General features: G+C 43.0%; 50 protein-coding genes (1 of these 50 running past the window's edge). 32 read left to right on the top strand and 18 right to left on the bottom strand.

Annotated elements, in window-relative coordinates:
• On the top strand, nt 1–31 hold the final stretch of the coding sequence (kduD, locus tag AB4133_RS15250; RefSeq protein ID WP_017067926.1) for a 2-dehydro-3-deoxy-D-gluconate 5-dehydrogenase KduD. 731 nt of this gene lie to the left of the window's left edge; the window shows 31 of its 762 coding nt (coding positions 732–762); the start codon falls outside the window, past its left edge; its stop codon occupies nt 29–31.
• Between the two features lie 53 nt (nt 32–84).
• Nucleotides 85–723, top strand: a complete 639-nt coding sequence (locus AB4133_RS15245) for an RpiB/LacA/LacB family sugar-phosphate isomerase (RefSeq protein ID WP_017059986.1) — start codon at nt 85–87, stop codon at nt 721–723.
• A 122-nt stretch (nt 724–845) separates the two neighbouring features.
• On the opposite strand, the gene AB4133_RS15240 is transcribed toward AB4133_RS15245, so the two are convergent.
• Both AB4133_RS15240 and AB4133_RS15235 read right to left on the bottom strand, forming a co-directional pair.
• Nucleotides 846–3,455 (bottom strand): response regulator, encoded by a 2,610-nt coding sequence (locus AB4133_RS15240; RefSeq protein WP_372123924.1) that lies wholly within the window; start codon nt 3,453–3,455, stop codon nt 846–848.
• A complete protein-coding gene (locus AB4133_RS15235) occupies nt 3,448–4,677 on the bottom strand; it encodes an acyl-homoserine-lactone synthase (RefSeq protein WP_372224947.1) in 1,230 nt (409 codons plus the stop codon). Before AB4133_RS15235 ends, AB4133_RS15240 begins: the two co-directional genes overlap by 8 nt.
• A 668-nt stretch (nt 4,678–5,345) precedes the next feature.
• Between AB4133_RS15235 and AB4133_RS15230 the strand changes: the two genes are divergently transcribed.
• A complete protein-coding gene (locus tag AB4133_RS15230) occupies nt 5,346–5,738 on the top strand; it encodes a cystatin domain-containing protein (protein WP_017064277.1) in 393 nt (130 codons plus the stop codon).
• A gap of 103 nt (nt 5,739–5,841) precedes the next feature.
• Here AB4133_RS15230 and AB4133_RS15225 read toward each other — a convergent pair whose 3' ends face one another.
• Nucleotides 5,842–6,420, bottom strand: a complete 579-nt coding sequence (locus AB4133_RS15225; RefSeq protein WP_372224945.1) for a hypothetical protein — start codon at nt 6,418–6,420, stop codon at nt 5,842–5,844.
• Nucleotides 6,421–6,616: 196 nt separating this feature from the next.
• On the bottom strand, nt 6,617–8,215 hold the full coding sequence (locus AB4133_RS15220; protein ID WP_372224943.1) for an isocitrate lyase: 1,599 nt from the start codon (nt 8,213–8,215) through the stop codon (nt 6,617–6,619).
• 130 nt (nt 8,216–8,345) lie between these two features.
• Here AB4133_RS15220 and AB4133_RS15215 point away from each other — a divergent pair, with 130 nt between their 5' ends.
• Together AB4133_RS15215 and AB4133_RS15210 are read left to right on the top strand one after the other, a co-directional pair.
• The gene (locus tag AB4133_RS15215) at nt 8,346–9,299 is read left to right on the top strand and encodes a LysR family transcriptional regulator (protein ID WP_009845781.1); all 954 of its coding nucleotides are present in this window, start codon (nt 8,346–8,348) and stop codon (nt 9,297–9,299) included.
• A 155-nt stretch (nt 9,300–9,454) separates the two neighbouring features.
• Nucleotides 9,455–11,638 (top strand): malate synthase G, encoded by a 2,184-nt coding sequence (locus AB4133_RS15210; protein ID WP_372224940.1) that lies wholly within the window; start codon nt 9,455–9,457, stop codon nt 11,636–11,638.
• 211 nt (nt 11,639–11,849) lie between these two features.
• On the opposite strand, the gene AB4133_RS15205 is transcribed toward AB4133_RS15210, so the two are convergent.
• Both AB4133_RS15205 and AB4133_RS15200 read right to left on the bottom strand, forming a co-directional pair.
• Entirely contained in the window at nt 11,850–13,277 is a 1,428-nt protein-coding gene (locus AB4133_RS15205) for an NAD-dependent succinate-semialdehyde dehydrogenase (protein WP_372224938.1), read from the bottom strand.
• A gap of 94 nt (nt 13,278–13,371) precedes the next feature.
• On the bottom strand, nt 13,372–14,160 hold the full coding sequence (locus AB4133_RS15200) for an IclR family transcriptional regulator (protein ID WP_372224936.1): 789 nt from the start codon (nt 14,158–14,160) through the stop codon (nt 13,372–13,374).
• Between the two features lie 153 nt (nt 14,161–14,313).
• Between AB4133_RS15200 and pta the strand changes: the two genes are divergently transcribed.
• Both pta and AB4133_RS15190 read left to right on the top strand, forming a co-directional pair.
• The gene (gene pta, locus AB4133_RS15195; RefSeq protein ID WP_108202998.1) at nt 14,314–15,387 is read left to right on the top strand and encodes a phosphate acetyltransferase; all 1,074 of its coding nucleotides are present in this window, start codon (nt 14,314–14,316) and stop codon (nt 15,385–15,387) included.
• Nucleotides 15,388–15,453: 66 nt separating this feature from the next.
• Nucleotides 15,454–16,218, top strand: coding sequence for a sulfite exporter TauE/SafE family protein (locus AB4133_RS15190; protein ID WP_108202999.1), 765 nt, complete (start codon nt 15,454–15,456; stop codon nt 16,216–16,218).
• Nucleotides 16,219–16,302: 84 nt separating this feature from the next.
• Here the strand turns inward: AB4133_RS15190 and AB4133_RS15185 are convergent, their stop codons facing one another.
• Nucleotides 16,303–18,021 carry a cobaltochelatase CobT-related protein gene (locus AB4133_RS15185; RefSeq protein WP_108203000.1) on the bottom strand — a complete coding sequence of 573 codons (1,719 nt, stop codon included), beginning with the start codon at nt 18,019–18,021 and terminating at the stop codon, nt 16,303–16,305.
• 3 nt (nt 18,022–18,024) lie between these two features.
• Nucleotides 18,025–19,008, bottom strand: coding sequence for an AAA family ATPase (locus AB4133_RS15180; protein ID WP_372224933.1), 984 nt, complete (start codon nt 19,006–19,008; stop codon nt 18,025–18,027).
• Nucleotides 19,009–19,270: 262 nt separating this feature from the next.
• Here AB4133_RS15180 and xsc point away from each other — a divergent pair, with 262 nt between their 5' ends.
• From xsc to AB4133_RS15130, 10 genes are all read left to right on the top strand, one after another.
• A complete protein-coding gene (gene xsc, locus AB4133_RS15175; protein ID WP_372224931.1) occupies nt 19,271–21,082 on the top strand; it encodes a sulfoacetaldehyde acetyltransferase in 1,812 nt (603 codons plus the stop codon).
• A gap of 425 nt (nt 21,083–21,507) precedes the next feature.
• Nucleotides 21,508–22,323, top strand: a complete 816-nt coding sequence (locus AB4133_RS15170) for an FRG domain-containing protein (RefSeq protein WP_108223884.1) — start codon at nt 21,508–21,510, stop codon at nt 22,321–22,323.
• A 264-nt stretch (nt 22,324–22,587) separates the two neighbouring features.
• Nucleotides 22,588–23,025, top strand: coding sequence for a nuclear transport factor 2 family protein (locus AB4133_RS15165; RefSeq protein WP_102481782.1), 438 nt, complete (start codon nt 22,588–22,590; stop codon nt 23,023–23,025).
• A gap of 48 nt (nt 23,026–23,073) precedes the next feature.
• Nucleotides 23,074–24,540, top strand: a complete 1,467-nt coding sequence (locus AB4133_RS15160) for an FAD-binding oxidoreductase (protein ID WP_108223883.1) — start codon at nt 23,074–23,076, stop codon at nt 24,538–24,540.
• A gap of 117 nt (nt 24,541–24,657) precedes the next feature.
• Nucleotides 24,658–25,659 carry a TRAP transporter substrate-binding protein gene (locus AB4133_RS15155; protein WP_054541836.1) on the top strand — a complete coding sequence of 334 codons (1,002 nt, stop codon included), beginning with the start codon at nt 24,658–24,660 and terminating at the stop codon, nt 25,657–25,659.
• A 164-nt stretch (nt 25,660–25,823) separates the two neighbouring features.
• The gene (locus AB4133_RS15150) at nt 25,824–26,366 is read left to right on the top strand and encodes a TRAP transporter small permease (RefSeq protein ID WP_009845769.1); all 543 of its coding nucleotides are present in this window, start codon (nt 25,824–25,826) and stop codon (nt 26,364–26,366) included.
• A gap of 37 nt (nt 26,367–26,403) precedes the next feature.
• Complete coding sequence (locus AB4133_RS15145) at nt 26,404–27,744, top strand: TRAP transporter large permease (protein WP_004731904.1); 1,341 nt, start codon at nt 26,404–26,406, stop codon at nt 27,742–27,744.
• Between the two features lie 11 nt (nt 27,745–27,755).
• Nucleotides 27,756–28,676, top strand: coding sequence for a cache domain-containing protein (locus AB4133_RS15140; RefSeq protein ID WP_102457745.1), 921 nt, complete (start codon nt 27,756–27,758; stop codon nt 28,674–28,676).
• Nucleotides 28,677–28,912: 236 nt separating this feature from the next.
• Entirely contained in the window at nt 28,913–29,485 is a 573-nt protein-coding gene (locus tag AB4133_RS15135; protein ID WP_004731899.1) for a malate synthase, read from the top strand.
• Nucleotides 29,486–29,971: 486 nt separating this feature from the next.
• Entirely contained in the window at nt 29,972–31,579 is a 1,608-nt protein-coding gene (locus AB4133_RS15130) for a BCCT family transporter (protein ID WP_136980001.1), read from the top strand.
• A 203-nt stretch (nt 31,580–31,782) separates the two neighbouring features.
• Here the strand turns inward: AB4133_RS15130 and AB4133_RS15125 are convergent, their stop codons facing one another.
• Complete coding sequence (locus AB4133_RS15125; protein ID WP_017064294.1) at nt 31,783–32,709, bottom strand: M14 family metallocarboxypeptidase; 927 nt, start codon at nt 32,707–32,709, stop codon at nt 31,783–31,785.
• A gap of 175 nt (nt 32,710–32,884) precedes the next feature.
• Here AB4133_RS15125 and AB4133_RS15120 point away from each other — a divergent pair, with 175 nt between their 5' ends.
• Complete coding sequence (locus AB4133_RS15120) at nt 32,885–33,790, top strand: DUF808 domain-containing protein (RefSeq protein ID WP_372224928.1); 906 nt, start codon at nt 32,885–32,887, stop codon at nt 33,788–33,790.
• A gap of 117 nt (nt 33,791–33,907) precedes the next feature.
• Here the strand turns inward: AB4133_RS15120 and pyrC are convergent, their stop codons facing one another.
• From pyrC to AB4133_RS15105, 3 genes are all read right to left on the bottom strand, one after another.
• Complete coding sequence (pyrC, locus tag AB4133_RS15115; protein WP_372224926.1) at nt 33,908–34,936, bottom strand: dihydroorotase; 1,029 nt, start codon at nt 34,934–34,936, stop codon at nt 33,908–33,910.
• 192 nt (nt 34,937–35,128) lie between these two features.
• Nucleotides 35,129–35,287, bottom strand: coding sequence for a YqaE/Pmp3 family membrane protein (locus AB4133_RS15110; protein WP_017059962.1), 159 nt, complete (start codon nt 35,285–35,287; stop codon nt 35,129–35,131).
• Between the two features lie 286 nt (nt 35,288–35,573).
• Nucleotides 35,574–37,538: an adhesion domain-containing protein gene (locus AB4133_RS15105; protein ID WP_372224924.1), complete on the bottom strand. Its 1,965-nt coding sequence runs from the start codon at nt 37,536–37,538 to the stop codon at nt 35,574–35,576.
• A gap of 467 nt (nt 37,539–38,005) precedes the next feature.
• Here AB4133_RS15105 and AB4133_RS15100 point away from each other — a divergent pair, with 467 nt between their 5' ends.
• The 7 genes from AB4133_RS15100 (at nt 38,006) to AB4133_RS15070 (ending at nt 45,264) form a co-directional block, all read left to right on the top strand.
• A complete protein-coding gene (locus tag AB4133_RS15100; RefSeq protein ID WP_372148335.1) occupies nt 38,006–38,536 on the top strand; it encodes a hypothetical protein in 531 nt (176 codons plus the stop codon).
• 62 nt (nt 38,537–38,598) lie between these two features.
• Nucleotides 38,599–39,126, top strand: coding sequence for a hypothetical protein (locus AB4133_RS15095; protein WP_372148334.1), 528 nt, complete (start codon nt 38,599–38,601; stop codon nt 39,124–39,126).
• Entirely contained in the window at nt 39,126–41,927 is a 2,802-nt protein-coding gene (locus AB4133_RS15090; RefSeq protein ID WP_372224922.1) for a CS1-pili formation C-terminal domain-containing protein, read from the top strand. Before AB4133_RS15095 ends, AB4133_RS15090 begins: the two co-directional genes overlap by 1 nt.
• Before the next feature lie 13 nt (nt 41,928–41,940).
• Nucleotides 41,941–42,645, top strand: coding sequence for a hypothetical protein (locus tag AB4133_RS15085; protein ID WP_229647381.1), 705 nt, complete (start codon nt 41,941–41,943; stop codon nt 42,643–42,645).
• Nucleotides 42,602–43,729: a hypothetical protein gene (locus AB4133_RS15080; RefSeq protein ID WP_017059956.1), complete on the top strand. Its 1,128-nt coding sequence runs from the start codon at nt 42,602–42,604 to the stop codon at nt 43,727–43,729. Before AB4133_RS15085 ends, AB4133_RS15080 begins: the two co-directional genes overlap by 44 nt.
• Nucleotides 43,726–44,466: a LysM peptidoglycan-binding domain-containing protein gene (locus AB4133_RS15075; RefSeq protein ID WP_017059955.1), complete on the top strand. Its 741-nt coding sequence runs from the start codon at nt 43,726–43,728 to the stop codon at nt 44,464–44,466. Before AB4133_RS15080 ends, AB4133_RS15075 begins: the two co-directional genes overlap by 4 nt.
• A 534-nt stretch (nt 44,467–45,000) precedes the next feature.
• Entirely contained in the window at nt 45,001–45,264 is a 264-nt protein-coding gene (locus AB4133_RS15070) for a hypothetical protein (RefSeq protein ID WP_017062773.1), read from the top strand.
• Between the two features lie 255 nt (nt 45,265–45,519).
• On the opposite strand, the gene AB4133_RS15065 is transcribed toward AB4133_RS15070, so the two are convergent.
• Both AB4133_RS15065 and AB4133_RS15060 read right to left on the bottom strand, forming a co-directional pair.
• The gene (locus tag AB4133_RS15065) at nt 45,520–46,530 is read right to left on the bottom strand and encodes a helix-turn-helix domain-containing protein (protein ID WP_017062772.1); all 1,011 of its coding nucleotides are present in this window, start codon (nt 46,528–46,530) and stop codon (nt 45,520–45,522) included.
• 96 nt (nt 46,531–46,626) lie between these two features.
• A complete protein-coding gene (locus AB4133_RS15060) occupies nt 46,627–47,583 on the bottom strand; it encodes a helix-turn-helix domain-containing protein (protein WP_372224918.1) in 957 nt (318 codons plus the stop codon).
• 269 nt (nt 47,584–47,852) lie between these two features.
• Here AB4133_RS15060 and AB4133_RS15055 point away from each other — a divergent pair, with 269 nt between their 5' ends.
• Both AB4133_RS15055 and AB4133_RS15050 read left to right on the top strand, forming a co-directional pair.
• The gene (locus tag AB4133_RS15055; RefSeq protein ID WP_017062770.1) at nt 47,853–48,617 is read left to right on the top strand and encodes an EAL domain-containing protein; all 765 of its coding nucleotides are present in this window, start codon (nt 47,853–47,855) and stop codon (nt 48,615–48,617) included.
• Between the two features lie 209 nt (nt 48,618–48,826).
• Nucleotides 48,827–50,698: an MOSC N-terminal beta barrel domain-containing protein gene (locus AB4133_RS15050; protein WP_372224916.1), complete on the top strand. Its 1,872-nt coding sequence runs from the start codon at nt 48,827–48,829 to the stop codon at nt 50,696–50,698.
• Between the two features lie 106 nt (nt 50,699–50,804).
• Here the strand turns inward: AB4133_RS15050 and nadE are convergent, their stop codons facing one another.
• Nucleotides 50,805–51,635 (bottom strand): ammonia-dependent NAD(+) synthetase, encoded by an 831-nt coding sequence (gene nadE, locus AB4133_RS15045; protein ID WP_017062768.1) that lies wholly within the window; start codon nt 51,633–51,635, stop codon nt 50,805–50,807.
• 109 nt (nt 51,636–51,744) lie between these two features.
• Between nadE and AB4133_RS15040 the strand changes: the two genes are divergently transcribed.
• On the top strand, nt 51,745–52,266 hold the full coding sequence (locus tag AB4133_RS15040) for a nicotinate-nicotinamide nucleotide adenylyltransferase (RefSeq protein ID WP_017062767.1): 522 nt from the start codon (nt 51,745–51,747) through the stop codon (nt 52,264–52,266).
• A 27-nt stretch (nt 52,267–52,293) separates the two neighbouring features.
• On the top strand, nt 52,294–52,776 hold the full coding sequence (locus tag AB4133_RS15035) for a hypothetical protein (RefSeq protein WP_372224915.1): 483 nt from the start codon (nt 52,294–52,296) through the stop codon (nt 52,774–52,776).
• Between the two features lie 132 nt (nt 52,777–52,908).
• Here AB4133_RS15035 and AB4133_RS15030 read toward each other — a convergent pair whose 3' ends face one another.
• The gene (locus AB4133_RS15030; protein ID WP_372224914.1) at nt 52,909–53,535 is read right to left on the bottom strand and encodes an AraC family transcriptional regulator; all 627 of its coding nucleotides are present in this window, start codon (nt 53,533–53,535) and stop codon (nt 52,909–52,911) included.
• A 175-nt stretch (nt 53,536–53,710) separates the two neighbouring features.
• On the opposite strand from AB4133_RS15030, the gene AB4133_RS15025 reads away from it, so the two are divergent.
• A complete protein-coding gene (locus AB4133_RS15025) occupies nt 53,711–54,817 on the top strand; it encodes a 1-acyl-sn-glycerol-3-phosphate acyltransferase (protein WP_017062764.1) in 1,107 nt (368 codons plus the stop codon).
• 181 nt (nt 54,818–54,998) lie between these two features.
• Here AB4133_RS15025 and AB4133_RS15020 read toward each other — a convergent pair whose 3' ends face one another.
• On the bottom strand, nt 54,999–55,598 hold the full coding sequence (locus AB4133_RS15020; protein ID WP_372224912.1) for a hypothetical protein: 600 nt from the start codon (nt 55,596–55,598) through the stop codon (nt 54,999–55,001).
• A 103-nt stretch (nt 55,599–55,701) separates the two neighbouring features.
• On the opposite strand from AB4133_RS15020, the gene AB4133_RS15015 reads away from it, so the two are divergent.
• The gene (locus AB4133_RS15015; RefSeq protein ID WP_017067955.1) at nt 55,702–55,998 is read left to right on the top strand and encodes a YnjH family protein; all 297 of its coding nucleotides are present in this window, start codon (nt 55,702–55,704) and stop codon (nt 55,996–55,998) included.
• Nucleotides 55,999–56,034: 36 nt separating this feature from the next.
• Here AB4133_RS15015 and AB4133_RS15010 read toward each other — a convergent pair whose 3' ends face one another.
• Nucleotides 56,035–56,334, bottom strand: a complete 300-nt coding sequence (locus AB4133_RS15010) for a YfcZ/YiiS family protein (protein ID WP_017062761.1) — start codon at nt 56,332–56,334, stop codon at nt 56,035–56,037.
• 530 nt (nt 56,335–56,864) lie between these two features.
• Between AB4133_RS15010 and AB4133_RS15005 the strand changes: the two genes are divergently transcribed.
• Entirely contained in the window at nt 56,865–57,326 is a 462-nt protein-coding gene (locus AB4133_RS15005; RefSeq protein ID WP_004731875.1) for a TetR/AcrR family transcriptional regulator, read from the top strand.
• The last annotated feature ends 345 nt before the right edge of the window (nt 57,327–57,671 follow it).

Genomic DNA, 57,671 nt, shown 5'->3' with positions numbered 1-57,671 from the left:
TGCTGTTGACGGTGGTTGGTTAGCACGCTAGTTGGTTTTTTATTCTAAATTTTGAGTTTGCAGCAATCTTGCAGGAGAAGATAAATGAAAATCGCTTTAATGATGGAAAACAGTCAGGCAGGTAAAAATGCCATGGTTGCAGCTGAGCTAGAGTCAGTGGCGGGTGGCATTGGTCACGATGTTTTCAACTTAGGTATGACCGACGAGAATGATCACCACTTAACGTATATCCACTTAGGTATCATGGCCAGTATTCTGATCAACTCAAAGGCTGTGGACTTTGTTGTGACGGGATGTGGAACAGGGCAAGGTGCTTTGATGTCACTGAACCTGCACCCGGGTGTGGTTTGTGGTTACTGCCTAGAGCCATCAGATGCTTTCTTGTTTAACCAAATCAACAACGGCAATGCTCTCGCTCTCGCTTTTGCTAAAGGCTTTGGCTGGGCAGGTGAACTCAACATTCGTTATATCTTTGAAAAAGCGTTCACAGGCGAGCGTGGTAATGGGTATCCACTAGAACGTGCAGAACCACAGCAACGTAATGCAGCAATTTTGAATGAAGTGAAAGCGGCGGTGGTAAAAGATAACTTTATTGATTCTCTGAGAGCTATCGACCAAGATCTAGTGAAAACAGCGGTTGGCAGCGAGCGTTTCCAACAATGCTTCTTTGAGCATTGCCAAAACCAAGAAATCGCTGATTATGTTCGTTCACTTTTAGATTAATTAGAGCGTTTAGTTCTGATAGAGCCAGCCTTGTTCGGCTGGCTTTTTGATGAATAATTAAAGCAATGTAATGAGACAAACAGTAATCAGCTGGCTAAATTGCGATTCGTGTTTTCCTGAATTTACTCTTCATCTTCGGTTTCTTTGGGAGCATTCGACGCCCAGTCTTTTTCAAGCCAGTTATCGAGCACGTGTTGCAGTACGTTCAAGGAGGTTGGTTTCTCTAGGCGACCATCCATCAACTTGCTGATCATATCTAACTCGTGCTGTCCTGATTCGCCAGACAAAGCAATGATTGGCGTTTGAGGAGAGCGTGCCTTGATGATTTGGCTTGCGTCAAAACCATTCATTATCGGCATTTGTACGTCCATTAAGATCAAATCGACCTTGTGTGTTTTGAACAGCTCGACGGCATTCTCGCCGTTTTTAGCTTGTAAGCTATTTACGCCAAGTCGACTCAGGTACATCTGAACAAGCGTGCGTTGCACTTCTTTATCATCGACGATAAGCACGGTTGGAGCCAAATGGTTCTCTGGGGTTAGCGTACTTGTTGGCTCTGAACTTTGCGTTTCCGCTTGGTTATCTGGCTTAACTTCTGCGTTGGGTTTGTTTTCAGTTGTGGTTTGATTACTTTTCCAATCATTGAAGTAAGGCGTACGAAGTGCGTCTGCTTTGGGTGCATTGGGTACTACCGGGAAGTACAGGTGGAACTCAGTAAACTCCCCAAGTTTAGAGTGGCACTCAACTCGGCCGCCAAATGAACGCATCACACGTTGGCAATAGCCAAGCCCTAGGCCGCTACCACCGCTTTTTTGGTAAGAGAAGAAGTCATCAAAGATCTTATGTGCAATGGCTTCGTCAATGCCAGGGCCGGTATCTCGGAATATCAGAACGTTCTCGTAAGGCCCTGTGTTGGTGCTGATCTCAATTTGGCTTTCTGGATAAGAATCAAAGTAATAGATTGCATTACGTATCAGGTTGAAAATAACGAAATTGAATAAGGTTTCATTGAGCTTTGCTACAAAATCAGCGTGTTGTGGTAAACGAATGCGTTCAATGATCTTTTCATTCTCAAAACCATAGTGGCTTACGGCTTGATCTACGGCTTTGTGGATAGAGGTCATGGCCACAGGGCCGTGTTCAGGCGTACTGTCACTGACTTCGCGCAGGATGATATCAATCAGTTGTCGCCCGCGTTGAATCGCCGCTTGGCCATTCTCAATATCCTTTAGGATTTGTTTAGCTGGGGCTTGGTTATCAATGTGCTGTTTTAACACCTCAAAATGCAGCTGCACTTGAGCCAGCGGGTTACGCATTTCGTGTGCGATAGAATTAGCAAGCGCGCGACTTTGGCGAATGCGTCTATCGGCTTCAATGGTGCTTTGTACACGAGTTAACAAGGTTTGCAGTGCAGAGATCTCTTCGTTAGAGAACATCTTATCGTTGCTCTTATGTGATGAGACCAATAAGTGCGTGACCGATTTCCCCTGACCAAATAAAGGCATCACCAAAGCGGTGTCGTTTGAGCTCATCTTGTCATATAGGGCTTTTATCGAGCGCTTGGCTGGTGCGGTGTAATCAAGCTCCTGAGACAGCTCATCGAACACTAAAACGGACTTGTTGGTAGACAGGTAATCTTCGTAGAAGGTTTCGTTGTAGTTGCTGTTCACCAGACGCAACTTGTCTTCGGGAATCTGCAATAGGCTACCTAATCGACGCATTGCATCATCAATCGACAGCTTGAAATCGTCTTCTAGTGAGAGGATCTGTTGTACTGGCGTTTTCTTGTTTCCGTAGACAAAGAACGAGGCGTAGTGGCTTACGCGCTTGTAGAGAACATGCCACGTGATGCCGATAATCGCGCAGATTGGGATAGCAACAAGCCATTGACTGTCGTCTGTCAGCGGGATAAATATCGCGCCAAAAGGGATCACCAAAATAGCACAAACCAACATCGCATTTAGGCTCATGTACGCCAGGTATTTCACGCTGTAGAAGCGCGAGGTCAGCAGGGCATAGCCAACGAACAACATTTCACTTATCGACAAAGCTGGTGGCAGCCAAGTGAGCGAGAAATCACGCAAGAAGTAGGTCATGCCTAGGTGGATCGTCGCAGTAGACAGCATGAAGACTAAAATGCCGGCGATCATATAGTTGGTTTTGGCTAAAGTTAGCTTGCTGCTGTTGGCGCGCATGGCCACCAGGTTGAGTAGTGTTAGCACTACAAAGCTAATCATCCCAATAAAGAAGTACGGCGTATGCGGGCCAAACTCAATCACGAACTGGCTTGGGCCTGCAATGGTGACGTGTTCAACGGTTAACCCCGGACTTAAATTGATAAAGAAGGAGTAGACGGTCAGGGTGACGAAAATGGCTTGCTGCCACACATGAACCTTACCATTACGTTGTTCAGCGGCGAGTTTGCACGAGAAGTAATAGGCAAAGGCAAACGCAAAGAACGAGGCGAGGTTGGCAAACTTTGCGGCGAACACGGCGGCCGAGGCCCCAAGTTCCGGTAATAAGTCGGTATGGAAATAAGCGTTACTGCTGATCCACGCAACAATGCAGATCGAATACGCGATGTAAGGGGCATGGTGTGTCCCTGCGATCACTTCGTTCTTCTGTTTCAGGCGATAGCAGTAATAGAACAACCACATGACAACCACAGCCACGGTTGCAAGCAGTGTGATTGCTTTTGCATAGATGATCGCCTCTAGGCCGAAATCAAACATGTTCATCCTTTTTCACCGAGCTAGTTTTTCCTGCCGAGCGCGACTTTTCTAATGACTTTCTGCTTTCTCGCACTGCGCGTTTGTAGCTTCGAAAATCGACATTATTGAACGCTTTTACCATCATCTCAAAATTCCAGAATCCACGATAAATTGTCGTGCCATCGTCATTTAATTCGCAATATCCAGAATGGAAGTATGCATTGGAATCAATGGTTTGATAAAACTGAAGCATGAAAGGTTGCTCGATAATAGTGAAGCCAATCTTATAGCCTATTTGGTGTAACACACTCATCAGCTCTTTTTGAGAAAGGTAGAGGAAATAGAGCTTTTGTTGGGTATTGCCACTGACTGTCAGACGTAACACCTCACACAGGGCATCTTTGTCGGACAATTGTAACTGGAATTGTTGGTCAAATTCTGGGAGAGAGTAACATTTTGACAGTGTAGGCGGTGTGAAAAGTTGTAACCCTGCGAGTTCATCGTTGCCGTAATTGGGTAAACAGTATTGCCATTGCTCATTGCTGAACGGCGGTGCGTAACTTAGCCAAGTGTCATTCTTAGACCAGTCTTGAATCAGCGCAGAGGAAACCAGTGTTGGAAAGGCTTCATCGACTGGATGCTTGAGCAGAATAAAATGCTTACCTGCCTGAGAAAGGTGTAATAAAGGCAGCATCTCAAACCATTTCTCGCCCTTGATGAACACCTCGAGATTGCTTAAAGCAATGGCATCGCTGATTGGCATTCCTTGTGGGTGACTCGGTGTTTGTACCAAAAGTGGCTCATGTTCTATCTGTTCGATGATCGCACCGTAATAAGCACTGTCATTGATAGGGAGGTCGACATGAGAAATGGAGCTTGGATTTAATGGAGATTTTGCTTTGATCGCAGCAATTTCACACTCACACCAGAAATCTAGCCAATGCATATAGCACTGCCCTACAGCCTGCTCTAGAAGAGCAATCTCTGCAGATAGTGTATTTGGATAGCGCAGAATCAGATCGCGGTAGTCCATCACCTCAAACAATACAGAGTAGCTTTTGTTTTGATGCTCTGGGAAAAGCAATTCTAATTGGCTTCTACGATATTCAGTCACGCTTTGAAAAAGCTCAGTGCGCTCATGTGGCTGATAAGTGCTGATGACGAGCTCTATCAGCGCTCGCTGTTTTATTTCGATAGACAGACTGCTAGCCAACAGTGAGCCTAAAGACGACGTTAATTTCATGTTTAACCTAGCCTAGGTTTATATAATTATTTTTATTTGATCTGCACTATCTATAGGACACTGATTTTAGGTATGTGTTTGAAGTTACGTTACTTTGAGAGAGCCAATCGTAACTTTACTTGTGTCCATGGTGTGAGAAGTAAGTTGCATAATCGGGCGAGATTTTACTACTTGCACTCACCCTCAACAATAAAGATTTTCCATATTTGAATGAATTCAAAGATGAACAAAATACATTATTATCAACAACTTGTAGGGTTGGATCACAGTTTTAAAATCAGACATGATTAAGCCGAGCATAAACTTTTGAATTTATAAAATAATCTCAAATATCTATTTTTTGAACCAATATCACAATCCAAATCAACATGAGCTCATCTTATTAATTACAGCGTGAATGTATTTGGTGTGAGATATGTAATTAGCTGATGCATTATATCTGTCTTATACTCGCTTATTCCTTCGCTACCCATTCTATTGATTTAAATATCAGGTGGATAAAAGCAGTGCTCCAGTGCTCGACTTTGTTTTCCTGACCATCTTCTGTGTTTATAGAGTAGTTACACCATAATCTCTGATGAATTGATGACATTCGAGGTTTAAGCTTGCCTGCATATGAAACATTATTGCGAGTAATCCCTCGTAAATGATTGAGGTAGAGAGAATTTATGAAGAACGTACGATTAACATCATTACTTGGAACAGCAACCTTGTTTAGTGTCGTGGCGTTAGCTGGGTGTAGTCAGAAATCAGAGGTACCAACTCAACCGCAAGAGAATGCGAACCCCATCTGCAGCACTAAAAACCTGACGGGTGGTTGGTCGAAAAGTGAGATAACACCAGAAGCCAAGCAAGCTTTAAACGCAGTTCTTAGCCAAATGAACACTTCAGCTGAGCTCAAGCAGATCTTGAGTGTTCGAACTCAGGTTGTCGCGGGTTTGAATTACGCTATTGAGTTTGAAATGGATAATGGTGAAGTGTGGAACACCATCGTTTACCGTTCTCTACAAGGTGACATCGAAATGACGCAACCTGCACAGAAAGGTCTTCTGTGCTCATAATCTAGATGCGTCTGTATCTTGTGAGATAGGCTGATAGCAAATAAAAATGGCTCCGTATTGGGAGCCATTTTTGTTTTTAAGAAGACTGATTCACTGAACGATTTCAGTCGGCCAGCTCGGGCTCGGCTAACTCCTGAACACAAGCTCGGCTGATGTCTTCATCAATGTAGGCCATACCGAGTTTATTGAGGTAGTCCATGCGATCGGCAGTGCGAAGCTCGATGTCGGGGCCTGCAATGTTGTTGGCTTGATAAATTTCAGTGAGATGAGACATGAATTGCTCGCCCACACTCATCATCAATAGACTCATTGCGCCTACGTCCGGTCTTACTTTGGTGCGTTGCTTTTCAGATAGGTTTACCGCTAGTACGATAGGTTGTTCTTCACCTTCGAATCGAACGCCTCGCTCACGAATGGTTTGTTGAGCCCAGTAGTACGCCAGTTCTTTACTCTGAGTGAGAAACACTGGCTCAACCGATTCGGTATAGTTGTTGCCGATGGTTGCCATAGTTTTTGAAGCTGCTTCGTTGAGCGCTTTGTCTCCAGAACGTTTTAAACCTTGGCCTTGAATCGAAGCCAATAAAGCTGAAGATGTGCCGTGATACCAAGTATCACCCGTCGCGAAACCATTCTCTGATAACAGTGTTTTTGCATCTTGTAGGTGTGTAGGTATTGAAGTCATAGGCACTCTCAACAAATAGGAATCTGAACAAATATGTATACAGTTAGCTTAAACAGAAGTTGTTCGGTTAACCGTGGTGTGGAACACAAATCTGAGGCTTTGAGATAAAGCTGGCAGTACAAGCTTTATCTCAAAGCCTTCCCCCGGATCTTACCTAAGTAAGAGAGAAGGACGGGGGAGGCTTTAGCGTTAGCGATTAATCAAATTGGTTCGATGTATTCGCTTCACCTGCAGCTTTTAGTGCGTTCTCACCAGCAAAGTACTCTTTGTGATCATCACCGATGTCTGAACCAGACATGTTTTGGTGTTTAACACAAGCGATGCCTTGGCGTATCTCTTTGCGCTGAACATTTGCAACATAGCCCAGCATGCCTTGGTCACCGAAGTATTCTTTTGCAAGGTTGTCGGTTGACAGCGCTGCAGTGTGGTAAGTCGGTAGAGTAATCAAGTGATGGAAGATACCCGCTTCACGAGATGCATCCGCTTGGAATGTGCGAATCTTGTCATCAGCTCGTTTAGACAATTCAGTTTCGTCATATTCAGCACTCATTAGGCTAGCACGGTCGTAAGCTGAAACATCTTTACCTTCTGCTACCATCGCATCGTATGCTTGTTGGCGGAAGTTTAGCGTCCAGTTGAATGATGGAGAGTTGTTGTAAACCAGCTTCGCATTAGGGTGAACTTCACGTACGCCGTCCATCATCTCTTTGATTTGACCGATGTGTGGCTTCTCAGTCTCAATCCATAGTAGGTCAGCACCCGCGTTGATTGCTTCAATACAGTCGAATACACAACGGTCTTCACCAGTACCTTGGCGGAATTGGTATAAGCCTGAAGGTAGACGCTTAGGTCGAACTAGCTTGCCGTCACGGTTAAAGCAAACGTCGCCTTCTGCCATATCTGCAACATCGATCTCTTCAACATCTAGGTATGAGTTGTAGATATCACCTTGGTCGCCCGGCTCTTTCACTACTGCGATTTCTTTTGTTAGGCCAGCACCTTGAGAATCGGTACGAGCAACAATAACGCCGTTGTCGATGCCTAGTTCAAGGAAAGCGTAACGAAGTGCGCGAAGTTTTGCGTGGAAGTCAGCGTGTGGAACCGTTACTTTGCCGTCTTGGTGACCACATTGCTTCTCATCGGCAACTTGGTTTTCAATTTGTAGACAACATGCGCCTGCTTCAATCATCTGCTTAGCCATTAGGTAGGTCGCTTCTGCGTTACCAAAACCTGCATCGATATCGGCGATGATTGGCACCACGTGTGTTACGTGATTGTCGATTTTGTCTTGGATAAGGTCTTGTTGGTTAACGTCGCCCGCTTCACGTGCAGCGTCTAGCTCACGGAATAAACCACCCAGTTCACGTGCATCAGCTTGGCGCAGGAATGTGTATAGTTCTTCTACTAGGCCTGCAACCGATGTTTTCTCATGCATAGATTGGTCTGGAAGTGGACCAAAGTCTGAGCGAAGTGCTGCAACCATCCAGCCTGATAGGTATAGGTAGCGTCGGTCTGTCTTGCCATCAAAGTGCTTCTTAATAGAAATCAACTTTTGTTGGCCGATAAAACCATGCCAGCAGCCTAAAGACTGAGTGTATTGAGAACTGTCTTCGTCGTAAGCCTCCATATCCGCACGCATGATATCTGCCGTGTATTGCGCGATATCTAGACCTGTTTTGAATTTGTTTTGAGCTCGCATACGAGCAGCAGATTCAGCATTGATTGCATCCCATGGAGCACCTGCAGCGCTTTTTGCAACTTCTATCATTTCGATATCTTGTGTAATTTGCGACATAACTATTCCTTAGTTTCACGTGGGGTATGGTTGCCAAATTGGCTTGGATTAAAACTTTGCTATGGACAAAGAATAACCACTCATGTGATAATTTTGTTAATTTATAGTTATTATATTCGGTATTTTTCTTATGAATATTGCTCGTATAGACCTTAATTTGCTTGTGTATTTAGACATGTTGCTACGTGAAAGAAACGTTACACGAGCAGCAAATCAATTGGGTATTACTCAACCAGCCATGAGTAATGGCCTTCGCCGATTGCGTGATCTGTTTGAAGACCCGCTATTAGTGAGAACAAGTGAAGGGATGATACCGACCGAACGCGCGCACAAGTTGCAGCCACTGATTCGAAACATCTTGGCGAATGTAGAGAAGACACTGCAGCCGACCACAGAGTTTAATGCAGAAGACAGTGAACGCGTGTTTCGTATCATGGCGAGTGACTATGCAGAGTCGACCATTATTCAGCCGCTATTGAAAAAACTGAGCGAGATAGCACCGAAAATACGACTGGATATAATGACGCCAAGTGATGTGAGCTATCAGGATGTAGAGCAAGGTACCGTTGATATAATTATCAACCGATTTGACGATATTCCTCAGTCGTTTCACCAGATGAGCCTTTGGCACGACGGGTTTTCTTGCCTCTTTAGTTGTGACAACCCGATAGCCGACAATTTCGATATTTTGTCTTATTTAAAGGCGCAACATATTTGGGTAAGTAAGACTGGTATGGGAACGGGAGTCGGGATAAACCCAAGCGAAGCACAAAAGCTTGGTTGGATAGATGAAGCACTAATGCGCATTGGTAAAACCCGTAACATCACGGTGTTTACGCGACACTACTTGTCGGCGATTCTCTTCGCACAACAGAAGAACCTGATCCTGACTATTCCTACCAAAGCCGCTCAACTGCAGCGCAATAACCCTAGATTGTTAATCAAACCAGCGCCATTTGCGATTGAACCCTTTGAGGTGAAGATGGCGTGGAGTCCATTGTTACAAACCAATCCAGACCACCAGTGGATGCGTCGTTTGATTAAAAGTGTCGCTAACGAAATCGAGAGTGGAGTAACGGAATAACACAGTTTTCAGGGTATTTTTTATATGAATATCCAATATAACCGGCATAAATTAGCTAAATTCATGTCCGTTAAGTAAGTTTAAGTCAGTAAAGTAAATTTGAGCTAGTCACGAAAATTTATTGAGTAGCCATAAATTAGTTTGAGAGAGATTTTATGAGCAGTCGTATTCAACAGGGAAGCTTGAACATTGATAGCACCCTCTACCAATTAATTAATGAGCAGGTGATTCCTGGAACAGGCATTGTCGCTGAAGACTTTTGGCAATCATTTGCAACCATCCTTGAAGATTTGGCTCCAAAAAATCGCGCATTGCTTATCAAGCGTGAAGATCTTCAACATCAAATTGACGTTTGGCACCAAGAGCGTGCTGGGCAAACGCTAGATGCTGTGGAGTACAAACAGTTCTTACAGCAGATCGGTTATTTGGTTCCTGAAGGCGATGACTTTCAAGTGACGACAGCGAGCGTAGAGCCTGAGATCGCAACACAAGCAGGGCCGCAGCTTGTGGTGCCAATCATGAACGCACGTTTTGCACTTAACGCAGCCAATGCGCGTTGGGGCAGCCTATATGATGCGCTCTACGGAACGGACGTGATCAGTGAAAGTGATGGCGCGGAAAAGGGCGGAAGCTTTAACCCAGCCCGTGGCGCTAAAGTAGTGACTTATGCTCGCGAGTTCCTTGATGACGCAGCGCCATTAAACGGCGTCTCCCATAAAGACGTCACCAAATACAGCATCAGTAACGCTAGCATCGGCAATAAATTAATAGCGACACTCGATAACGGCGAAGAAGTCACTCTCATTGATAGCGACCAGTTCATTGGCTATCAAGGTGACGCAAGTTCCCCTTCGTGCATTCTTCTTAAACACAATAATCTGCACATCGAAATTCAAATTGACCCGAGCGCACCGATTGGTAGCGTCGATGTGGCGGGAATTAAAGATGTATTAGTCGAAGCCGCTCTAACAACCATTATGGATTGCGAAGACTCGGTTGCTGCAGTTGATGGTGAAGACAAAGCATTGGCTTACCGTAACTGGTTAGGCTTGATGAAAGGTGATCTACAAGAATCACTAGAGAAAAACGGCAAAACCATTGTTCGTAACCTTAACCCAGATCGCCAATACACCAGCGTGACGGGTGGTGAGATTTCACTAAAAGGCCGCAGCATGTTGTTCATCCGTAATGTTGGCCACCTGATGACCAACCCTGCGATTATTGATGCCGAAGGCAATGAAGTGCCTGAAGGCATTATGGATGGCATGATCACTTCGCTAATCGCGATGCATGATTTAAAAGGCAACAGTGCTTACCAAAACTCGACCGCGAACAGCATCAATATTGTAAAACCTAAGATGCATGGTCCTGAAGAAGTCGCGTTCACCAATGAGCTGTTTGGTCGCATTGAAGATGCATTAGGGCTAGATCGATTCACGATCAAAGTTGGCATCATGGACGAAGAGCGTCGTACTTCGGTTAACCTTAAAGAATGTATTCGAGCGGCTAAAGATCGTGTTGTGTTCATCAACACAGGTTTCTTAGACCGAACGGGTGATGAGATTCACACCAGTATGGAAGCGGGACCATTCGCTCCTAAAACACAGCTGAAAACCATGACTTGGATTGGCGCATACGAAGATCAAAACGTTGATCTTGGCTTAGCTTGTGGCCTGCAAGGTAAAGCCCAGATTGGTAAAGGTATGTGGCCAGAGCCAGACAACATGGCGAAGATGATGGATGCGAAAATCGGACATCCACAAGCGGGTGCTAATACTGCTTGGGTTCCTTCTCCAACCGCCGCGACTTTGCACGCGCTGCACTATCACAAGGTGAGTGTACTAAGCCGTCAGAAAGAGCTTCGTGAGCGAGTGAGAGCCAATGTTGATGATATTCTTACTATCCCGCTACTGGGCAACCAAAAGCTGACTGCGCAAGATATTCAAAGTGAACTGGATAACAACACACAAGGTATTCTGGGGTACGTGGTTCGTTGGATTGATCAAGGCGTTGGTTGTTCGAAGGTACCTGATATTAACGATGTCGGCTTGATGGAAGACCGAGCGACGCTGCGTATTTCAAGCCAGCACATTGCAAACTGGTTACGCCATGGCATTTGCGATGAAGACCAAGTTATGAAAACAATGAAGCGCATGGCTGCTGTTGTTGATGATCAAAACGCTGGGGATCCAAGCTACCAGAATATGGCGCCTAATTTTGAAAACAGCATTGCATTTTCAGCGGCGTGCCAGTTGGTATTCGAAGGGTGTGCTCAGCCGAGCGGTTACACCGAGCCAGTGCTGCATGCTATGCGTCTAAAGCTGAAAGCGCAGGGATAGAGAAGCAACCCAATAACAAAAACAGAGAATGTAAAATACTAAAAAAAAGAAACCCCCTTTAACCGAGCCCAAGGTGCCGCGCTTTTATAGCGCGGCTTTTTTTTGATTCATTTTTGTGAAGGGAAAGGTGGAAAGTGGGTCAGGTTAGTGATCACTAAGACTTAATTATTTCCGAGCCCTAATCACTGCCAGAACTTAGTTACTACCAACCTTATTTTCCGCCAAAGCAAAGATACTTAATGTCCATGTACTCATCGATGCCTTCTTTCGCACCTTCACGGCCAATACCTGATTGTTTCACGCCACCGAAAGGCGCGACTTCGGTTGAGATCAGGCCATCATTAATACCCACCATACCGTACTCAAGTGCCTCTGCGATGTTCCATACTCGATGAATGTTCTGACTGTAGAAGTACGACGCTAATCCATAAATGGTATCGTTGGCCATCTCGATAAGCTCTTCGTCCGTGTCGAATTTCATCACAGGCGCGACTGGGCCAAAGATCTCTTGTTGAACGATGTCCATGCTGTGTTTTACATCTTTAAGAACAACAGGCTGAATGAAAAGCCCATTAAGCTCCTGAGTTGGCGTGACAGGCGCAGCACCTTGTTCAATCGCTCGGTTTATCAAAGCTTGGATGTTGTTCTTCGCATTCAGGCTGACAACAGGTCCAATCGTGACACCCTCATCTAAACCGTTACCAATCTTAAGCTGCTGAACCGCTTGATCGAATTTAGCCACAAACTCATCGTACACTTTACTGTGAACGTAGAATCGGTTCGCACAGACACATGTTTGACCTGCATTACGGAACTTCGACGCCATTGCGCCTTGAACGGCCGCGTCGATGTCAGCATCGTCAAACACAATAAAAGGTGCATTGCCACCAAGCTCCATAGAGGTGCGTTTGATGCCTTTTGCCGCTTGAGCCATCAAGATACTGCCCACTCGAGTAGAGCCAGTGAAAGAGATTTTTTTGATAAGCGGATGCGAAGTGAATAGGTTGCCCACTTGTTCAGGGCTTTCACCAAGCACCACTTGAAGTAGATCTTTAGGGATACCCGCTTGATAAGCCAGTTCAACCACAGCAAACGCGGAAAGCGGTGTCTCATCCGAAGGTTTCACGACAAAGCTACAACCCGCAGCTAAGGCAGGAGCCGCTTTACGAGTGATCATTGCAATAGGGAAGTTCCATGGCGTAATCGCGCACGCCACTCCGATCGGTTGCTTGATGGTCACCAAACGTTTGCCTGCGACTGTGCTAGGAATGGAATCACCATAAGTGCGCTTCGCTTCTTCTGCAAACCACTCAATGAAGCTCGCGCCATACACCACTTCGCCTGTCGCTTCGGCTAACGGCTTACCCTGTTCCATTGTCATGATTCGAGCAAGGTCATCTTTGTTTTCAAGGATCAGCTGGTGCCAGCGATGAAGCAGTGCAGCACGAGATTTAGCAGGAATTTTTGCCCACTCTTTCTGTGCTACATGAGCTCGTTCAATCGCGCTCGCTAACTCTGTTTTTGATGATACCGGTGCGTGCCCGATGAGTTCACCCGTTGCTGGATTGGTCACGGCAACCGCGTTGTTCGCTTCTGTCACCATAAAAGAGAGTAAGCGCTGGTTATCAATGTTTAGCATCGTGATTCCTTTGTCGTGATTACTTTAGACGTGTTGCTGATGTTATTGAGTTGATGTCTATGCAGTGCTGATGATTCGCTTTAGCCTGCCAAGGTTACTCTTGCGCCCAGTTGTCTGCTTCTATCTTCGCTAATGCTTTTGCTGCTTTTTGAAGTGCGGGCAAGAATTTTATTGCTTCGTCCGGTTTCACTCGAATTACAGGCGCTTGTATCGCTAGGCCGAGGTTTGATTGACCTGTTGGTGAGGGTATCAGCACGGCGATACAGACTAAGCCCGGCAAAAACTCTTCGTCATCAATCGCAAAGCCTTGGATTTTAGCTTCTTCGATGTCTTTCTCTAACATCGAATAGTCTGTAATGGTGTTCACTGTGTATTGAGTCAGTGGCACATTTTCAATTAATCGTCTGCGCTGTGACTTAGACATGTGCGCCAAAAACAGTTTTCCGCTTGCTGAGCAATGTACTGGGACGCGAGAGCCTGGGTGTAGATGAAAACGAAGGGGTGCTTCAGTTTCTGCGCGATCAAGATAGATGATCTCGCCACTTGATAGCGCCGTTAGGTTACAGCTTTCACCAACTTCTGCTCTCAGGTTTTCAAGAATAGTGCGTCGGGCACTGTGCATGGTGCTATTCAACAATAGGTTTTCGGCAAGTTTTCTGAGTCGAATACCTGAGCTGTAGTGCTTCTCATCGCCGTCTCTTTGAATAATGCCTGCCGCTTCTAACTGCTGAAGCATTCGGTGCAGCGTAGGTTTTGGCAGTCCAGTTTCTTCGACTAATCCTTGAAGAGAAATAAACTCGTCTTTTTGCGCTATCACCTCTAATAGTGCAAAAAGTCGGAGAGTCGGTGTATCCCCTTGAACTGGTGGTGTTTCTGTTTGCATATAATGATCCATCCTTGCGATATGTCTATGCTTAAGAGTGTACATACCAAATCATTATTCTTCAATTATCTGAATAAAATTTGACCTTTTTTATTATTTCAATAATATAAATATAAATTATGGAACAATTAATCTCAATAAATGGAATTTAAGATGAAGGCGATTGAACGGATTATTGACAAGGCTCACTTAGATCGTAAGCGAGTGGTTTTGAGTGAAGCTGAGGACCCGCGAGTGCTAGCAGCCGCAAGAATGGCGATAGACAAACAGCTCGCTTACATCACCCTAGTCGGGGATGAACCAGCGATCATCGCTGCTGCAGAAGTGCATCACATTGATCTTGTGGGCATTCATATTATTTCCCCACAGGCGTCATCACTCAAAGAAGTCCTCGCTGAGCGGTTGTATACATTAAGAAAAGCGAAAGGTATGACTTACGATGATGCGATAGAGCTGGTTCTAGACCCACTCGTTTTTGCCAATTTGATGGTCAGAGAAGGGCTGGTGGATGGCACCGTTAATGGTGCGGTTTATACCACGTCTGATGTGGTGCGAGCTGCGCTTCAGATTATCGGCCCTGCGCCAGACAGTGAATTGGTGTCCAGTTTCTTTCTGATGATGTTGTGTGAGCCTTTCCATAATCTTAAAGGCGGCATGATTTTCAGTGACTGTGGTTTGGTGATTAACCCCAATGAAACCGAGCTAGCATCGATTGCAGTGGCCGCATCAAACAGCGCTCAAACGCTACTGATGGAAGAACCTAAAGTCGCAATGCTGTCGTTTTCGACCAACGGCAGTGCCAAGCACGAATCGGTCGATAAGGTTCGTAACGCGGCTCAACTCGTGAAACAGCGTTGTCCCGGAATCGCCGTCGATCAGGATGTTCAACTCGATGCCGCGATTGTCACTGAGATTGCCGCGAAGAAGCTGCCAGATTCAGAGGTGAAAGGTCAATCGAACGTGTTGATATTCCCCAATTTAGAAGCCGGTAATATTGGTTATAAGCTTGCGGAAAGATTAGGCGGGGCAGTTGCGATTGGTCCACTGTTACAAGGGTTGAATCAACCTGCGAATGACTTATCAAGAGGGTGTAACGCACAAGACATCTTTAATGTGATCGCGGTGACCGCGGTACAAGCGCAGCAAGGAAAAACAGCAAATTCAAAGACTGACGTGGCGGCTGATTCTGAAAAAAGAGATGAATCGACATTTGATTTTAGATACTAAAATCTAGCTCCTGAAGCTGATACTCACATTTAAATCAACCCCCAAACAACCTAATTAGGATAGCTAATGGAGTTACCTGTTTTACTCGCCATTCTTACCACTATTGCGGTAGGTACCTATTTTCAAACTGTCACTGGATTTGGCCTCGGTATCATCGTGATTGGTTTAACGGTTAGCCTCAATCTGGTTTCCTTACCCGTTATAGCCGCTGTGGTCAGTATTGTGACCTTGTTCAATTGCTTGGTCGCATTGATGGGTAAGCCACTGCTTGGGGAACTCAAGATTCTGGTGGTGTTGGTCATCGGTATTATTCCCGGCGTTTCGATGGGGGTGTACTTGCTGGACGAGTTAAGCGATTCGGCAACGCATATTCTTCGAGGACTATTAGGTGCGATGGTGCTATTCGCAGGTTTGAGTTTTATGTTCAAACCTAAAACCAGAAAGGATCGCTCGGCAACCGTATCTTTCCTTGTCTCAGGCTTTAGCTCTGGGTTAGCGGGTGGGTTGTTTGGGATGGCAGGTCCACCGATTGTTTATCATCTTTATCGGCAGCCTTTTACGCTCGATCTGGTGCGAAGCACACTGCTGATGGTTTTCGCTTGTACGTCGATGTCGCGTACTGTCAATGTCTACGCTGCAGGCGACATGGAACAGAGGATACTGTGGTTATCTGCTATTGCTGTTCCCTTGGTAGCGCTTGTCACGATGTTTGCTCGACGTTTCCCACCGCCGTTGTCTAATGATCAACTCAGAAAGTTAGTGTTTATTGTGTTGATGTTGATTGGTGGGTACTTGATGGCGGTCTCTGTATGGTCGTTGTTTTTGGCTTAGAACGTTTTCTTTATCAAAATTACCTTTGAAGGAGGAGGGCTTGATTCTCGTTTAATGCTTGATGACACCCTCCTCAATGACACGTCAGCGCTTTAGCATCTCAAAGATGTTCCTAGATAACCCGAACAAGCAGCTCTCTTGTACGTCCAAGGTAATGTTGTTGCGGTAATATGGGCTCAAATCCACTCCCATCCCCACGCCATGAATCTCAATTCCGTTTTTGGTCGACTCACGTTCAATCACTTGTTTGAGGTGGTTATCCAAATAGAACTGATCGTTGGCAGTGCTGGTGGCGGTATCCATTGGGCAGCCGTCTGAGAACACGATCAAAACCTTTCGTTGAGCAGCGTGCTGTTGCAACCGCTGGCTCGCGAACTGTACCGCTTCGCCATCAATCCCTTCTTTAAAGACGTCTGCTTTACGAAGACTCGCAATACCAAGGCGAGATCGTCTCCAATGCGTATCAAAATCCTTAAACACGATGTGCCGAACTTCGTTCAAGCGGCCTGGGTGCTTTGGTTGGCCTTGTTTAAGCCACTGTCGATAGACCTTACCACCGTTCCAGTTGTTGGTAGTGAAGCCAATGATCTCAAATGGGATATCAGCCAATCCTACGGATTTGAGAATGGTGTCCATCAGCAGACTTAGTTTGTGACTGTGCTTTTGCATTGAACCTGAACAATCCATCAAAAACGTGATAGCACATTGATGAGATGCACCGATATCAGGTTGATAAAAGACAGTGCGATCCAATGGCGAAGTGATGAGCTTGGTTATGGTGGTGGCGTTAACAATGCCTTCTTCTAAATGGTCCTGACGTCGGTTCGTTTGTGGAGTGGCAACAAAGCGAGTGAGCATCGCGGCTAAACGGCGAGTGTTGACTTGTCTCGCCATGATGTCATCGGTGAGCTTTTGTCTCAGTTCGAGTAATAGGGCGCGCCTGACGAGTTTGTCTGCCGCGATGACTTGATCCAATTCTGAATTAAAGACCTGATAATTTGCACCCGACAGCTCGAATACCTTGCTACTGCCTGTGATGTCGGTATCGACGTCTTCATCTTGAATGTCTCCATCAACAATCAAGGCAAGCTGCGCAAGGATCTTGATGTCTTCTTCAACCGTTGGCGTGGGCGAGTTATCACTTTCTTGTTCCTGGGTTATTAACTCTTGTGCAAGCGCTGCAAGCTCATTGGCGCTGTGTGCAAATGACTCTTGGTCGGTTCTATGTTGCTTTAAGTGCTTCAGGCTGTGCCCAAAAGTAGGCACGATGCCGGCGCGAGTCGATTCAATGGTTTCAGCGATAGGCTCAGAAACGGGAACACCGGTTAAACGGGTGTGGATGACCTGCATCAGTGTAAACAGCAACATGCCTATTCGTGATTCGGTAAAGCCATTTTGATGATATTGGTCGCTCCAATACGCAAAGTTGAATTGGATGCTGGTGGTCACGCCTTTTAGATAAGGCGGAACTTGAGATTCAACTCGAACCTGTTCGCAGAAGTCGTAAAGCAGACGTTCTATTTCGTTTTGAGGGCGCAATGAATAATGGAGGTCAGCGTCTGAAAGCAATAGTCGCAGTGCCGATGAATCGATCTTACCTTGCATCGATAGCTTGCTGCTTTTTAGCTCGTGGCGAGACACAAAGGTGAGATCGTTAGTATGTGCTGACTGGTAATAACAGGGCTTATTGCCTTTATAGAGACGTTCTCCCCGATAGTTCAGATTGAGTTCACCACTGATTGCTCTGGCGACAGACACACCAATATCGAGGATCTTTTTCTGCTGGGAAGAAACATTGGCCATGGTTTACGACTCCGAGTGCGAATAGTTTTGAGTATGCGTTTCCAAGGCTTCACCAAAGCAACGGAAATAGTATTCGCTAACCAGTTCTTTTTCTTCGTCTTCACAGCGATTTAAAAATGAAAGCCTAAATGCGGTCGCTACATCGTCGAATATTTGGATGTTTTCAGCCCAAGTGAGCACCGTTCGCGGAGACATCACAGTCGAAAGGTCGCCAGCCCGAAACCCGTTACGCGTTAATCCTGCGGTAGCGATCATTTTCTCGACCAGTTGTCGGCCACTTTCATTATTCAGCTCTGGAAGCTTAGATAACACGATCTTGGTTTCATGTTGTGGGTCTAAATAGTTGAGCGTAGCGATGATGTTCCATCTATCTAACTGACTGTGGTTAAGCACTTGAGTACCCGAATACAAACCTGAAAAATTACCCAAGCCAAGCGTGTTGCACGTAGCAAACAGGCGGAAAGAAGGGTGGGGAGTGATCACGCGGTTTTGCTCGAGAGAAGTGTATTTGCCGTCTTGCTCTAAGAGTTGCTGAATCACAAACATCACATCAGGTCGACCCGCGTCGTATTCGTCCAATACCAATGCGATGGGTTGCTGGATACTTTGTGGAAGAATGCCTTCCTTAAACTCTGTCACTTGCATTCCATCTTTAATGACGATGCTATCTTTGCCAATGAAATCCAATCGGCTTAAGTGCCCATCTAGGTTGATCCTCAAGCATGGCCAGTTCAATCTCGCGGCAATTTGTTCAATGTGAGAAGACTTGCCCGTCCCGTGCGTACCTTGTATCAAGGTGCGACGATTTGAAGTGAACCCCGCCAATATGGCCAGCGTCACTTCAGGATCAAAACAGTAGTTAGGATCGATTTTTGGCACATACTCTCCCGCATGTTCAAACGCCATCACCGTTAGGTTGCTGTCGATGCCAAAGCACTCTCTTACACTTACTTGTCGCGTTGGTATCAATTCCGACTCTTTCATCATTCTTCCCTCTATATAACCCATTACTTGTCGCAGCTATTGCGCTATGTCGTCGATTATTAACAGCTCAACCTAAGTTAACGGCACTTTTTGTACGAAAAACTACCAATAATGTGATCTAGTTTTATTAATTGGAATGAATTGTTCCAATTTAATATAAAAAGTTGACGCGCAAAAATTCTACTACTAAGGTGAAATTGAATTCGAAAAAGAGACAATTCATTCCGAAAAATGAAATTTTGATCAACTCAAGGAGAATGGAAGAATGAGCGAGCAAGAAAAACGTACGGTTGTTTCCGGCACAGTAACAATGACACCATCAGAAGCGTTCGTTGAAACTATGGTTGCTAATGATGTTACCGACATGTTCGGCATCATGGGGTCAGCATTTATGGACGCAATGGATATCTTTGCTCCTGCTGGCATTCGATTGGTCCCAGTAGTACACGAGCAAGGCGCTGCCCACATGGCAGATGGTTACTCTCGTGTATCTGGTCGCCACGGTGTGGTTATCGGGCAGAATGGCCCAGGTATCAGTAACTGTGTAACAGCAATTGCAGCTGCGTTCTGGGCACATAGCCCGGTCGTCATTGTGACGCCAGAGACAGGCACTAAAACAATGGGCTTAGGTGGTTTCCAAGAATGTAACCAGCTTCCAATGTTCCAAGAGTTTACTAAGTATCAAGGACACGTAACGCACCCAGATCGTATGGCGGAATACACAGGTCGATGCTTCGACCGTGCGATTAGTGAAATGGGTCCAACTCAACTGAACATTCCACGTGACTATTTCTACGGTGAAACTCAAACCGAGATCCCTAAACCCGCGCGTTTAGACCGTGGTCCAGGTGGTGAAAAATCTCTAAATGAAGCAGCAGACCTGATTGCTGACGCGAAATTCCCAGTCATCATTTCTGGTGGCGGCGTGGTAATGGCTGATGCCGTTCAAGAGTGTGCGGCATTAGCAGAAAGACTGGGTGCTCCTGTTGTGAACAGCTACCTGCACAATGACTCGTTCCCTGCTAGTCACCCATTATGGTGTGGTCCTTTAGGCTACCAAGGTTCGAAAGCAGCAATGAAGTTGATGGCTCAAGCGGATGTGGTTATCGCTTTGGGTACACGTCTTGGTCCATTCGGTACCTTGCCTCAACATGGTATGGACTACTGGCCGAAGAACGCGAAAATCATTCAGATTGATGCCGACAACAAGATGCTAGGTCTGGTTAAGAAGATTTCAGTTGGTATCTGTGGTGATGCGAAAGCAGCTGCGGTTGCTCTATCTGAAAGATTGGAAGGCCGTGCATTGTTGTGTGATGACAATAAAGGCGCTCGTCAAGACACGGTCGCAACAGAGAAAGCACTTTGGGAAAAAGAGCTTGATGAGTGGACACACGAACGTGACTCGTTCAGCTTGGATATGATTGAAGAAAACTCACACGAGACTCCGTTCTCTGGTGGTGAATACCTTCACCCGCGCCAAGTATTGCGTGAGCTAGAAAAAGCGATGCCAGAAGACGTAATGGTCTCAACCGATATCGGTAACATCAACTCGGTGGCAAACAGCTACTTACGCTTTGAAAAACCACGTAGTTTCTTTGCGGCAATGAGTTTTGGTAACTGTGGTTACGCGTTCCCGACCATCATTGGCGCGAAAGCAGCAGCACCTCATCGCCCAGCTATCTCTTATGCAGGCGACGGTGCGTGGGGCATGAGCCTGATGGAAACCATGACATGTGTTCGTCATAACATTCCAGTGACAGCCGTGGTATTCCACAACCGTCAATGGGGTGCAGAGAAGAAGAACCAAGTCGACTTCTACAACCGACGCTTTGTTGCCGGTGAACTTGAAAACCAAAGCTTTGCAGAGATTGCACGAGCTATGGGCGCTGAAGGTATCACGGTTGATAAGCTAGAAGATGTAGGTCCAACTTTGCAAAAAGCCATCGACATGCAGATGAATGAAGGCAAAACAACCATCATTGAAATCATGTGTACTCAGGAATTGGGCGACCCGTTCCGCCGAGATGCACTATCAACACCGGTTCGTTTCTTAGATAAATATAAAGATTACGTATAAGTCGTAGGAAGTTTGTCCGGCCGCAGATATCTCGAGAGTGTTAGAGAAAGTGCTATCGAGAATGTGGTCGGGCAATACCAACGGGTATTGGCAAGTACTTAGGTGAAGAACGTAAACGCTTAGTTCAATAATTTCCAGTTAAACATTAGAACACTAATTAAATGTTCATTAGGGAAATAAGTGGTTATAGCTATATAAACTTTGTTACTCGTTATTATTAATCGACCATTAACTCATAGCTACTTAGTGAATGGCTCTAATACTGATACTTGTTTATGAAGATATATACTTATTATTATTTTAGAAAATACAATAACGACACTCGTTGACTATTGGTCAATCGTTATTATTAGTTGATTTTTATCATCGATTGATAGGGTTGTTGATATTTAGATTTACCGGATTTAAATTAAGTGAATCGTAGTATGCATGTTGTGGAAAATAAATATTATATAAGCTCACTCGAAGAGCTGTATAAAATAATCGATTCACTTATTACAGAGTGTAGTGGGCATCGTGGTTTGATTTATAACGTATGTGATTATGAAAATCATAACCTGATGCCAAGTTTAGGTCGCTCAAATCGAAAGAATATTCGCCGTGTCGAACAAGAGCTTCTTTCGACCGTGAGAGTTTATGGCGGGCATTCGTTGAGTGCACACGAGATAAACGATTGGTTATTGATGTGTTTAGCCAAGAAACAGGGGTTTCCAACCCGTTTACTTGAGTGGACAGATAACCTGGTCAATGCGTTGTGGTCTGTGTGTCATAGCCAAAGCAAAGACTGTATCAATATTATTAAAGCCATTGATTATCATAAGGTTAGTGTTTTTAACTCACCATGTGACCTGAATAGAACTCAGATATTCAATGTGGCTGATTGTGATCAGCAAGAGCAACGAAAGGATAAGTGGTATTCCATTCACCCATTTAAGGAAGGTGGCAATGATGCCATTCAGCCTTTGTACGATGAGAAAGAATATTCAAACGGTCTAGTGTCCGTTCATATTCTTCCATCAGCGAAAGTAAACCTGATAAAGGAATTAACCTCCATGAATGTTTTAAATGAACCGACAAAATATATTGAAGAGAAACTGGCTGATTTGAAAAATGAAGCCCATGTAGATGGTAATCAAGAAATTAATAAAGGTGAGGGTAATATCGAATTACAAGTTAATACTCATGATCGTCAGCTTGAGCAGTATGGCCGAAAGTACCATCAAGATTTTGACTTCGACTAAAGTCTAATATTTCTAATTATTTTATTTAGACCTCGTATAAATCTAGTGAGTGACTGTGTAAATAAAATTAGAACACTAATTAATTTATAAAAAGATGAAATCTGTGAGCTTAAAGATTGTTTATAAAGTAACTCGAAGTTAGAGTGGCGAAGCTTGTTATCAAGTTGTTAAATTTCACAGATCTAGTTTAAACACTCTAATAAAAAAGTGGCGCAAAGCTACTGAAATTTAAACCAATAACGAAAACATAAAGGATTCTGGAATATGAATATGCAAACCAATGCAGCGACATTCGTGCTGGAAAACCAAGTCGACACCGCCTTTTTACAGTCTTTTAGTGATGCATGGAATAACCATGATATTGAAGCGCTAATGTCGTTTATGACCGAAGACTGTGTCTTCCACACCGTGGCAGGAGAAGGCGTACTTGGAAACACTATCGAAGGGTACGAAGCCGTTCGCAATAGCTTTGAATTGGTTTGGCAGAACTTTCCAGATGCAGCCTGGAGTGACCCTGTCCACTTTGTGTGTGGTGACCGCGCAGTAAGCGAATCAACGTTCTCTGCGACTAACCCTGATGGCACCGTCATCGAAGCTCGTATGGTTGATGTGTTTACCCTGAAAGATGGAAAAATCAGCGTAAAAAATGCCTTCCGTAAAACACGACCTCTTTTGACTCCTAACAACACTCCCAAGAGCTAGACACGAAACCAAAATCAGTCCACGTGTTATGACTAGGAGAGTCGAATTATGAGTTTAGTAATGGAACAACCGGCAGCCAATGTGCCGCCAAAGGTGACAAGCACCCAAGCACAAGAAAGTACCCAAGCAAAAGAAAGATACGACCCAAAATACGATCCACTTAAAGACAAGAGCCCAGGTCACGGCAAGGAATACGCCCCGACTTATTGGGTAGATACCGCAGGCGCGCCACCTGAAGATGATGGCCCAATTACATCGGATATGGATGTCGATGTAGCGATAATCGGTTCAGGCTACACAGGCTTAAGCACCGCGATACACCTTGCTGAAATGTACGGTATTAAAGCGACTGTGATTGAAGCTAACCGTATGAGTTGGGGCTGCAGTACCCGGAATGGTGGCCAGGCTCAGTGTGCGTCAGGACGTTTGAAGCGTTCTCAGTGGATTGAACGCTGGGGACTCGAAACCGCGCTAAAAATGCACCGTGAATGCATCGATGGCATGAACACGTTTAAGTCTCTAATCAAAGACATTGATTGTGACCCGCAGCCGGGTGGCCACTTATACGTTGCTCACCGTCCAAAAGTGATGGCAACACTCGAGAAAGAAGCCAAGTTGCTGCGTGACACGTTCGATTACGATGCGCAGATCTTAGATGCGGAAACCGTAAAACGTGATTACGTTGGTGATCAAGAAGCGGCAGGCGCAATGCACGAACCAGAAGGTATTGGCATCCATGCAGGGAAACTGGCGTTTGGTTATCTAAGAAAGGCGAGAGCACTCGGCGTAAAAGTTCACCCAGCAAGCCCTGTTATGGGGTGGGAAACGCGCAACGGTGTGCACTACCTGAAAACACCAGGTGGTGTGGTTAAGGCTCGCTCTGTCGGTGTTTGTACCGGCGGGTATACCAGCCAAGGTTTGCATTCAGAGCTTAAGAATCGCCTATTACCCGTACTTTCTAATTCGATGGTGACTCGTCCGTTAACTCAAGACGAAATCGCCGCGTGTAACTTCAAAACCAACCAGGTGATTACTGATACCAGAATCCTGCGTCATTACTACCGTTTGTTACCCGATAACCGAGTGCAGATAGGTACACGCAGTGCCATCAGTGGCAAGAATGCACCTGAAAAGAAATACGAAGATATGTTGAGAGCGGATTTAACCCGGAAATTCCCTTCTCTCGATCAGATCAAAATCGATTATTCATGGTGGGGTTGGGTGGATGTTAGCCACGACATGATGCCAAGAATCTATCAGCCGAATCCAAAGCAATCCATATTCTACGCACTAGGGTATGGCGGCAATGGTGTGATGTACTCCGCTCAAGCAGGCAAGCGCCTTGCCCAGTGGATCGCAGGTGAAGGTCATAAGCTTGACTTGCCAATATTTGAATCAAAACTTCCGTTCCCCAACGTGAGGGAAGTGGTGGAATCTGAGATGTTTGCACCATTTCGAAGAGTAGGGCAACAGTTCCTTTATCAGTGGTATTCGTTAAAGGATGAAGTGCTTTAGCTACTCGAACATTGTTTCCAAAATAGGGAAATAGAACTACGACCAGGAAAGTTGTACCAGGTCACCTTGTGAGCAAAGTACAGGCAGGAAGTCTGTATGATATGAAAGGTTAAGACTATGAAATTGATTAAAAATAAAATTATTGCTGGCGTCACAATTGTAGCAACAGCGATGCTATCTCATGCCGCGGCAGCAGCAAATTTTAAAATGGCTATCGGCGATGCTGCTGGTGGTACTCAATGGGAATTAGCGACATCATTTTCTGAATTGATGGAGCAAAAAACAGACGGTAAAGTCAAAATCGACCTGTTCCCGAATGGTCAATTGGGCAATGAGCAAGATACCGTGAACGACGCGGCAATCGGCCTTCTCGACTTCTCTGTATTGGCGATCAACAACGTGACGCCTTTCTCTCCTACGGTTGGTCTATTGACCATGCCTTACGTCATTCAAAGTGCAGAAGAAGCGGTGCTATTAACTCAAGGCCAAGTAGGTCAAGACCTTGTCGATAACACGATTCGTGATGCAGGTGTTCGCATCGTAGGTTGGGCTTATTCTGGTTTTAGGGTTCTGACTAACTCGAAAAAATCAGTCGCTTCACCAGCGGATCTAAAAGGGTTAGTGATTCGTGTTCCTCGTAACGAAATTATGATTGCTTCGTACCAAGCATGGGGTGTAAACCCAACACCAATGGCATGGTCAGAGACATTTACTGGCCTGCAGCAAGGTGTGGTTGATGGTCAAGACAACCCATACATCACTGTTCATGCGATGAAGTTCAATGAAGTACAAAAGTACGTAACAAACCTGCGTTACATCTTCTCACTTGAGCCGTTAATCGTCAGTGAAACGGTCTTCCAACAACAGACACCTGAGATGCAAAAGATCATTCTTGAAGCGGGTCAGGAAGCAACAGAACACAGCTTTGCTTATCTAGAGAATACTGAAAACAAGATCCGTGAAGAGCTACAAGCAAAAGGCATGGTATTCACAGACCCAGCAGACAATGAGAAAGAGTGGATCAGCAAGGTAACGAAATCAGTTTGGCCTAAGTTCTATTCAAGCATTGGTGGCAAAGACAAGCTAGACGACGTTCTTGAGTTACTAGGTAGAAAGTAACGATTAGATACGCCCTATCTGCTGTTCTCCGCTACTTAATCACCTAGCGATAGAACAGTGAGATAGGGCATTTACATGGCTTTACTCGTTGATCTGTTTAGTACCTGATCTGCTCAGTACCGCGAGCGACTGGTTGTCATGTGGAAATCAACATTGGAGGTTATATGTCAGTCGCTAAAACTATAAAAAAGCATCTTAACAACATCGAGGAATATACCTGTTGTCTGTTGCTAGCAAGCTTTGTCTTATTACTGTTCACACAAATCCTTACTCGTCAGCTTTTCGATTACTCCATACCTTGGGGTGATGAAGTCGCGACTTACATGTTCGTTTGGTTTGCCTATCTAGGCGCCGTTGTGGCGGCCAAAATGTCGGCGCATAACCGAGTCAGTTTTCACTTCAAGTTCTTCCCTCCGATTGTTCAGACCGTCTGTGAAACCATCGCTGACTTTTTATGGTTGCTGTTCAACGGTTACTTTGTCTATCTCAGTTACGATTTCGTGTTCAACAAAATGAACCTGTTCTGGAAATCTCAAACTACAGGCATCCCAATGAAGTACTTCTATATGATTTTGCCTATCGCGTTTTCGTTGATGATGCTGCGCATTATCTGGAACAACTACGAGCGTTTGTTTAAAGGCGCTAAGAACGAAGATCCAGAAGTCAAAGAACTGCGAAAAATGACGGCACAAAAGTCATCACAGTAGTCGTCACAGAGAATAGCCGTAATAGAGAGATGTAATAATGGAATCCTATTTAACTCTAATTTTATTTGGTGGCTTCTTAACCCTGTTAATTCTGGGTGCACCAATCACAGTATCACTGGCCGGCGCTTCAATGGCGGCCTATATGTTGCTCGACAAAAATCCTATCGCTTTAGTACAAATCGCGTTTACTTCGGTGGGTAACTTCCCGTTAATGGCACTACCAGCCTTTGTTCTTGCTGGCGCACTAATGGAGGCGGCGGGTATCTCCAAACGGTTGGTGGATATAGCCGAGAGTTTAGCCGGCCCTGTGACGGGTGGCCTTGGCGCTGCAACGGTAATGGCGTGTCTTTTCTTTGGAGCTATATCAGGTTCAGGCCCAGCCACGACCGCTGCGGTTGGTATGTTGATGGTACCAGCAATGGTTAAGCGAGATTACGATAAGAGCTACGCCTCCGCAGTAACGGCCGCCTCAGGGGGCTTGGGGATTATCATTCCGCCATCCATCCCGTTAGTTATTTTCGGCATCTCCGCTATGGGATTAATGGCACCGCCAGAGGCCATTGCTCAACACGGACAGTTTGCCTCTTTATCTATTCCAAAACTGTTTGTTGCTGGGGTTGTGCCGGGTTTCATTATGGCGTCGACGCTAGTGGTCACTAACTACTTTATTGCTAAACGTGAAGGTTACAAAGGGCTGACTGAAAACTGGTCATTTGGCGAAGTAAGACACTCTTTGCGTCGTGGTATCTGGTCGATACTGGCTCCGTTTTTGATTCTCGGAGGCATCTACAGCGGCATGTTCACACCAACAGAGTCGGCGGTTGTGGCTATCTTCTATTCACTGTTTGTCGGGGTGTTTATTCACCGAGAGTTATCGTTCAAAAGCACGATTAAATCATTGTCGACAACGACATGGATCACTGGACGTGTGTTGCTGATTCTATTCGCGGCAACGGTATTTGGTCGCTTGTTAATCGAACAAAAAATTCCAGTAGTGGTGGCGGAGTCATTGCTAGGTTTCACTGACAACATGTACATGGTGTGGGCACTGACTATTGTGCTATTGCTTTTCGTTGGCATGTTCATGGAAACGTTAGCCGCGATCATGATTATCGTACCGGTCTTGCTGCCAATCATGTACATGCTAGGCGCAGATCCAACCCACGTAGGTATTGTGGTGGTGTGTACGTTATCGATAGGTTTTGCTACACCGCCGCTCGGTGAAAATATCTTTGTCGCCTCAGGGATAGGCGGAGCCACGGTCGAGCAGATTACCGCGAAGATCCATCCCTTTGTGCTTGCATCCGTTATTGGCGTTTTCGTTATCGCTTTCTTCCCGCAAATTACGCTCTGGCTACCGTCCTTAGTGGGCTATTAGGAGAAGTCACTATGAATATATCAAGAATTATCCTTATTGGTTGTGCCGTATTTGCAGTGATCAGTGGCATTGGACTACGTGCCGAACATTCAGAAACAGCAAAAGAAAACGAGCCAGTTAATGTGCTCGATATTTCAGAGCCACATGTGGTCAGCGATGCTGAAAGAAGAGCCAAAACCTTGCTTGCGAAAGCAGTAGTGCACGTTCAAAAAGAAGGCGATGAAAGCGTTCAAGACTTCATGAGTGATGCCGAATATATAGACGGTGAGCTCTATGTGTTTGCTCTTGGTATTGATGGCCAATTCCTTGCCAGTGGCGGCTCTTCAATGGTGTTGGTGGGCGACAGTGTTTTGGATACTCAAGACGTTTACGGTAATCCCTTTTTCCGTGAAATGATCACTAAGGCTGTGCACAACGGGTTTGGCGAAGTTCAGTACCATTGGACTAATCCGACTGACCGCATGGGCGAGCCTAAAACCACTTTCTTTGAACGTGTGGGTGATGTGATTGTTGCCGTGGGGTATTACCCAGAACGCTCTAGTGCAACAGAAGCTAAGCGATTATTGGCGAGAGCGATGGCCGCGATAGTGGAATCAGAGCAGGACAGTCTCGCGGAGTTCAATGATACCGAAGGCAGCTTTGTTGAGGGAGACTTGTATGTGTTCGTGATGGATATGAGCTCTGGAAAGTTGCTCGCGCACGGTGTATCCCCTGAGCTTGTCGGGCGTTCACACAACGAAATCCTAAGCCCTGACGATAAGCCAATTCTCACTGAGATGTTAAACCTAGCCAAAGAAAATGGCCGAGGCGTTTATACCTATCAATGGTTAAACCCGCTGTCGAGCAAAGTGGAAACCAAGCACACTTATTATCGAGTGATCGACAATAAGTTGGTTGGTGTTGGTTATTACACAAATTCAAACAACACGTAAAAGTGTTTCTACTGAGCCCTCAACCCAGTTAGATAAAGGGCTAGGGGCTCAAAATACCGGTTTGTGTAAAAAAGCAATTTAGTAAAATTAACACTGTGAAATTTTTGTTGTGAAATTGTTTTGAAAATACAAGTAGTATGAAATACATGGAAGCAACACAGTAAAGAACAATTTTGAAAAGGGTCAATCAGGATTTTTGACCTACATGAAATTCAAAGCCGTAAGAGGGAAAGACTATGAATATGCTGACACTAGACAGAACAGAACTTCACAGAAACCATTCAACATTTATTGCTGAAGCTGTCTTTGCCGTAGAAATGGTGAAAGCAGACAAGCAGCTCGAAAAACAAAAAATGGCGAAACAGTTGCTTGATACTCTATTTCCTCTTGAGGCTGGTTCACACGAAGACGCAGTGAGCTATGAGATTGACTACCGACATGTTCAGGTTTACTTCAAAAATGGCGAACATACTGGCCTAAAACGAGCGAAGCACTTTGTTGCTTTCACCGGCGATAAGTCTAAGCCTTCAGCAATCCTATTTCGTGATGAAAGCGGTACACACGTTGAAGTGACAATCGGTGCTCGTAAAGGCACTGGCTACTTAGAATTGGTTGATATTCAAGATATCCAGTTAGAGACATGCACCACGTTTGGCCAAACTGAGGCGAGCCGTTCTTCTGGCATCCGTCACTGGGTGAGCTTAGTGAAAGGCGATGAAAGTGGCCGCCCGAATGCATCAAGTGAAGACAAAGAGTTCACGGCGAAAAATGGTGAAGACTATAACCTAGGTTTTTGCTTCGCAATCTAACGAACTGTCTTTGAAATGTGCAGTGCTGATCTGTGAGACGCAGCACTGACATTTGAGCACTGATTTCTCTTTTACCTTTGGTAACTTTCCCCGCCCCTATAGCGGGGCTTTTTTATTAGAGCTATAAGTAAATTGGGCGATTATCAAAATTATATGCAGAAATTTTGGATGTGACGTTACAGTGTGTGGTTTTGATTTAAGTTGTTGTATTTAAATAATTTTGTTCTTTTGTTTTATTCTGTTTTTATTAGGTTAACTATCATTGTCAACGGTGGTTTGGGCGACTATTGAGCTAAAACTCAGTCAAAATGCTTTGAGCTGTGCTATAATGTGCGCCTTGGGATTGAGCCAATAAGTCCATTTGTCACTAACTATTGTGATTTTTATTGCCTTTTATTTAGGCGGTTCGGCGAGCCAATCAAGTAGTAATTGGATACGGAGAGCGTCCTTATATTCGTTGATTCGGATATGCGAACATCATAATTTATGAGTTTTAAATCAAAAAAGTACAGTATTGATTCTACTGACTATCAAGTTGGTCAAGACAACGTCAGTAAATGGGGCATGGATGTCCATAACACAGTTTTCGTAGCCTCAGTTGGCTTATCTCTTCTCTTCATCATCACTCTTCTTGCTCTTCCTCCTGCAGATGCTAAAGCTGCAATTGATTCTATTAAGGGTGCTGTTCTATCAAAGTTTGACTTCCTGTTTATGTGGGGAGCTAACATCATGCTAGCGTTTGCTGTTGTTCTTGCTTTTTCACCGTTGGGTAAAATCCGTTTAGGTGGCGAAGACGCGACGGCGGACTATTCAATGTCATCTTGGATTGCGATGTTATTCGCAGCAGGTATGGGTATTGGACTTATCTTCTGGGGTGTTGCAGAGCCAACTGCGTTCTTCACTAACTGGTTCGGAACGCCATTAGACGCAGAACCTTTCACAGCCGCTGGTCGTGAACTGGCGCTAGGCGCAACCGTATTCCACTGGGGTTTTCATGCATGGGCTATCTATGGCATGACGGCGCTTTGTCTGGCGTACTTTGTTTATAACAAAGGCTTACCGCTATCAATGCGTTCTGTGTTTTACCCAATTCTGGGTGAGCGTGTGTGGGGCAAAACTGGTGATGTAATCGATGTACTAACCGTACTGGTTACTCTGTTTGGCCTTGCGACTTCATTGGGCTTAGGTGGTACACAAGCAGCAAGTGGTATTAGCCACGTGTTCGGCTTGGAAAACAACATCTTCCTTCAGCAATCTATCATCGTTCTGATCATGGGCTTGGCGATCATCTCTGTACTACGTGGTATGGACGGTGGTGTTAAGTTCCTAAGTAACCTGAACATGGTTATTGCATTCATATTCCTTGGTCTTATCGCTGTATTGAATTTCACAACTGTGCTTGATTCAATGGCAACGGCGGCAACGGGCTATGTGAAAAATATCGTAGCTTTGAGCCAAAGTGCGGGTCGTGAAGACACAACATGGCTGCATGGTTGGACTGTGTTCTACTGGGCATGGTGGGTTGCGTATGCACCATTCTTCGGTATGTTTGTAGCGCGTATTTCTAAGGGCCGTACGGTTCGTGAGTTCCTACTTTGCGTACTGATTATCCCAACATTGGTAACGTCGGCTTGGATGTCGATCTTCGGTGGCGTAGCTATCGAGCAAGTAATTAACCATGTGGGACAACTTGGCCTCGACCAAGGCATTACAGACGTATCTCTAAGCTTGTTCTACATGCTAGATGCTTACTCGTTCGGTAGCATTCTGTCAGTTCTCGCAGTCGCACTGATCATTGTGTTCTTCGTTACAACGTTGGACTCAGGCTCTATCGTTATCGATGGCATGACAGCGGGTGGTAAACTAGAAGTGCCAGTGAAACAGAAAGTGGTTTGGGCGGTTATCTCAGGCGCTATCGCAATGGTAATGCTGTGGATTGGTGGTACTCAATCAATCCAAGCTCTGCAATCTATTACGATTATTGCAGCACTGCCGTTTACGATCATTCTTTTGATTGGTTGTGTGAGCTTGTTGAAAGGCCTACTGACAGAAGTCGGTAAAGGGCAAGAAACCGTAACTCAAACTACAAAATAAATCGTGAATTAAGTAAGTCGCTAGATAGAGATTTACTTTACTCAGCATGATTCAAAGCTCTCTTGTACTTGGTGCAAGAGAGTTTTTTATGCCTAGGAAGAAATCAGAGACCAGATAAAAAAGAGCCGCAAGTGAATCATCACTTGTGGCTCTTTTCGTTCTTAGTTCTAGGTGCTCGGTTCTAGTTATTAGCGGGTATGAGCTTATGCGTTCAATTCGTGCTGAATAACGTAATCTAAAGCACCAACAACAGCAGCAACTTGAGCATCATTACACTCTTCGTCTGTTACTTTGTCACTGTCTGGGTAAACCTCTGTGGTTGTACCGTACTTACAGTCAGTCACGCCGCCACATAAGCCAAGCTTCTTCATTGGGTAGTTGATCACGCCGTGTTGAGTGACGTCTGAACCAATGATCTTGCCTTCGTCATCCGCAGGCGCAATGTGGGTTACTTTTTCAACTGAAGCGATGACAGCAGCTTGGAATTCAGGTTGTGGGTTTTCAGTATCGCCAACAGTGTAGAAACCGTCTGGGATCATACCTTCGATGTACTCAATGCCATCACGAGCTGCGAGTGCAGGTCGGAATTCAGTTTCATCAGAGTCAGTCGTCTCATGCAGGTCAACGTGAACCAATACTTCTGGCAGAGACGCTACTAGAGCTCGTAGGTTTGCTGATTCTTCTGCTGGCGTACCGTCGTAGAAAGAGCGGTTTGGATCAACAGCATTTGGATTCCAGCGGTTGATCACTTCGTAGCCCCAAGGGCTCACACAAGGTGCGACAACAATGTTGAAGTGCGCCGTGTATTTTTCTGCTTGAGTCGCAGCGAATTTGATCGCGCCATGCACGCCACTGGTTTCGTAACCGTGAACACCACCTGTTACCAGAATCGTCGGCTTTGACTCGTCCCAGTTTTTGCTCTTGATAGCGAAGAGTGGGAAGCGAGCTTCGTCGTAGCTCAGTGCGCCGTATTGTTCGATGTCAAAGCGGTCTGCCAGTGCTTTAATCTTTGGTACAACTTCTTGCTGGTATTCACGCTTAACCGTTCGTTGAGCTAACCATGCTTCACGTTCTGCTTGTTGCCATTTTTGCCCTGGCTTACCAATCGGGTAGGTAGATTCACTTTTCATCAATACTTTTTCTTTTATGTTCGTGAAAGATTAAGACAGATTATTCCTGTCTAACAGAGACAGCAATAGAAAACACAACTTGTGACTTTATTTTTTACAGACTCATAACTTTGATGAGTGAATTGATGGTGTTACATTTTATTGATGGTTCAATTCTTTATAAAGAGACAACAAAATGGCTGGAGCAAGTTTACTAACACTGCTAGATGACATTGCAACCGTGTTGGATGATGTCGCATTGATGTCTAAGGTAGCCGCTAAAAAAACCGCAGGCGTATTAGGTGACGATTTAGCCCTTAACGCCCAGCAGGTATCCGGTGTTTCTGCTGAAAGAGAAATCCCAGTGGTATGGGCGGTCGCCAAAGGCTCATTTAAAAACAAGCTGATTTTGGTTCCGGCAGCACTATTGATCAGTGCATTCATTCCTTGGTTGATCATGCCACTACTGGTGATTGGTGGTCTGCTTCTTTGTTTTGAAGGGGCAGAGAAAATCTTAGAAAAGCTTTTTCCTCATGCTCATCAACACGAAGAGAAAGATGAGGAAAGCAGCTCGGGTGAATCTGTTGAAGAGTATGAGAAGAGAAAGGTAGCAGGCGCGATTCGGACTGACTTTATCTTATCTGCGGAAATCATTGTAATTGCGCTGGGTACCGTAACGGGTACAAGTATCGTGACTCAGATTCTTGTGGTGAGTTTGATAGCGGTTGTGATGACGATTGGTGTTTATGGCTTAGTGGCAGGGATCGTTAAGCTGGATGATTTAGGTTTCTATCTCCAACGCACATCAAATGGGAGTGCCATTAAAACCCGATTGGGTAATGGGTTAGTCGCATTTGCACCAAAGCTAATGAAGATGCTTGCGGTTGTCGGCACGGCTGCGATGTTCTTGGTTGGCGGCGGTATTGTGGTACACAACGTTCCAGCAATTCATCACTTAATTGAACCGATTATTATGGACTTCAGTGGACATACGATTGCGACTGCGGTGGTACCAACGCTATTAAATGGTGTGATTGGGGTTTTATCTGGATTGATTGTCGTTGCTATTTGGACTGCTATCGGAAAAATTCGCGGTAAGTAATCGTTAAATTACTGCTGGGAATAAGACAGTCTTTTATCGAAACAAAAAAGGGTCACCATAATTACTATGGTGACCCTTTTCGCTAAATGGAGGGTGTTTATTTAACAGCCCAAGTGCTTATTTTACAGACCAAGCAATCGCCTCGCCGCCACGGATTGGCACAACGATGTCTGAACCGAAAGGCATCGTTTCAGCAACATTCCACTCTTCTTTAACGAGCGTAATTGTATCTGAGTTACGTGGCATGCCGTAGAAGTCTGGGCCATTGTGGCTCGCGAATGCTTCTAGGTTCTCAATCTTGCCTTCTAAATCGAATACTTCAGCGTACAGTTCAACCGCAGCGTGCGCTGTGTAAGAACCTGCACAACCACACGCTGACTCTTTTGCACCTTTAGCGTGTGGTGCAGAGTCTGTACCCAAGAAGAACTTCTTGCTACCGCTTGTTGCTGCTTCAATAAGTGCTAACTGGTGTGTGTTGCGCTTAAGGATAGGTAGGCAGTAGAAATGTGGCTTAATGCCGCCAACCAACATGTGGTTGCGGTTATAAAGCAAGTGGTGAGCAGTAATGGTTGCCGCTACGTTCTCGTTAGCGTTCTTAACGAAAGTCGCAGCATCTGCCGTCGTGATGTGCTCTAGAACGATCTTCAGGTTAGGGTAGTCGTTAACAATCGGTGCTAGAACTGTGTCTAGGAACTCTTTTTCACGGTCAAAGATATCAACATCGTGAGCCGTTACTTCACCGTGTACCAGCAGCAACATACCCACTTCTTGCATTGCTTCGAGTACGTGGTAAATCTTTTGAGCTGAAGTTACACCTGAATCAGAGTTAGTCGTCGCGCCAGCAGGGTATAGCTTCGCTGCTACAACAGCGCCAGATTCTTTCGCTTTACGAATTTCATCAGGTGTTGTGTTGTCTGTCAGGTAAAGTGCCATTAGAGGCTGGAATTGTTCACTTGGCTGCTCTGCCATGATGCGTTCACGGTAAGCAAGAGCCATTTCGGTATCGGTTACCGGTGGGATGGTATTTGGCATGATTAACGCTCGACCATTGTAACGGCTGATATCGCGAACTGTATCTTTTAATACTTCGCCATCGCGTAGATGAACGTGCCAGTCGTCAGGACGAGTAATCGTAAGTTGTGTCATTGAAGGCTCCCACCATTTGAAGTGTTATGTAGTTGGAGCCTAAACTCAGCGAAATCTGTGAAAGCAATCGCTTACGTTTAGGCGACAGGATGATAGTGGAAAAGTACTTTCATTTCATCCTATTTTTAACTCTTCATGGCTAGGAGCTTGTTTTTATGGATATTTTATTCGGTATCTATTTGTTAATAAGGGTTAGCGGGTGGCTACCCACAGACCATGGATCATTCCTGGAACCCAGAAGAAGAAAGTAAGAATGATATTAATCACCAAATCTTTCCCGGCGCCGCGAGCGAAGAACACGCCAACAGGCGGAAGCAGTACACATAAGATGATAATGACGAGTTTGTTCATGATAAATCCTTTTTATTCAATGAAAGTTCAATGCGGTAAACGTGTTCATATTATAGACCGTCTCGAGAGTGTTACTGCATTGCTGCCTTAATGTATCAAGATAGAAAGCTAAACATCTCAAGATACTAGCCTAGTATCAAGTGTTTAATGCCTGCCAGTTCGACTAAAGTTAGATTGGATGTAATAGTGAGGTTTGAGTTGAAATTGTTTAAATTGAAACATAAATAGTGTGCAGTCTAGCGTTAAACTAGTTACGAATAACTAGTTTAACGCTAGCGTCTTAGGATTATTCGGTATCAACCCAAAGCTCTAATCCATTTAGGTAGCTGTCTCCTGTGGCCCTAAAGCCTGTTAACTGCTCATCTGCGGTTAGAGTATATTCATCGCTATAGTGACCTGAGTAAGATTTGTTACCACAGGTTAACAGTAAGCCACCAGATTTATTATATAGAAAGAGTCGAGACATATCGTTTCCAGACCCAAACTCTGTGGGTCCCCAGAGAGCTCTAACTCTACCTATGTCAGCAACGTTTATTGTATGTTGGGATCCGCCAGTGCCTCCAATACGAGCACCTCCTACCTGCGAGATAGAATCTACAATAAACCCACAGCCAAACGTCACTTGAGCATTGATACGAGTATCAAATAGATAATCATTACCAATGTCATCACCAAGGAATTTAATTGGATACCCTGGAGGTGTTTCATCGACGCAAGCAGTAAATCGAACACTCGAATTGACATCATTTGTACTAACAACTCTATCTGCCATGTTTACGGAACGATGATAGCTAGTTCCACTTGTTCCTTGGTCACTAGCCCAGTAGTTAACGTCAATTGGCCAGTTGTGATTAGTAAACAAACGGCCACTAGTATTGCCATCATCATATAGGCTTTGAAGTTCCATCGCCGTTGGCAATCGTGCTCCTCTAGCTTGGCACAAGTAATTAGCAGTGTGCCAATCGTGAGAAGCCGTGGTGATACCATTTAAAGCGGTAGTACCGTTACCAACTTGAGGTGTGGCGATGATTTCAGCATCTTTAGTATCTGCGTACATCAACGGTGGTAGGTAGATATTCACTGAGACGATTGGCTCATATGGGTTACCGACGTAACCTTGCAAAATTCCTGTGGCATAGCCCCCTTTTCCATCAGACACAACATAGGACACAGATGTTTCTCCAGGTTGGGTACTAGTGAAATCAAACTCAGTATCATTGAAAAGATTACCATCGTTGTTGGCATCGTTTGGAATTAAGATGGTTGCACCAAAGCTGTAAATGTCAACGAGATGAAGAGTATCACCGTCAGGGTCACTTATAAGATCCGCAACATTGAACCTTAATTGTTTACCATAAGGAATTTTAGCTACCTCGTCACCAGAGTCTGGATCTATATAACTGATTTTCCTGAGAGATTCTGCTGTTGGTGCACTGTTTGTGTCTGTTGAGATCGCGATATCAATACTACCAGCTAACACACTTGAACCATCACTATAGCTATATAGGATGCGTTCTACGCCGCTTGGTATGCCATCTCCTGGGGTGTAATCAATCGTATTAGTTGATGTGTTTGCAATAGCAGTTGAATTTGTCGCATCACCATTAGGCAATGTAACCGTGGTTGCTAATGCATATGTGCTTGTGTCTAGAGAGTACCCCGCGTTCCCAAGCTCTTTAGCGATATCTATTTGTACAGATGTGAAAGAGGAGGTTAGTCCTGAAATCGGTGTAAGTTGCTCAGTTGACTCACCGACAGCCGCACGAACTGTCGCTTCAGCAAAACCATCTCCTGATGTTGCTGAAGTAGCGCTAATACGCGCCTCTCCATAGTTACTATGGGAGCTCATAGCGATGTCAGAAGGTAGCGCAGCGCCAACTCGATAGCGGTAGTCGCACACTTTTGCACTTTGAGCGCTAATGGTGAAGCCATTGGCATTTTGGGATACAACATTACAATCATAGCTATTATTCAAAGACGTAACTGTCGTTAATGTAACTGACGAATCATCAGATGACTCCATATTATTCGACAAATCAACAAAAAAGGTATTTGTGGGAGTGCTTTGACGAATTACATCCTGAGCATAGTAAAGGGTATCTCCTGATGTTGGAGATTCGGGTTTGGAGTTAGTAGTCGCTTCGTCGCTAGATGCACCACACCCAAACAGCGCCAATGATATCGCTACTGACAGGGATAATTTATGAAAAGGTGCGTATGTACTTATTCTCATCATGTATTTAATACTCATTAGTGAATGTTATGGGAATTAAGCAAAGAGAGCACAGCCCATTATTTATTTGCGTATTCTAACAAGGCTAAATCACTTTAAATTAGCACGAGCTAGTATCTGGCACTGGTGAGTGCCTAGTTGACAGCTGGCGCTATTAGCAATGATATAAGTTAAAACTCAAACTGTTATACGTCTCTAGTATTTATATTGAAGTGGGGTTGTTCATGTGAATAACTACTTTTATAAGATAAGACCGAAGGTGGGATCTAATACCAGTTACTAAATTAGCGAATGAGTAACCTAAGGAATTAAATGCCTAGGTTATTTTTTAGGTGAATGGTTTTCTTGCTCAAATATCCACTAGGCATATCGGAAGGTCACTTTTCTTTACTTGCTAACCAAAACGTTTATTCATTGCATATCATACACCCGAAGTTAGCAAGGGGCTAACTAATCATATTATGAATATATCGAAGGAAATAAAAGTGAAAAAACTAACACTTATTACACTGCTATCTGCAATTACATCTGTTCCAGCTTTTTCTGCACCTGGCGATACCTCTACTGGTTCTGCAGTATTCAGCGGCTTTGTTCCTGGTTTTGTAACCAACGGTGACATCCTTGTTACTGGTGCGGGCGGTAGTGAAGACTCTGCTTCTTTTGTTGGTACGTTACAGGTGAACGCTGACGGTACGTTCGAAACAACTAAACCTGTTATTTTGGAAGCGCATGACTACACGGGGGCTGTGCTTGGGGCTTTAACTCCAGCTAACTGGACGGTATCACAAGTAAATGTGCTTCCAGCTTTAATGGGTGAAGTACAGCCTAACATTGTCGTCGGCGATAACCTTTCAGCGACGGAACTTACTGCAGCTGAATACTTAGCTTCAACTCAACTTTCAACAGGCGATACGATTCAACTGTATGTTGCTAACGATACAGCACACTCAAATCCAGATGATATTGCTGGTACAGAAGTTATCGTTAACGTTGATATGATTGCAACTTTGCCATAAGAAAAAATCTCATTATTTGATAGGCACTTAATTAAGTGCCTTGTTTTGTTAGGCTGATGAAAATGAATATCTATATAAATTATTTCTTTCTATTATTGCTTGTTATTTTTAGTTTCAATAGCTTTGGCTATGAAAGCTATTCATTTCCAGTAAATACACAAATAAATAGAGCGAATTTGTATGACTATTCTATAAATGTAGATTTATCTGATGAGTTTATTGCACTGAAGTATGATAGTGAGAACGAAACCTTTCTAAATGGGCGTTTTTATTCTTATATTAGAACGAATATACCAACAAGCTCTGGGGATTCGTTTGAATACAGTTATAACATATCAGAGTTCACTTCTAAATGTGTTTTCAACGATAGCGGTGAGACTATGTATGATGATTTTGTCGATCTCTATATCGATAGAAAACATTACTCTGATATTTCAGATATACCAAACTTTGAATTTAATAATATTAAAAATACTGAATATGAAAACTCTACCAATGAATTTGAATTAGTGACAAATAAAAATATACCGAGTGATGAGCCATTAGATTGCAATGGTCGTATTACGTTCAATGTGGAGCTTCAACTATAATGTTTATTAGACTTTGGTTTGGTTTAAACTTAATTATCATATTTTTCTTGGCCATAATATATAGTTCAAAATCCGTCGCAAATATTCCAGATGGATTTGAAGATATGTTTGAAGAGAAGTTGATAAGAATGCCACTAATTCTCTCGGCTGATAACAACAAATTATTCTATTCGGAAGCTTTCATCTCGGGTGATGAAGTAAGAATTCCCACTTCACAAAAACAACTTGTAGCACAAGCATTGGCGAATGAACTTGGTATTGAGAAAGATGTTAGCGATGCGATGGCAACAACACTGGTAAATGGGGTTGAATCGAGCCTAGATTGTAAAGGTTATCGAAGTGAATGTGGTCTACTACCTGATTTATATGATTTTGTTTATGTGCCAGATAGCCAATCATTGATTATTCATGTTAACTCACAATTCTTAACTGAGATAATAGAAGAGTCAGAAATAAAATTTGTAAAAGAAGAGATCGATCAAAACGCGATCATTATGTCACATGGTTTGAATCTATCTGGTTCTTATAGCGACAACACTGATTATACATCGTCTTATTCTTATCAACATGAAAATTATGCAGGTTTTGGCAAGTATGGCTATTTGCATAATGATCTAAACTTTAGTGATGTCAATGGTTTCAGTTCGGATGACTCATCGTATAACTATGTTGGTGGTAATACTCGTTTCTCTGTCGGGTATAAATACCAAGAACGCCCTTGGAATAGTACTCAGTTTTTAGAAAATGGCAGCAAAACTTCTGGTTACATGTTGTCGATTGGATCGACGAGAGAGCTAGTAAAAAAATCATCTCCTAATTCTAGACGAGTATATTTGAACATTTCAAGAGCTGGTCGACTAGAAATTAATGATGATAGAGGCCGTGTTCTATTAAGTCGTAATGTGGATGCAGGGCAAGAATACTTTGACTATAACGAGCTACCATCTGGTACTTATACTGCGACAATTCGAATATTTGATGGCAGTGAAGAGTTTTACACAGAAGATAGGTTGATAGTCAATACAAGCTCTTCGTCGATTAAAACCGGCGAACTAGATTATCATATTACAGCCGGTTATTTATCAAGAGACCTGACGAATACGGGACTAGAGGACGATTTTGACCAGAAATCCATCAACTTTGCTTATGATAATTATGAAAGTCCAATGTTCACCAATGGGAAATTGAGCTATCAAGTTACGGATTTTTTTGCACTGGGTGCAGGTTCGTTTATTACAGGGGAAGATAATTATAATTATGTTGGTGGTCACTTATCTTTAGGGGAAGTGTCCAGAATATCGGCAGTAACAGGATTATTTGACGATGGATCTAGTTTTTATAATTTTGATGTGGGGATTTATAACTTAAGTGTATCTTACACAAAATTTGATAGTGAAAATGATAATAGTATTGGAGATATTAGTTTGTCTCAACTTTTATTCAGTAACTCGAACTATACATCATTATCAGTAAATTACAACAAGTACTTAACGAGAAATATATCATCATATATATCGGGTATATTAACAAAAAACCAATATAAAGATTTTAGTAATCGTTATAATAATGAATCAGAAAGTTGGTCTGCAAGAAGTGGCGTGCAGATATCATCATTACCACTTGACTCAAAGGTGAACTTAGAGTTATCAGCAAGTGAATCGAGCGATATAAATTATGGTGTTATGGCCTCAATAATTATTCCAATAGGCCAGGAAAACACATACACACATAGTACACAAGCACAAATAGATGATAGTGGTGATGTTGCGCTATCGCATAGAGATACAGTCTCAAGTAGTCTAATTAACAGAAACAATCTAAATGTATCAAGCTCTGCGGGACTTTATTATCAAGATTCTACTGAAGACCAAAGCAGTGCCGATTTATCATTGTCTGCAAATTATAAGAATAAACATATTGACTCAAACTCTTATGCCTATATCAATTCAAGTAGTAATACAAGTGTTTCTGCATATATTGGTACAAGTAATATCATAACTTCTCAAGGAATAGAGTTTACGAGTGAAAAGTCATCTTCTTATTTTATTTCGAATAATGATACAGGGGAACTGTCTTCGGATGGAAAATTCTTGGCGGTAGTTAACTCCGAGCAGAATGGAAAACAAAGCAATGCTTATGTTAGTGGAGATGCTTTGACGGTATATCCATTAAAAGAGTTCTATGAATATGAATTCAAGCTTGATACGGAAGCCTCTGATTTTTACAACAATGGTGAGTCTTATACGTCGGCTACTAGTTATCCAGGAACTGTTATCCGTTTGGATACGTCGTTGTCTGAGTTGAAATCATTTATATCGACGTTTAGTGATATAAATGGAAATCCAATAGACGGAGTTGAATGTATCGGTGGAGGTTGTGTTTCTACTGACAAGCTTGTTGAAGGTGTGTATCAATTTAAGGTGAAAGATAAACAACCTTACAAAATTATATCTAAGGCAAATCAATGTGTAATACCGGAGTTATCATCGGTTAATAATTTGAATTTAGGTAATAACTTCTGTATGCCATCATTCGAAGAAAATAGTGAAGGTTATCAGATAGCCCTAGTTGATGGTGTTTATTATTACTACTTAGGGCAATACAAGGATAGTAATATTGTATTGAACTATCAGAACAAACTGAACAACTCAGGTGTTGAAATTATAAACAAAAAGCTTGGCGGTTATTTGTATATATTCGCTAAGTCTCCTGAGCAACTAACTACGGCAAACAAACTGTATGTTGATGAACTCATTAATTATGCAGTTCATATGGAGATGACGCCATATGCTTATAACTAACATAGAGAAAATTATGCAACGTGTAATATTTACTTCGATACTATTAATGACGACCTCTTTTAGCCATGCATTTAGCATAGATAAAATGCTTCTTATAGCTGGAGAAGATGGTAATGGAGTTTTTACTCTGACTAGTTCGAAAACTGAACCTGAATATATAAAAGGTAACGTTAGCCAAGTAAAGGTTGAAAACGGAGAGTTAGAAAAGGTAGAGCTAACAAAAGATAATTTACCTTTATGGGATCTTGCGCTATTACCCAATAAACTGATATTAAATCCGGGGGAAAGACGTCGTGTATCAGTAAAGAATTTATGTCAGGTTAATTGTGATGATTTAGAGAAGGACAAAGTTTATCAAGTGACTTTCATGCCTAGCGTTATCGATGGAGATAAAAAAGAAAGTATAATTGGTATTAATTATGGTTATGCTCCTTATTATATTGTACCTGCAAAAAATACTAATGTTGACTACAAAGTTAAATATAACGGTTCAGAAGTTTATGTGGAAAATAATGGTAACACATTTTTCTACATGCAGTTTGATAACTGTAAACCGAATTCTGTTAGTAACAAATGTAAACAAACTAATACAATACTATCTGGTCGAAAGAAAACCATAAAATTAGCAGAAGGCCTGCAAAATGTCGATTCGTTATCCGTTAAGGTAGCCAACCATGATTACAGTTATAACAAAAATATCACTATTAAAAAGAAATAGCCTAATTAGTATAGCGCTATTATTCACGGCTTTAGATAGTAGCCATGCTGCAGATGTATACGGAACGATTACAGCAAACAACTCTGTGGTTTGGAACAATGCGGCGCCAAATAGTTATTTCGGTAGTGAAGCTATATCTCCATCTGCATGGACGATAGCGCAAGAGCAACCAACGGCAGAGTGGTATCCCGCAACGATGGATAACCAACCCGTTAATAACGTTAGCTTTGTTAATCATTCTACAGGCGAAAGTTTTAACACCAGCCTGGAGTTGTTAGGCGTTGAGTACAATTTGGGTAGCTCGGCTAGTTATTTCACATCAAAAGACTACGGGTCAAATGTGGGAATGGGAGTTGCCAATGAGTGTGCAGCTACAAATATAAGTGGTTCGAGTGCGAAAGTGGGGCAAGAGTCGACTTTGTGTGTGTCGCGAATGGGTTACACAGCAACAAGCCGAATAGAGCCTTTTAAGTTTTATCGACCTGCTTTCGCTTTGCCTAATATCAGTAATGATGTGTTCGCAGCCCCTGTTGGATCTGGAACTTTTACGGCATCAATTAACCTTTCACCCACTTACTTTTTTACAAGTCAAACCGGTACGATGACTTATACCAGAGTGCCGGAGACGTTAATTATCACGATTGATTATCAAGCTGCGATCCTTGAATCATTAACGGTACTTGGAGACGGGAATATTGAACCCCAGTATGATACTGCAACAAAAAGGATCTCTGGTACAACGAGGTATGATGTTAGCTTGTTAGGGACTTTACCTACAGGCGTTATTATGACATTTAGCCCTACGTCAGGTGACTATGAGCTTACAAATATTGATAACTCGCTAGAAAAGATACCCTACACAATCACGTGTGCCATTGGCTGCGAAAGCCCTGACAAGGTGATTGTCCAAGACGGAGTACTTAATACCGCATCTTTTCCTGATTCAGAAGTGATTACAGTGAATGGAGAAGGTAGTAACAAAGTTGATGTAGCATACGATGTTAGTTTTGATGTCGATGGAAATGCACTTAGTTCAGGTAATTACCAAGGGTCGTTTAATGTTGTTTATGAGGTGAACCTGTGAACCGACTAATTAATAATATTTGTTTTATGTTTCTAGTACTAACCAGCGGTGCAGCGGTTGCTGAGAAGCCAACTGCTCATATTTTGGGGGTAGGGGCAAACTATGGCTATAATTTTGATGGAGATATGTATGAAAATTCTCAATCTTTTTATTTTCTCTACCAATATAACCGACTTCAATTGAATCTAGGTATAAAGCACTACAAGTTATTGGGTGATTCAGAGTACATACCTGACCTTGATTTGCTCTATAGTATACATGATGGTGATACTCTTGATTTAAAGGTAGGAGTTGGAATCGAAGACAAATACCCAACAATAGAGTACCTTGTCGAGTATGCTTTGAATGAATATTTCGGTGCGAGTATCGCACTTAATCAAACGTTGAATGATGATTTTGGGAAAAACCAACGAGAAGCCGTGGTTGGATTATCTTATTATTTCAATGACAGCAAGCGTAAGATTGAGTCTGATCAAGTTGAACCTCGCCCTTCTTCGCTTGAAATTACAAAAGCTCCGGATTGCACATCTGACCCAGATGATATGGACTGTGATTTCGATACTATGTCTAACAGTATATCCGAAGTTGCTGTTAAGCCGACATTACCTTATGTCGTACAAGAAGGTGATTGGTTATATGAACTGCGTAGAAAGTTCGGCTTCGATTTAGAAGAGATCATTGAGAGTAATGATATTGAAAATCCGGACTTAATCTATCCCGGCCAAGTCTTAGAATAAGCTCTTACCGGTAACCTGATCAATATTAAAGTATTACTAGACCTATTTCTTATAAGGTATGGTGATGCTTTTTTTTTTGCACTCGATTAAATCTGTCTAACTATTCATCTATGATCTTACATAGCTTACGTTGATGTGAATAATCAAGTGTTGCCAAGAATCATGGTTTACATTCCAGATCTTAGGTTCAGGTATTAAATATTACGAAGTTAGATAAAATTTAATTCTCTTAATGTAAAACCATTAAACTACTATGAAGACTTGCAAGATATGTATTAGCGTTTTACTCTTCGGTCTCTCCCTAAGGTTTAACTGCCATCAAATAGCTAACCAGTGCATAATATGTATAAGCCTGGTGAATTGATGTGGCTGTATCCATGCTGTATCATGATTATTATGAATGGGCTTTTCTGAACAAATTAATGTTTACAAATCTAACATCATGGATGCAAGAGTGGCTGGTAGGCATTAGACTTCTTTTTTCCTGCGAATAAGCTAAACTCTCATATGTAACCAATTACATTTGAGGTGTTTATGAAGTCGTTTGTCAATATTAAGGTCGTTTTATGTTCGTTTTTATTTTTTGCAACCTCAGCGATTGCTTCTATTAGTGCTGATGATGTCACGTTTTCAGGCCGAGTCGATGGAGATATACGAGCAATTTATTCTGACAAAAGTCTAACGAATGTGGATGGCATGCAAAACACGAAAGCTGTAAGAGGCATGACTCAGAGCAGTTATGTAACATTACTAAACAATGAAGTAGATGATGTAATTGTTCGTGAGGTTGACATGTAGTCAAGCGAACATAGCATATTAGATTCTAACTTTTTACCATATGCTTTAATACTCAATCGCTTAATTACATAGTATATAGATTGTACTGATAATTTAAGTGGGAAAATAATGAGGTATATTGGTTCAATAATATCGAATACGAATGTCAAAACTGTAGAGCTGTGTTTTGAAAGATTGAAGCAAGCAGGAGTTCATCCATCAGAACTATCTTTCGATGGATTGGTACTCCTGTTAATGTGCGCGGAAAGAGACCGCTTAGCAACACTGAGAGCTAATTGAGCATGGGTTTGAACAGGTTTGACAGCCTGTAAGCAAGTTCAAGAACTCGGGTTGAGTAAATAGCTGGCTTGTTTTTATGTGCATTAAAGCTTTAGAATAATAGTGTTTACCAATTTTGATTGCACCGTTGGTTGATTTTTTCTCGTACGAAACAACAGAAAATCCCATTTTTTCGAGTACTTCTGCTGAGCTCTTTATAGCAACTGTTGTGTAGTAGTCGGTAATGTTAGCGCGTTTTGCTAGAAACCTGAATTCTCTATTTAATTGTAGACGAAAAGGTCGCTCGTACAGCGAATGCTGGCTCACCGCAAAATAAGCTAATTTTCGGCTTTTATTATAAGGAACGGTTTTTCTTAAATCTATTTCATCAATCGACTTTTGAGAAAGTGTTTCAATTTCGGAGATCATACCTTCAGTCGTGAATATAGTGCCTATGTTATGTCCTAATAGCTCCCCTGTGACGCTGTCGACATATTTATAGGCAATGAAACGTTTTTCATTGCAATAGTTTAAAAAATCGATTTTATAGAGTCCATGCTTAATATTCTCATCAGAGGTTTTCTCATGAAAAACAAGTACAGAATTTACAATCTCACTATCATTAGAATTTCCAATCGGATATTCACAAACAGGATTGTGTTCGATCATCGATGTTGACTGATAATTTGCTCTGGCGATCAAGTTATTTAAACTACGGTATTTCTCTTCCATCAGAGTATTGAATTGATCAACTCTATTTTTAGAACTAGGGTCTTGATGTTGTAAATGACTAACTTTAGATAGATAAGGCTCAAGATCGTTGGTAAATTCTCGCAAAACACGAATACTACGGCTAAGAGTTGGTTTAGTTGTTCCTCTTTCCCATCGACTAAGTGTAACGGTATCAATGTTCGATAGATCTCCTCCGAGTAAGTTGAGCTTTGTAGCTGCTTGACGTTGTGTTAGTTCATTCGCGATTCGATATTTTTTTAAGTATTCGCCAAACACAGTAGTTTTCTCCAATCTTTTGCATAAGGTGAAGTATTATTATGTGTAGAAACTTAAGATGGTAGGCATCTTAATTTAAAGGCTGTTTGGCTATGCCTAATGATTTTTGATTGAGTATTGGTTATCCCACTGGGTTGTTTTTATGAGGGTTATTATTTCGGGTTGAGAAAGAAGTGTCGCTGTATCAATTTCGTATAAGCAATGTTCGAATGAGCGGTTGCCTAATTTAAAACCTCCTTTTTCTGACTCAATATCAAATGCTATTTTCTTAAATCCAAGTTGCTCTAAAATTTGTCCGCTTTCAGGCCATGCATTAAAGAAATAATAACGTTGAACATTTGAATAGTGAATTAGGTTTATAAATTGAGAAACTAACATACATCGAAATATCTGGAAATTAGAAGAGTAACGATTATAATTACAAACCGATAACTTAGTCGAATTTTTATAACTGACAGATTTTGTCAGGTCGATATCAATGATTTTTGAATGAGTAACTTTGTCAAAATAGTCACTTTCGAATATAAAACTAAGTGAGTGACCTACCAACTGCCCGCTTTCTGTTATAAATCTTTTTAAAATAGCTCGTTTGTTTTGTTGGTAGTCATATAGATTAATGTCGAAAAAACCCTTCGGTGTATGGATGGCTGTTTCGTAAAAGATTTTAAGGCTAGATAGTATCTTGTCATCATCTTTCAAAAGAAGTGGCATCTCAGTAATTAAAGCTGATTGTGGCTCTTGTGGCTCTTCATAACTTAATGATGAAAGCTTCGTTACCCTGTTATTAAAACGAAGTTGTTCAATCTCGTCTAGTAGCTTTGTTTCGTTTGGATTCGGTATTAATTCATAAAAGTCACTCAGGTCAACCTGTAAACAACGCAAGATTCTTAGGCATTTTGCAAGTGTTGGTTTGGTTTTTCCTCGTTCCCAACGACTGAGAGTTACCACGTCTACAGAGCGAAACTCTTCATTTGCAAGGTTTAACTTAACAGCAAGCTCACTCTGAGTAAGACCTAGTGAGACTCTCAATTCCTTTAAATAGTCACCAAACATACATTATCCCTAAGCGTAATTTGATCTAATTGAAGTATAGTCATCTATGATAGTTTATGGCGTTTTTAATAACCTATCTAAAAGTAACAGACTCGAGATTACCGTTTTGAAACGGCATTGTGTATTTGTACAGTAGTTCGTTTAACTACTTATGCAGTTTGTCTTCACGGTTAAGAAGTAGGCATGTAAAGCTACATATGATTTGTTCATGCTAATCCTTGCTAGTTATTGATCTGTAGTATGGATTAATCACAAAAAGAGGTTTGTTTATGAATACGAATATGTTGTCTGAAAATTTACAAGCCGAAGCACTTATTGACGATGTTAATCAGGGATTGTTTTATCCTGTTTTTCAACCGATAACTAATGGCAATGGAACTGTCGGTGCTGAGGTTTTGTTACGTTGGGAAAAAGGGCACGATGTTGAATCGTCAATTCGCTGTCTGTTAGACTCTAAGAAGATTGCATGGTTTACTCAAATATTCTTGTTAAGAGTGTCCGAGGAATTATTGTCTCAGAAGAAAATGATTGATTTTCTGACTATTAATATCTCCCCTGATCACGTTTTAAGTTTCACTTTTCTACGTGATATTTCCCCAATTTGGCAAGCATGTAATAAGTTGGGTATAACCTTATGGATTGAGCTTACTGAGAATGAACAATACCCGGTTGGCATTGACGAGAAAAGGATGATGTCCCAGTTTGGAGTATGTCGTGGTCTTGGAATTAAAATCGCGATAGACGACTATGGCAGTGGTTATAACACTGGTGAAGCACTGATTAGGGTTGTTAAACCGAACATAGTGAAAATAGATCGGTCGTTAATGAGAAACCGGAGTGATAATTCGACCTTTTGGGAGCGTCTTAGATTTTTAGCTCGGAAGTATCAGATTGAATTGTTATCTGAAGGTATAGAAAACCATGAAGATTTACGTTTTGCACAATCGCAGGGCATAGATTATTTTCAGGGCTATCACTTAGGCAAACCTGGCTCATTGAGTCAATTGTCGAAACAAGGTGCAGCATATTGCTGATCTACTTAAAAATAGCGTGAATAAATTCGGGTTACTTTTAGTGTGTAAAGCATCATCGTTAGTTTCAAGAGTTTTAGGTTTGCCGGAACATAATGCCATTCTATTAGTTTAATCATGCCTACTTAGTATCAAGTGTTTAATGCCTGCCAGTTTATCTATTTATAACCATTTGTTAGCATTGGGACAAACAACAAAACATTGGAATCGTTATGTCGCAGTCACCTTTGGATCAAAAGGCTTTGGAGCAAGAGCTTTCAGGTCAACAGCCCTCCTTATCTCAAATTAATGTGTTTCCGGTTAAATCAGTAGGTGGGATTGCACTCTCTTCTGCTTGGGTCGAAAAACAGGGCCTTACCTTCGACAGACGTTTTATGTTGGCCTTGGCTGACGGCTCAATGGTGACGGCGCGTAAGTACCCTAAAATGGTCAAGGTGTCTTCTAGCTTGCAGCCAGACGGTTTGATTTTTACTTACGAAGGCAAAGAACCGCTGCGCCTAAAATATGCAAACTTCAAGATGCAAGAAGCGCCTGCAACAGTGTGGAAAGATAGCTTCACTGCGTATACCACCAACGACGAGGCGGATGATTGGTTTAGCGATGTGCTTGGTGTTCGCGTAGAACTTCTGTTCTGTGGTGAGCAATCTAATCGTGTTCGAGAAAAGCTTGGTCAGAATGTCAGTTTCGCCGATGGTTACCCGATGTTAATCATCAGCCAAGCTTCGCTTGATGAGTTGAATCGCCGTAGTCCTGAAACGCATTCCATGGATCAGTTCCGCACCAATTTTGTCGTCTCAAACACTGAAGCGTTTGCTGAAGATGGTTGGAAGCGCATTCGAATTGGTGAGGTTGAATTCGAAGCGGTGAAGCCTTGTGAGCGCTGTATCCTAACGACAGTCGATGTTGAGAGCGGCGAATTCAGAGCAACAAAAGAGCCACTCAATACCTTTTCTACGTTCAGAGCCAATGAACGTGGTGGCGTTTTCTTTGGTCAGAACCTTGTGGCGAAAAATGAAGGTCTGGTGAAAGCGGGTGACGTTGTTGAGGTACTTGAAACCAAAGAGAAAGAACACTACGAAGACTCTTGGGTCGAGTCACTGCACTTAACTTGCGTCGAGCGTGAAGAGATCGCTCGCGACTTCACAACCTTTTGGCTAGAGCCAGCGAAAGAGAACAATTTATTACCAAGCTATCAGCCGGGGCAGCATCTACCGATTGAAATGGTGATTAATGGCGAGAAAGTGTCTCGTCGTTACACGTTATCTTCTAGCCCTTCACGCGCAGGTCGTTTGGCGATTTCCGTGAAGCGAGTGGACGATGGTCAAATCTCAAACTGGCTCAATGATCACTTCCAAGTCGGTGACACGCTAGTTGCTCAGAATCCAGATGGCGCATTCTACTTAGAAGATAACCCAACACATCCATTACTGCTGTTATCAGCGGGAAGCGGTATCACCCCTATGTTGTCGATGCTTCGTTACTTAGCCGACCATGGTCAGATTGATGATGTGGTGTTCTATCACCAATGCAGCAGTGAAGAAGATATCCCTTATCAAGCTGAGATTGATAAGATCGCTCGCGAACATGCTGGTCTAAGTGTGATTTATTCACTAAGCCAACCAACGAAAGAGTGGGATGGTTTGTCAGGTCGTTTGAGTGTGTCTCATGTCGCCAAAATTGAGGACCTTCATAAGCGCCAAGCATTCGTGTGTGGCCCTGACGGCTTTATGGATAATGCCAAGAAATTGCTGATTCAAATGGGGCTGAATCCTCAGCATTATCATCAAGAAGCGTTTGGTGTTGCTCAATCAACGGAAGAAGCGGTGAAGCAACTGCAGTTGAGCGTTAACGGCTGCCTGTTCGAAGGCAACAACCAATCAACACTACTAGAGCAAGCTGAGTCGGCAGGTGTGTCTATCGCATCAAGCTGTCGCGCGGGTTTCTGTGGTGCTTGTAAAGTGACCCTTGAGTCTGGGCAAGTTCATCAACCTGATGTACCGGCGTTGCAAGAGCATGAACGCAACATGGGGCAAATACTGGCGTGTTGCAGTGTGCCTCAAACTGATATCGAAGTTGTAGACTAACTCGGTAGGTCGGAAGGCCAGAAAGAAAAGCACATTGAATAGAAAAGGCCGGAAGTTCACTGAAATGAACTTCCGGCCTTTTTGATTCTAAGATTAATTCAAACAATTAATCGTAGATCGTTGGGATCGGTTGACGCTTGTGCTGTGTTGCTTTGTAGATGCCTACTAAGCGGTCTGACACGTCTTGAGGGACTTCTTTACCTTCAAGGAAATCATCGATTTGGTCGTAAGAAAGGTTCAATGCTGCTTCGTCGGCTTTCTGTGGATCAAGCTCTTCTAGGTCGGCAGTAGGCACTTTCTTAACCAATAGTTCTGGCGCACCTAGCGTTGCTGCAAGTTCACGAACTTGACGCTTGTTCAGGCCAAACAAAGGCGCTAAATCACATGCACCGTCACCGTGTTTGGTGTAGAAGCCAGTGATGTTTTCTGCTGAGTGGTCAGTACCAATCACAAGACCACCAACGTAACCCGCAATTTCGTATTGCGCGATCATGCGAGCGCGAGCTTTCACATTACCTTTAACAAAGTCGATTTTTGCTGAGTCTGTTGGTAGTAAACCTGTACCTTCAAGTGCAACGTGAGATGCTGCGTGAAGCCCATCAACACCCGCTTTGATGTTTACAGAAACAGATTGAGAAGGCTGGATGAAAGAGAGAGCAAGTTGTGCTTCATCTTCATCTTTTTGTTCGCCGTAAGGTAGGCGAACCGCAATGAATTGGTAGTCGTTGCTGCCAGAGTTTTCATTCAGGCTATCCACGGCCATCTGTGCCAAGCGGCCACAGGTCGTTGAGTCTACACCGCCACTGATACCAAGGATCAGAGACTTGCAGCCTGACTGCTGAAGTTTCGTTTTAATAAAGTCCACACGACGAGTCACTTCGAAGTGAGGGTCAATTGAAGGTAGTACGCGCATTTCGTCACGAATTAACTGTTCCATTCGTATTCCTTTCCTGCAAGCAAATTAAAAATCTAGTGTTATCATACCTAAATAATCCGATTTAAAAACCTCTTTGCACAAGCTTAGAAAGAGAAGGCAGTAATAAACAATGGAAAAAATAGCCATTTTCGGTAGTGCGTTTAATCCACCGAGCTTAGGGCACAAAAGTGTGATTGATTCGTTGGCTCACTTTGACAAAATTCTACTCGTTCCAAGTATTGCCCATGCTTGGGGAAAAGAGATGCTAGACTTTGATATGAGATGTCAGTTAGTTAACGCATTTATTAGCGATCTTTCACTGGATCAAGTGGAGCTTTCTTTGATCGAAAAGAGCCTATTTACCCCAGGTGAAAGCGTCACGACTTATGCAGTGCTCAGTGAACTTCAAAAGTTACATCGTGACGCTGAACTGACGTTTGTTATTGGCCCAGACAACTTCTTTAAGTTCTCGTCTTTCTATAAATCCGATGAGATTACTGAACGTTGGTCTGTAATGGCTTGCCCTGAGAAAGTCAAAATTCGCAGCACTGACATACGTAATGCGCTGATAAGTGGAAGCGATGTTGCAAAATTGAGTACTAAGTCAGTTACAAAGATGTTGCAAGATAGTGGACTGTATCAGATAATGTGAGTTCACTAATCAAGAGGTCAGAGGACTATGCTAAAGAGCGCGATACCAGCGACGTTGATCATGGCAGCATGCAGTATGCCTGCTTATGCTGAATGTGATTTTTTTAGCTTAGATTCGATCATGCTGACTTCTGATGACGACAACTGTTTGGACTTTTCTTCGAGCATTGAGTCTTTTGGCCAACGTATGATGGAAATCAGTGGGCTGAGCGATGATGAACCGGAAAGCACACCGGACTATTGGTCTGACTGGGTTCTTCAAACCAAAGACTCGCCATTGCTGACACAAAGCATTGAGTCAAACTATGTTGGCTTGGGTATGTGGTTTCCAGAAGACCTTGAAGATGAGCAGTATGATATGTCGACTGAAGAGTGGTTGATGAATCATGGTCTTCAACTCAGCATCGGTTTTGGCGAGAAAGTCGAAGGGCAGCCGCGTATGCGCTTTGATTATCGTTGGCACGACTCACGTGACGCCGACCTAATGATGCAGGTTGAGTTGCCATTTTAGACAGGCAGATACACAGATAGATTGCTATCTACGTCTAAATAGTAAGAATTAAAAAAGCCGCAAAAACTCAGTTTTTGCGGCTTTTTAGTATCTGGCTTGCGAGTTTAATACCAGCACTCACTTTCCGGCAAGCTATAAATCTTCACCAAAAACAAGCATACACAGTTGCTCGAACTCTTCTTCTTTACCTGAGAACAGATCATCAATCACAAGTGAACGTTTTTGACCTGACTGCATGCGCTTCTTCGCTTCTCGCATCACCATCACCAGAGTGTGCTCTTGTGGCAGGTTTGAATCATCAATGTTCCATTGATTGAATCGCTGAGAAAGAGGACTTTCACAAAGCAGTGGTTTAAACGACAACACTTCTTGCTTCAATACAGAAAGCATATCTTTAAACGCTTGTTCCGTATTATTGGCATTGGAAGCGCGAGCTTTGGTTTGCTCTAGTTTTTCTAGTAGTGCCGAAGAGAGGTTGGTTTGCGTAATGTAACCCGCTTGTCTTGGGAATGAATCCGTCAAACGAACAGAAAAATCGACACGGTTAACCTGAGTGTTTGGAAAGTAGGTCAGTGACGTTAGGCAGTCGTGTGGAATCCAGACGCTTTGTCCTGGTTCAACGGCATACTCTTGTTTGCCTAACTTAATCAAAACCAAGCCACTTTGAACCGATACAAGGCTATGTTTAAGTACTTTCTTGCGTGGTGTGATCACCAAGTGTGAAAAGTAAGCCGATGTATATTCAATAGCGAAGTTCATAGATAGTACCTTAATTTTGGGGCGTCAAGATTACCGTTAATCTTAAAGAATGCCAACAATAACAGGGGATTTTCAATGTTTCTGGTCTGACCTTGTCAAAAGTATGGGCTCTGTAGCTGCGAGAAGTCAAAACAACGCGTAGAATGAGCCAGCTTTTTATTATATGAATTAAAAAATGACCTCTCCAACCGATCCATATGTTGATATTCGTCCTTACGGCGATGATGAAATTCCAGCGGCACTAAACCGTCTTATTAATGATGAAGAATTTATCAGTGCAATCTTGCACTACCGTTTTTCAAACCATGCGTCTTGGTTCAAAGCATTAATGAGCCCGATTTTGCGTGTGTACTTAAAAATGAAGTGGAGCAAGCTGACTAGCGTTGAATCCATTCAGATTGAAGTGAAAAAGTACTTACGCGACACGTTAGCGAAAACCACTAACGGTGTGACGTACACTGGTATCGAGTCACTGGATGCGAACCAAGCTTATCTGTTTGTATCAAACCATCGTGACATTGCTATGGATCCTGCGTTAGTAAATTACGCTCTGCATCAAAATAATCATCAGACTTGTCGTATCGCTATCGGAGACAACCTGTTGAAAAAGCCATGTGCGACTGAATTGATGCGTTTAAACAAGAGCTTCATCGTAAAGCGTTCTTTGAAAGGACCGCGTGAGATGATGAAAGCGCTAGGGCAGTTGTCTTCTTACATTAAGCACTCTCTAGAAACGGGCAACTCAATCTGGATCGCTCAAAAGGAAGGTCGTGCGAAAGACGGTAACGATTTTACTGAGCCAGCAATTTTGAAAATGTTCCACGTTGAAGGACGTAAGCAAAAAATTGCTTTCCCTGAATACGTGAAGTCATTGAAGATTGTTCCTGTGGCTATTTCTTACGAGAACGACCCATGTGACACGGCTAAAGCGATAGAGCTTTTCGAAAAAGACGTAAACGGCAGTTACGAAAAGGGTGAGTTTGAAGATATCGAAAGTATCATTCAAGGCATCATCGGTGATAAAGGACGCGTTCACGTTGGTTTCGGTCAGGTTATCGACCAAGATTTTGATACGCCTGAAGCGCTTGCTGAAGAGATCGATCGTCAGATCCACGATAACTACAAACTGTTCCCAGTAAACTTGCTGGCAGCAGAAAAAGAAGATGAGTCGATTACAGCGGCCGTTAAACAAGAGTTTGAAGCTAAACTGTCGAGCCTGCCACAAGGTGCGCGTCAGTACTTGATCGATAGCTACGCCAACCCAGTGAAGAACATTGGTTAACGAGCGTTAGTTAGCTTGCTAGTTGATTAGCAACTTGATTGAATTGAAAAAGGAGCCTTGGGCTCCTTTTTTGTTTCTGAATCACCATTTGTTGCTGCGATCGAGCATTAACGTATTAGAGCATTAGAGCATTAGAGCATTAGAGCATTAGAGCATTAGAGCATTAGAGCATTAGCCTGAATTAGCGAGCGACTGCACCACCGAGATCTAGATTGGTTGGCCATTTGGTTACGGTGTTGCCGCCCAGATAGATGTTGCCTTTGACTGTCATGGTCTCGGGGAATGTTGTAATCCCAGAACCGCCTATATAAAGGTCGCCGTCAATCACGATCCCGTTGGGTAACTCGGTTAAAGGAGTGCGGATCACGCTCAGATCGCCTTTTACTCTAAAGCCATTCGGTAGCCTTTCCAGTGGAGTGTCGGTGAGGTTGATAAAGCCGCCCACTCTTACACCTCTTGGCCAGCTGGTGATTTGGCTACCAATCAAGTTGACGTAACCTTTTATCTTAACCCCGCTCGGGACTCGAACGAGTTGGCTGTTAGAGCCTTTAAGGCTGCCGTTCACTTCTAACCCTTTGGGTAGGCGTGTGATCGCAGTATTCTCTATATTGAGATTACCATCTACCACCAAGCCAGTTGGAAGTGATGTATAAGGCTTATTTCGTAGATATAAGTTTCCGTAATTATCGAGATGGTTCAATATTTGATAGTGATCGAGTGGTTCAGCACTGACATTTGTTATGGTTAAGGAACCAATAATAAGTGCAATTATTCTGAGCATAACAGGCTTCTTATTACGATAGACGCTTACACTATAATGGAAAAATTAATCTCGCATAGTGTTTTACCCATTTGGCGGTAGATTAACGAGGAATGGAGCAAAGATGATAGGTAAATTAATGATTAGAGTAAATATACGAATTATTAAGGTCTTTCTGATAGCCGCTTCAGTGTTTGGCTCAATGTCTGCGAGTGCCAACAAAGTAATTTCAACGCCCGGTAAAGCTGCGGTGGTGGTGACACAAGGCGGCCAACAGCAACGAGTTTGTTATTACGATGACAAGGCTTATAGCATTGGGGCAGTGTTAGAGGTGGGGGGCGTAGTGATTCAGTGCGCTGCAGAAAACGATTTTGAGCAAAATGGGTCACTGGCTTGGGTTCAATTAAAAAAAGACGAGTAATTCACTCGTCTTTTAATAAGCATATAAATGCTTATATTAACGCGCTAGAGAGCGAGTCTTAAGTTCAAAAATAATCTTCTCGGCGCTAACTTCAAATTTAAAGCGAGCGTGCAACTCTGTGCTTTCTTCAGTCATCTCTGATGCTTCGAACTCAACGTTGCTAGACACTTGTTTAGCAAGTTCAACATACTTAGCAAACTCAGCTTCAATCAGTGCTTTTGAGTTTCCGTAAACCGTTACTTCAGCAACATCGTCGCCTTCTTTAATGATGAACCCGATTTCGCCTGCACAGCCGCAAGCCTCACATACATCGTTGTTACCAATATCTTGGCTCATAAATAATCCTCTTACAAAGTCTGAGGTTATTCTAACGAGCAATTTGAACTGTATCTACAAAAATTAAAACCTTTGAACTAATTTATACTGGTATGCTATGTTGTTTGTTAAGGTGTTTGATGAATATCTATATTCGCGCCGCCAAATATGTATGTGATTTACCTCACGTTTTGTTGAAGAGGAATGTTATTAATATGTCAGAATATCATTCACTTAGTTGCGCCAGAAATGATTTTATAAGACTATCTATCGCTTGATAGGTATTTATACAATGAATTTTTCGTTGGGTATTTCATATTCTAAGTCGTTATTTAAACTTATCGACTTAGGATTGTAAGGTGATTTTCGAAGAATAATTAGACAAAGTGTCCAAAGAGGCATCACTGTAAAATTGTTCGTACATAGTATTTGTGTGAATTTAGTTATAAATACTTGCGAAAAAATACCTTGCTCACATAATGCTGATAACGATTTTCATTCTGACTTCATTTGATTGAGTTAGATGGATTTACAAAGAGAAGAGCCTGAATATGCCAAAGCGTAGTAAAGAAGATACAGAAATCACGATCCAGAAAATCATGGATGCCGTTGTAGACCAGCTACTAAGATTGGGTTACGACAAGATGTCATACACGACGTTGAGTCAACAAACGGGTGTTTCTCGTACAGGTATAAGTCATCACTTTCCAAAGAAAACGGATTTTACTGCTGCTCTAGACGGTCGTATTTTCAAGATGTTCATGGAACACATTGACTTCGAAAATGGCCTTGACGCATTTTCAGCTAGCTGGGTTGCAGCACTTGAAGACGCTGAGTTCCTAGCAATCTTACGTTTACTTTTCCATCATATCGTTACTGCTGAGAGCGCACATGAGTTCGCTGCAAACGGTATTGATCGTCTATACAAGCTGACTGAAACTCAGTTTGGCGATACTAGCGGTAAAGAACTAGAGTGGTTGATTGGTAAATCATTGATTCGCATGAGTCAGTAATCAACACACGATAAAAGAAGCTCCTACGGGGGCTTTTTTTGTGTCTGCAATTTCTCTTTCTCTTTCTCTTTCTCTTTCTCTTTCTCTTTTTCTCTCGAACTCATATCGCTTCTGCTATCTTGCTTTGTGCCAAATGAAGTTATTTCTTTTCTTTTTATATGCTTACGCTCGAGTCTTACATTCAACCTCAATTGCGAAAAGCTTAGCAACACTAACTGATTATGTTTATTTCTAGAGCCTCAAACGCTCTGGGTGAGCCGTTTTATAGCTTATTGCTATGGTTACTAACAAAATTGAGTTTAAGGCGAGAGAGAGGCTGTGAGCCAATAAAAAAGGTTCATCGCG

This window comes from Vibrio sp. 10N.286.52.F8 (assembly GCF_041468745.1).
Taxonomy (GTDB): domain Bacteria; phylum Pseudomonadota; class Gammaproteobacteria; order Enterobacterales; family Vibrionaceae; genus Vibrio; species Vibrio crassostreae_C.
The sequence above is the reverse complement of the archived record's forward strand: the minus strand, read 5'-3'. Positions and strand labels throughout refer to the sequence as shown.

Excerpts from the sequence above, each read along its gene's own strand:
- AB4133_RS15245 (WP_017059986.1), top strand. The coding sequence starts at position 85 with ATGAAAATCGCTTTAATGATGGAAAACAGTCAGGCAGGTAAAAATGCC.
- AB4133_RS15240 (WP_372123924.1), bottom strand. The coding sequence starts at position 3,455 with ATGTTTGATTTCGGCCTAGAGGCGATCATCTATGCAAAAGCAATCACA.
- AB4133_RS15235 (WP_372224947.1), bottom strand. The coding sequence starts at position 4,677 with ATGAAATTAACGTCGTCTTTAGGCTCACTGTTGGCTAGCAGTCTGTCT.
- AB4133_RS15230 (WP_017064277.1), top strand. The coding sequence starts at position 5,346 with ATGAAGAACGTACGATTAACATCATTACTTGGAACAGCAACCTTGTTT.
- AB4133_RS15225 (WP_372224945.1), bottom strand. The coding sequence starts at position 6,420 with ATGACTTCAATACCTACACACCTACAAGATGCAAAAACACTGTTATCA.
- AB4133_RS15220 (WP_372224943.1), bottom strand. The coding sequence starts at position 8,215 with ATGTCGCAAATTACACAAGATATCGAAATGATAGAAGTTGCAAAAAGC.
- AB4133_RS15215 (WP_009845781.1), top strand. The coding sequence starts at position 8,346 with ATGAATATTGCTCGTATAGACCTTAATTTGCTTGTGTATTTAGACATG.
- AB4133_RS15210 (WP_372224940.1), top strand. The coding sequence starts at position 9,455 with ATGAGCAGTCGTATTCAACAGGGAAGCTTGAACATTGATAGCACCCTC.
- AB4133_RS15205 (WP_372224938.1), bottom strand. The coding sequence starts at position 13,277 with ATGCTAAACATTGATAACCAGCGCTTACTCTCTTTTATGGTGACAGAA.
- AB4133_RS15200 (WP_372224936.1), bottom strand. The coding sequence starts at position 14,160 with ATGCAAACAGAAACACCACCAGTTCAAGGGGATACACCGACTCTCCGA.
- pta (WP_108202998.1), top strand. The coding sequence starts at position 14,314 with ATGAAGGCGATTGAACGGATTATTGACAAGGCTCACTTAGATCGTAAG.
- AB4133_RS15190 (WP_108202999.1), top strand. The coding sequence starts at position 15,454 with ATGGAGTTACCTGTTTTACTCGCCATTCTTACCACTATTGCGGTAGGT.
- AB4133_RS15185 (WP_108203000.1), bottom strand. The coding sequence starts at position 18,021 with ATGGCCAATGTTTCTTCCCAGCAGAAAAAGATCCTCGATATTGGTGTG.
- AB4133_RS15180 (WP_372224933.1), bottom strand. The coding sequence starts at position 19,008 with ATGATGAAAGAGTCGGAATTGATACCAACGCGACAAGTAAGTGTAAGA.
- xsc (WP_372224931.1), top strand. The coding sequence starts at position 19,271 with ATGAGCGAGCAAGAAAAACGTACGGTTGTTTCCGGCACAGTAACAATG.
- AB4133_RS15170 (WP_108223884.1), top strand. The coding sequence starts at position 21,508 with ATGCATGTTGTGGAAAATAAATATTATATAAGCTCACTCGAAGAGCTG.
- AB4133_RS15165 (WP_102481782.1), top strand. The coding sequence starts at position 22,588 with ATGAATATGCAAACCAATGCAGCGACATTCGTGCTGGAAAACCAAGTC.
- AB4133_RS15160 (WP_108223883.1), top strand. The coding sequence starts at position 23,074 with ATGAGTTTAGTAATGGAACAACCGGCAGCCAATGTGCCGCCAAAGGTG.
- AB4133_RS15155 (WP_054541836.1), top strand. The coding sequence starts at position 24,658 with ATGAAATTGATTAAAAATAAAATTATTGCTGGCGTCACAATTGTAGCA.
- AB4133_RS15150 (WP_009845769.1), top strand. The coding sequence starts at position 25,824 with ATGTCAGTCGCTAAAACTATAAAAAAGCATCTTAACAACATCGAGGAA.
- AB4133_RS15145 (WP_004731904.1), top strand. The coding sequence starts at position 26,404 with ATGGAATCCTATTTAACTCTAATTTTATTTGGTGGCTTCTTAACCCTG.
- AB4133_RS15140 (WP_102457745.1), top strand. The coding sequence starts at position 27,756 with ATGAATATATCAAGAATTATCCTTATTGGTTGTGCCGTATTTGCAGTG.
- AB4133_RS15135 (WP_004731899.1), top strand. The coding sequence starts at position 28,913 with ATGAATATGCTGACACTAGACAGAACAGAACTTCACAGAAACCATTCA.
- AB4133_RS15130 (WP_136980001.1), top strand. The coding sequence starts at position 29,972 with ATGAGTTTTAAATCAAAAAAGTACAGTATTGATTCTACTGACTATCAA.
- AB4133_RS15125 (WP_017064294.1), bottom strand. The coding sequence starts at position 32,709 with ATGAAAAGTGAATCTACCTACCCGATTGGTAAGCCAGGGCAAAAATGG.
- AB4133_RS15120 (WP_372224928.1), top strand. The coding sequence starts at position 32,885 with ATGGCTGGAGCAAGTTTACTAACACTGCTAGATGACATTGCAACCGTG.
- pyrC (WP_372224926.1), bottom strand. The coding sequence starts at position 34,936 with ATGACACAACTTACGATTACTCGTCCTGACGACTGGCACGTTCATCTA.
- AB4133_RS15110 (WP_017059962.1), bottom strand. The coding sequence starts at position 35,287 with ATGAACAAACTCGTCATTATCATCTTATGTGTACTGCTTCCGCCTGTT.
- AB4133_RS15105 (WP_372224924.1), bottom strand. The coding sequence starts at position 37,538 with ATGAGTATTAAATACATGATGAGAATAAGTACATACGCACCTTTTCAT.
- AB4133_RS15095 (WP_372148334.1), top strand. The coding sequence starts at position 38,599 with ATGAATATCTATATAAATTATTTCTTTCTATTATTGCTTGTTATTTTT.
- AB4133_RS15090 (WP_372224922.1), top strand. The coding sequence starts at position 39,126 with ATGTTTATTAGACTTTGGTTTGGTTTAAACTTAATTATCATATTTTTC.
- AB4133_RS15085 (WP_229647381.1), top strand. The coding sequence starts at position 41,941 with ATGCAACGTGTAATATTTACTTCGATACTATTAATGACGACCTCTTTT.
- AB4133_RS15080 (WP_017059956.1), top strand. The coding sequence starts at position 42,602 with ATGATTACAGTTATAACAAAAATATCACTATTAAAAAGAAATAGCCTA.
- AB4133_RS15070 (WP_017062773.1), top strand. The coding sequence starts at position 45,001 with ATGAAGTCGTTTGTCAATATTAAGGTCGTTTTATGTTCGTTTTTATTT.
- AB4133_RS15060 (WP_372224918.1), bottom strand. The coding sequence starts at position 47,583 with ATGTTTGGTGACTATTTAAAGGAATTGAGAGTCTCACTAGGTCTTACT.
- AB4133_RS15055 (WP_017062770.1), top strand. The coding sequence starts at position 47,853 with ATGAATACGAATATGTTGTCTGAAAATTTACAAGCCGAAGCACTTATT.
- AB4133_RS15050 (WP_372224916.1), top strand. The coding sequence starts at position 48,827 with ATGTCGCAGTCACCTTTGGATCAAAAGGCTTTGGAGCAAGAGCTTTCA.
- nadE (WP_017062768.1), bottom strand. The coding sequence starts at position 51,635 with ATGGAACAGTTAATTCGTGACGAAATGCGCGTACTACCTTCAATTGAC.
- AB4133_RS15040 (WP_017062767.1), top strand. The coding sequence starts at position 51,745 with ATGGAAAAAATAGCCATTTTCGGTAGTGCGTTTAATCCACCGAGCTTA.
- AB4133_RS15035 (WP_372224915.1), top strand. The coding sequence starts at position 52,294 with ATGCTAAAGAGCGCGATACCAGCGACGTTGATCATGGCAGCATGCAGT.
- AB4133_RS15030 (WP_372224914.1), bottom strand. The coding sequence starts at position 53,535 with ATGAACTTCGCTATTGAATATACATCGGCTTACTTTTCACACTTGGTG.
- AB4133_RS15025 (WP_017062764.1), top strand. The coding sequence starts at position 53,711 with ATGACCTCTCCAACCGATCCATATGTTGATATTCGTCCTTACGGCGAT.
- AB4133_RS15020 (WP_372224912.1), bottom strand. The coding sequence starts at position 55,598 with ATGCTCAGAATAATTGCACTTATTATTGGTTCCTTAACCATAACAAAT.
- AB4133_RS15015 (WP_017067955.1), top strand. The coding sequence starts at position 55,702 with ATGATAGGTAAATTAATGATTAGAGTAAATATACGAATTATTAAGGTC.
- AB4133_RS15010 (WP_017062761.1), bottom strand. The coding sequence starts at position 56,334 with ATGAGCCAAGATATTGGTAACAACGATGTATGTGAGGCTTGCGGCTGT.
- AB4133_RS15005 (WP_004731875.1), top strand. The coding sequence starts at position 56,865 with ATGCCAAAGCGTAGTAAAGAAGATACAGAAATCACGATCCAGAAAATC.